We start from the raw sequence: 57,671 nt of genomic DNA on the forward strand, positions 1-57,671 counted from the left end.
CAGAAGCTGGTCTGATACCCATTAGTTCAAGGTTGCGGGATTTCTCATCCCACTCTTCTTCGCTGCGGCACGCTATTACCCATTGTGCCGCTGCAACGGATTTCTGCTGAAAAAGAGCCTGGAAATAAGCCGCATCAACTTCAGAAAGAGAATGTCCCAAAATCACCACCTTCTTTACTTCACTCAACTCCTCAAAAACAAACCGGTGTTTAGCTATGAGCTTCTGTGAAGGCTTAAAAGTCGTGAAGAAATAGTTATCAATAGTGCTGTTCGCTTCCATGAGCCGGGTATCAATCTCTGCTATATCGGATCTTTCGTTGAGAGAGCGGCGGGATCCAGGTTCCCAGGCATGCCCCAGAATTAAATCATCGTCCCTCGTTTCAGCAGAACCGTGGATGTGAAGAACACGCTCTGGTTCGACTCTGTAGATTCGCCTGAGAGTATCGGTGTAATTAAAGCTCAGAAAAAAAGCCTGTGGATCCAGCATTGACAGACGGTTAGGTGCATTTGTAAACGAGGGTATCGGCAACTGTCGGATCCACACTCCGAATTGGAAACGCAGGTCCTTAGAAAGGCGTCCGACTACCTGCTTCACCTCATACTGAAAATCATGATGACCGGCATCACTCCAGTCCTCATCGTCGTAAGAACTCATGAAATGGCCAAGATTGTCGATAAGCATGTCGGCATCAAAACCAGCTAAGGCAGTTTCAAGATCACACCAGTCATCACCTACGGGCAAATATTCTTCAACGTCCAGGTAGATAGCCGGACTTGATGTCCGGAGGAAGTCCTTAAAATGCCCCAGGCTTGACGGGATGGAATGCCACAGATCGAAGCCATTTCCGATGACATAGAGTGTTGACGTCTGCATAGATTCTCTCACGACGCATTGCCAGTTTGGATTGAAATAACTGAACATCTCCTGTTTTATATCAGCAGATACCCTAACCCCGCCGGAACATTATGGAAAAAATCACCCCGACAGTAGTGCAGTTTATCAAGCTTGGCGAGGCTGGTGAATGGGAGCGCGAGTGTCTGACATGCTCCCCATTGATTAATACACCGTGATGTTAGTAATGTCTTCACTAGTAACGTGAGGGCATCCATATGAAGAAGCGTTTTTCTGACGAACAGATCATCAGTATTCTCCGCGAGGCCGAAGCCGGGGTTTCTGCCCGGGAACTCTGCCGCAAGCACGCTATTTCTGACGCCACTTTCTACACCTGGCGCAAGAAGTTTGGCGGCATGGAAGTTCCTGAGATGAAGCGGCTTAAGTCGCTTGAAGAGGAGAACGCCCGACTCAAGAAGCTGCTTGCCGAAGCCATGCTGGATAAGGAGGCGCTTCAGGTGGCTCTTGGGCGAAAGTACTGACGACGGACCAGAAGCGGGAAGCCGTGATATTGATGTGTGATGCGACCGGTCTGTCGCAACGTCGTGCCTGCAGGCTTACAGGTTTGTCCCTGTCGACCTGCCGCTATGAAGCCCAGCGTCCGGCTGTTGATGCACTTTTATCAGGGCGTATCACTGAGCTGGCACTTGAACGCAGACGTTTTGGTTATCGGCGCATCTGGCAGTTGCTGCGTCGGGAGGGCCTTCACGTTAATCACAAGCGAGTATACCGAATTTACCACCTTAACGGACTGAGCGTAAAGCGCAGACGACGTCGTAAAGGGCTGGCGACCGAACGGTTCCCGCTTCTGCGCCCGGATGCGCCGAACCTGACCTGGTCGATGGATTTCGTTATGGACGCGCTGGCCACCGGTCGCAGGATCAAGTGCCTGACCTGCGTGGATGATTTCACGAAGGAGTGCCTGACAATTACCGCCGCATTCGGGATTTCAGGCGTACAGGTCACGCGTATTCTCGACAGTATCGCGCTGTTTCGTGGCTATCCGGCGACGATAAGAACCGATCAGGGACCGGAATTTACCTGCCGCGCACTGGACCAATGGGCCTTTGAGCATGGAGTGGAACTGCGTCTTATCCAGCCGGGCAAGCCGACTCAGAACGGATTTATTGAGAGTTTTAATGGACGATTCAGAGATGAGTGCCTCAATGAGCACTGGTTCAGCGATATGGTTCATGCCAGGAAAACGATTAATGACTGGCGGCAGGATTATAACGAGTGTCGACCACATTCATCGCTGAATTATCTGACGCCGGCTGAATTTGCAGCGGGCTGGCGAAACGGGAAATTTGAAGAAAAACCAACTGACATTACTAACTGAAGGTTGTATCTAATCCTGGGGGCAGGTCAATCAAGCTGGGTAAGTTTTCTCGAGAATAACACAAACTACAATGATAGCTTTGCACTCAATGTGACAGAGACCCTGCTGAAAACTGATATTTCGATGGAGCTCGAAACGCAACGGTTAGACATAATTCAACGCCTTCTCTCCTTGAATGGGACAGGTGAGAGGATGAGAATTTTGCAGGATATTTGTTATCATTGGTCAATTTTGTCGGATAAAGAAAAATCAGAAGTTGTTGACCATGTTGTTGATAACAGATCTGACAGAAGCTGGATTTGGGCATCTCTTATTTTGACCCACGATTGTCCTGCTGTGTTGCTAAAGCACATAGTGCATGACTATGATGGTAAACCTCTGACTGTCAATATACTGATGTCGCTAGAACCTGTTCTTTTTGAAGCCGTATTCTTGACGGCAACAGCAAACACTTACACCAGCCTGTATCACATGAATTCTGGGCTTCGGTATGACCTCGTAAAATCAATCGCGAAGGACATAAAAAATCCGCTTTCTCCGTTGGCGATTGAATACATTATTATATTTTTTGAAGAAGAAAAAGAATCTTTTTTATGTGACCTTGTTCATTCATCAGAACAGGGGGGAATATCTTTACTCTTTAATATTATTCTTTACTTCTATGCAGATTCTAACCCATCGTATATGCGCGTGGTATGGTTGGCCTTATTTGACAGAGCCACGAAAGAGGTTATCGAGAGAGAATGGATACCTAAATTAATAGAATATTCGGGAAAAATATTTCGTAGTCTGCATCCAGATGAAATACGAGAGTTTGTACCTCAGGAATGGATGGACACTTTCTATCATGCATTACCGGATATGAGCTTTTACAAATACATGTCAGCCGTATTTAACAGCGAACTTTGCGAACAAGCAAGTGATGAGATTCATATAAGTACTAATATTAGAACCTTGTTTTATAGGGATATTTGTAAGTTACATGCTGAAAATCCTCCGGTTCACAGAAATACCTACGAGTACATCATAAGCAAGCTAAGTAAGTCGGGTTTTACCTCAGATGAGTTAACGGTGTTTGAAGAGGCGCTGGAGCGTTTACATGAGTGTAAGAAATACGAACCACCCTTCAGCAACTATGAACTGGTAAATTGGCAATATTAACAAAACGGACTAGACGCTATTCTTTATAGCAGAAAATAGGTAATTCCATTACATGGTGTGTCCACGCTTTTGTTATGGCCGCTTTCTAGCAAACCGAAAGAGAAAAAAACGCTCAGGTTTCCGTGAGCAGACTTATCTAATACGTCTCCATCCTCTAAGATTTATTTTTCCGAGGATGCTGATGCGGCGGAGACTGGCACGCCCTTGCTGGGTTACTTGCGGATGAATATTCTAAAGTTAATTTTTGACTATCAAGGCCATCAAAATTATCACTATTGTAATAACCTGCACTCTTCAGCATGATGTCCCGATATAACGGTTTATATCTGTTGATAGCGGTTTAATAAAGGTCTGGGAATCACAGGGCGTTGGCTCAATTAATATAATTGCAAGTGCCCTGTGAATCCCTAAAACATTATAATGTGTTAGTACTTGATCCTTTACGTTCTAAAAGAATCTCATCGTACTTCAATTCTACTAACTCTTTTAAGGTGCTCTCAATTCTTTTTGAAATGGATTTTTTTGCATCAGTATTCACGATATTATCAGTCGTCATCCTCGAGCTGTAGAATGTAAATTCACTGTCATCAGGGTTGTCATTTTTACGGCTTGTTGTGCTAAATAAAAATGAAACCTTACATCTTCCTGTATTTTGTCCAAATGAAAAAAGATACTCAATCTCCATTTTCTGAATATGAAAATATATATAATATTTATCATCAGATATAAGAAAGATGTCATTAAGCCTATCGCCATCGATCTTTATTCTTTTAACTGTTTGTTTCATCCAAGATATTTGTGGATCATTTGGAATTGCTGGACCTTTGGGATCTAGGTTAATTTCTATGTTATCAACAGTACCAGTAAATAAGTATTTTGGTATTCCTGCGGTTAATCTCTTAAAGAATCTAACTCTTTCATCATTATCAAATGAACCAAATGTAATGACATTTGGATTTTCGGATTTGACAATTTTCAAAGAATGTAGTGATTTTGATATTTTTGACGTTATTTTTTTATTTATCCTCTCAGTTTCTTTTGACGAGTGCGTTGTTAGAAAATCTAATTTCAATTGATTTCCTATACGCTCTATGGTTATTTCTCCGGAGAAGCTAAGATCTCTCTCAATCCAGTCTTTACTATAATCTTTTCTGTTTATTTTATACTTTATTTGTATTTTTTTGTTATCTTCAATGACAATGTCAGGATGATCAATAAATTCAATGTTCTCTATGTCAAGGATAAGATTATTACCACTTGATTGGTCATCAAAGATATCTCGAAGCGGAGAAATCCAGTCAACACCATCAGCGGTTAATTCGTGTGATAATGATTTATTTTTAGGAACTGACTCTCTGTTAACACTCGTCTCAATTAACTGAGAAAATTGGTCTGGTGTAAGAAGGGTAGAGGACAAAAGCGGAACCGTTATTGATTTATCTGAATCACCAATGAATACTCCTTTCCGTTTTAATGTGTTATGAATTTCTCCATATGATATATGCTCACTATTCAGAAGAATTCGTAGATCACTTCCCGAGAGTATGTTTGATTTTATATCAAATTTATTATCCATAATAAAATCACTCCAATAAACTGAGTATTGAACGGTTGAAAGAAAATGGTGTAATTAGCTCATCTCTATTAGAAAAAGTCATTCTTGCCAAAATGCTATCTTGTTCATGCTTTGTAGGATTATAGTCAGGCATGCCAATTTTAATTTCCTTAACAAGTCCATTTGAGAATTGTAATGCATAAGATATTAATTTTTTATACACATCAGCACTAAATGTTTGATTTGCATAGAAAATCAAGTTAACGCCATTCTCAGTTTCAATGGCAAAGGGGATTATTTCTGAGGCAATTAATTCCAAGGGTAAATTAGTACCTGTACGATTTTCCTCGACTAAAATTGATGATCCTATTTTTGGATAAAAGAAATTAATTTTACAGTTAGTGAATCTGCGTTGTACATCGTCAATTGTCTTTAATAAAAATGACGCTCTTGCATTATCAATTACGTATACAGGATGCTTTACACTTTGCTCTATGCGAGTTGTTGCTAATATAGAAATAATATCACATTCTATATTGGATTCATCATTGTGCAGCCAAATAAGTAAGCCCGCGTTGAATTTGTTCTTCCGCGAAATTTTAGCTGTGTTTAACGCTTTTAACTCAGGACTATGTTTCGCACAATCAATGGTCTCTTGTAATTCCTTTAGATGCTCTTTGAATTTTGATTTTAACGTTCCTTCTGCAGGGTATTTAGATAAATTATTTTTTACAGAAACATGCACAATAGTAGTTGTATCATCGTGGAATGGACTATGATAAATGTAAATTTGGTCTTCACCATGTGTTGTTCGCTGTTTCCCTGACTTAGATAAATGTTCGGGTGTATTACATTTTATCGATACATTATGCAGTGAATTTATCCATCCAATACATGATAGAATCTGTGTGGTAAGTTTTTCTCCAATTTCTCCTGACTTTTTTGAAGGCTCTCCCATTTCATTATTCCTTTATGTTTATTTCGATTAATGCTTGCAATTTTTCATCTGTTCTTGTGACTGATATTTTTTCAACATGATGTGTTTTGCTGGTTATCAATAAACTTATTCCATCATCAATCTTGGTCTTTTTTGATATTTTATTTGCATATGGTTGTAATGCTTTAGATTCAATTTCAATATCATCAGACAAATCAAATCCGTATCTTTCACTAATGCTAGAAAAAACAGAGTCCATATCTTCAGAGTTTAAATGATTTCTTGCTATATTCTTAATGTCCTTTATAGATACTTTATCAGAACTCTTAATTTTACTGTCAATTTCATCATTAAGAGCTATGGATGATGACGTTTCGTTTATTTTAGATGAAATTGATTTTAGAATTTCCCCGCTAGCTTTTACACATGAAGAATGTGTCTTTAAAGGGATTACTTTTAAAAAAGAGTCTAACCAAAATTTTGTTTTTTGACCCAAGTTATCTATTGCGTAAACTATATCTACATTAGATAATATCAAAGCACCTTTCTGTATTTTAGTTAATGATATTCCTGTTTTTTCATAAGGTTGTAATACTCCTTTGTTGTTTTCTATATCTAAATAATCGTCTTTATTCTCTATTTTTAGAGCGGCAATTCCATAACATGATTTATCATCTATCTTTATTTCAGAAAAAAGGATAATGATAAAATCACCACCAGATATATTGGGGTGAGTTGACGAACTGTATAAATGCTTTGCGATATTTATAGATTGTTCTTGGAAGTTATTTGAGTTTTTGAATATTTTGGTTGAAAAGTTATGTATTTCGTTTAAATTTATATCTGACTCATGAAAAAATTCAAAGCAAGAATCTGCTTTTGATAAAGGTAAAAGGTAGTGTTTTAGTAATAGCTCAGAAAGATCCTTATTAGCAAGTGCTTCGCTCGTCGAAAATTTTATACCTTCTTCTCTTATTTTATTACCTACATTATGGACGATTATTTTCTCTACTTTTGCTGAACTAACATCCATTTTCAATCCTTTTTTTCTATTTCAAATTATCCAATACTAATAAATAAAAACGAAGTATTGGGGTTGCATTAAGTTTAATAAGATAATCTATGTCTAATTGCTAGAGCGAATTTATCCGCGAAAAAAATAATAATTAGGTGCGCTATAGGCTCTTCACGAAATAGCTTGTAAAAGCCAGCTAATTGCAAAAGTATAAATATCATATTTTGTTTCCCTAGGCCATTATGTGATTCTGGTAGAGCGATGTTTCCATATCCCGCATATCGAGTTTTGGTAAAGTTTGACAGTAACTTTCTAACGTCCAGCAATAGTTCTGTATGAAGATCTTGCCCTTCCAGCCTAGGATATCCAAAAGTTTTGAGCGCAGGTACTAAGCTTTTTAGCTGACCGCCAAAGCTCGTGTCAATCTGACTTTGAATGTCCTTAACCGCAGCCTTCGAGGCATCGGCGATTTGCTTGTCTGCAGTCTCAACTGATGCAGAAGAAGCTATTTCGAATAGCCCTTCTAAAGTTTTGGCTAATACATCAGACTCTCGAGATGTTGCATCATTGAGTCCTCGTTGAGCACTGATAAATCCGGATTTTACCAAACCCCGCAATGCGCTAGTTTGTAATTCATGGCGATTATTGGGGTCATTGGGATCCTCGGCCCATGTTTTCGCGTTGAAAACATGGGAGATGCGCTTCCGTAATGTGCAGAAATCTGCGACACAGGTCTCAGCGGTTAACCGCTTTGTGGGCTGATTTTCGAGAAATGATGACAAGTGGCCCAGTTGAGGCAGGGTAGGGTCATACTGAAATTTCAGTCGAAGCTCGATGGAGGGAATAAGCACACGAATAACATTTTCTTCAACTCCTTGGTTCAGTGCTTCCAGATTTTCACAGAAACCATCGTAACAGGCACTTGAAAAATCCTCGAGCTGGAAGGTTGCACTGTCATCTGCCAAAAAACTGCGGACTATCTCCGACAGAAACGTTTTCCCACTATTACTTCGCCCGACAATAACAATTGTATGATCTTCTAGGGCCAACGCAGCATCAGCTAAAAAGTGGAAATTCTTGATTTTAACCTGATGAATACGCATGAGCCCCCCTCATCTGCACCCATTTATAATTTATTTATTTTGTTTAATATCAATTCATTAGGTTTTTTTATGACTGTGAATTCAGGCGATTAGCTGTTGCCACTGCTCGCTAACGCTCTTATGTTCGTAACTATCTAATCAGAATCAACCATCAACTAAACAGGCAGAGAGCGATTCACAAAATTTTTCCAGTTGCAAAGATGCGTAATCAATCATTTGTGCTTTGGTTTTATTTTATACTTAAAATATTAAAAAATGTAACTAATTACTGCTCATAGCTACTTGTTAGCCCTAACCCTGTTTCACTGCTGCGGAGCAAGGGGCGCTACATCCGTATCTGCAGGGTCAGTTTTTTCTCCCGTGTGCTTTCCGTTCCCGTATCGGCTTCCGGTTAATCGTTTCCCAACACAACCCGTCCCGCAAGGGTAAATAGCACGCATTCTGCGCCCTTGCAGGTCGGAACGATGCCGGGAAAGCGAACCGTCAGGCGATACGAAGACGAAAATCACACCACTGACGGAGAAAAAATCATGACTATTTCCCTGCATACCCAGACTAGCGCCCCTAACACCGCAGCGGCGACCAGCGTATCCCCGCTGGAGCAGTCAGGCTCCTCAAAAACGAAATTTTCTAAAACCAGGACGGATATTTATCAGACAGTTACCGAGAGCATCATCACAGCGCTTGAAGACGGTGTAAAACCGTGGTCCTGCCCGTGGCAGCGGGTACCGGGCATGTCAGGATTACCTACAAATTACTCAACTGGAGCGGCTTACAGTGGAATGAATATCATGTTGTTGTGGTGCAGTGCGTCAGAACAGGGATTCAATGATTCGCGCTGGATGACCTACAAACAGGCAAAAGCGGAAGGCGGGCAGGTACGTAAGGGAGAACACGGCACAACAGCCATTTTCTATACCATGCTGGAAAGGGCAAATGACGAAGGAGAAACTGAATATATTCCGATGCTTAAGACTTTCACCGTGTTTAATGTTGAGCAAATTGACGGTTTGCCTCTGAGTGATGAAGCCGTTTTACCAGCAGAGACCTTTGAGCCGTTACCGCAGGCGGAAGCGCTTTTCCGTAACAGTGGTGCAACCATCATTGAGAAGGGGCAGAACGCCTTTTTCGCACCATCAACCGACGAAATCCATTTACCGGAACGTCGTCTTTTTAGCGATGCTGCCAATTTCTACGCTACGGGTATGCATGAGCTGGTTCACTGGAGTGGAGCCAAAAGTCGGCTGAATCGTGAAATGAAAGGGAAGTTTGGCAGTGAGGATTAGGCTTTTGAGGAGTTGATCGCCGAGCTTGGAAGCGCGTTCCTGATGGCGGACCTGGGGATTGTCGGAGAGGTTCAGCATGAAAGTTATATTGCTTCCTGGCTGAAAGCACTGAGGAACGACAAACGCTATATTTTCAAGGCCGCCAGCGCGGCATCCAAAGCGCATCGTTATTTGGTGGATAAAATCTGAGCAGGAAGGAGTCGCAACGGAATGCGGCTTTGCGTGTAGGGCTGCTTAAAACAGTAACGCTGTAGAGACATGAGTGAGGCGGAGCGCAGCCAGGCGAGCACCGAACAGTCATGTCTCTACAGCGGAATAAAAAATTCACACGGACAGGGCTGATTGGACAGCTATTCTCTTTTACCAGCAACTGCCTGAAGCGCAAGTAGCCGCCGTTCCAGATTATCCAGTTTTTCTTCAAGGTCATGACTCTGCTGCTCAATATCTTCCAGTGTTTCTGACAAAACATCACGCAGCAGCACAAAATTTGCTTGTAGGGCATATACAAAATCGTGGCCGCGAACCACTAATGCTTCGCGCGGTATGTCCTGTAATGCCGAATGCGTAATCCATGTCACCAGCGCTTTTGCGCTCATTTCGGTCAGTACGTCCGCAAGTCGGTCAGTTTCTCTGTTCATTCTGGTGTCCTGTCTGTTCTGATATTGGGTGAGTATTTCGAGGGGGATTATTTCAGGTTGTTGCGCTGCCGGTGGGTGGGTTGGGGCTGTAAGTGATACAGAAGAACTATATTCAGTGGCCTACATCAAGCTGTTGTAGCTCGTCGAGCGTGTAGATGCGAAAGACATTCCGGTGGCGGGTTTCCAGCGGGATGTGCTGATGGTTAACGATGACGTGCCGGATGCTGTCAAAGAGCCGTTCAAGGCCACGCTTTTTCTGCGGGTCCGGCACAATATAAAAAACGTAAATCCAGTCTTTACTGGTTCGGGCAAGCAAATGACTGGCCATGATCGACTGGTAACGGGCTCTGGTTTTCAGACGACGCTCGGTCTCAATGGCGATTACGGTGCCGCCGGGCAGGGTAATCAGTCCGTCCGGGCGATGGCTGGTCTGATAACGACTGAGGAAGGTTGTGCGATCGCCGTTTATCCATCCGGATGCGCCTTTTTGCTCAAGGATGATACGGGCGGTCTGATTATCAAGGTGGTGCTCCAGCGTCCAGCCGGTAATTTTTGATGGCTCAAACCGTGCCGGAAAAAGTGCATCGTCGGAGGTTAACACTACGGCCAGTCCGTCACTGGTAATGCCCCATAATGAAATTTTCATCGTGCGCGATACCAGGACATGTTTTTGTATCAAGCCCATGCCCTCGACTTTTGAAAGCAGGGAATACAGTGATTTATGATCCCTGAAGCCGAACAGCAGCATCAGTGTTTTAAAGTCGCTGTACGTTTCTTCTTTCAGGAAATTCAGCAGTCGTTGTATTTTTTCACGGTGTCGCGTCTGGCGTTCGCTGTATGCGGTGATCAGCATCATTCCCCCTTTAAAAATCCAGCAATGACGGGTTTTCTTCTTTATTGGTATTCGGTGTTGTCGTGTCTTTTTCATCCGTATCAAAAAAAAGATCGGATCGAGTTGCTGTGATATCCGGTGTTGATGCGGGTCCGGGGGAGGTTTCCTCCTCGCTAAAACCCAGGGTGATGTTTACCGTTGCGGCGGTGGCGGCAATCGCGGGCGACACGGCACAGATCTCCAGTTCGCGTTTTTTCACCCTGATGGGCGAAATCAGAGAGGCCGACGGGAGTGTTTTTGTCGTGAAGATGAAGCTGACAAAATCGGGTAGGTTCAGGATCATATTGCTGTCGGTAAAGAAACGCTCGGCCTGTCTGATGGTGCGTTCACTGTCGATAGTCTCTGTCAGCATGGCATCGGTTTTTGCTTTGCGGACCTCATCGTCGACTAATATAGTGCCTGACATCCTGGCTACCCATTCCGCGGTGTCCGGGTCCATAGCGCGATAAACCAGTTTGAATTTGGCATTTTCAACGACCGCGCCGACTACGGCGTCGCCTTTCAAACCTGCCGGGCAGTCGTTTAAATCGGCAATCGACTGGTGGTCCATAATAATGTGTACGCCTTTATCGCGTGCCGCGCCTAACCCTTCCAGCGCTGGCCTGGATAAATGGTATTTCAGTTCCGAAAGATAAATTGCAATGGGGCGGGGCACGTATTTCACTCGCTCGCGCCTTTTTGCCAGCTGGCACATGCGAACCAGCAGCATGCGCTGAGCGGTAATGATTTTGCTGTTGCGCATTGAGCCAATCACATAACAGCACCCGCCTTCCTCAAATATTTTATTAAGCGAAAATCCGGTGGGGGCATTGATGGCATTGAGTAAGGCCAGCTCTTCAATTTTCCCGAAGAAGGCTTTTATCTTATCTGCAATACCCTGAACGTAGTCGCCGTTATAAACATCCCGAATGGTTGAAGCAGTATTACGGGTGACAAACTGCGCGGCTATCCGGGCCGCTTTCCGGTCATCAATGCGATAAAAGTCAGATTCCTGACCTTTCTCTGCCAGGCTGAACCCGGCAACGAAAAGCTCTTCCAGTTCATCGGCAGTGATCTCTTCAATCAGGTTTAACTGGTACTGGGGTTTTCGCAGGTCAATCAGGGCAAAAGGTTTGCCTGCATCCTCGCAGGCTTTCCGGTAAAGGTGGGGGGCCCATTCATCATCCTTTGGGTCCATAACAAATACGCCTTCACCGGCCAGGATACTTTGATAAAGTAATATCCCGGTGGCAACGCCCTTACCGGCGCCGGTGGTGCCGATAATATCCGCGTGTTGTTTTTGCCAGTCTTTTAACGGCAGATACATCGGCTGAACATCGCGGTCCATGCCGATAAATAACCCTTTGTTCAGGTCGATATAATCCAGCGGATTATAATGCAGTGTTTCCGGCAGCAGGGATTTCACCGTGCGCACATCGGTGCGTAATTCCCTTTCAAGCGTTGTTTTCCTCACGAGGTGTTTCTTTATTTTGTCTAATTCAGGTGTTAATACCCTTCGCAGCAGAATATGCAAAATAAAACCCGTTACAGTAAAGGTAATCAGCACCGGCCATGCCTGAACGGGAATGCTGGCGATGACCCGGCCCCGATAAAGCCACTGGAAAATCCAGATAAGTACCGGCCCCAAGGTTCCGCAAAGAAAACACAGCAGGGAAAAAGCCATAATCAGCTTTTGCCACAACGGGGCTTTTTGGCGTTCATCGCTTTTCATCGACGCGAAAAACGGCATCGTCAGCCCCGATAACAGCGCCAGCATCAGTTGGTGCTGTTGCATAAAAGCCATGAAGCTCAACGCGTCATTCACTATCGTCGACAGTGAAACGGCCAGCTTATTCAAAATCATCGTGCCCCCTTCGTCAGCCGTTCGCCCCATGACATTGCCCCATCAATTCGCCCCACGGTGTTGGGCGAATTGATGGGGCGAGCGTATGGGGTAAAGAAGGTGACCGCGTTGCGGCCATGTGCAGGAAAGTATGCTTCCCTGCACGACACGGCGTGCGCCAGTACATGCGGGCTGGACGCCCTTTTTGCCTGTCACATGGGGGTAATGTCGCGGCTGGACGCCGCGCCAAAACCCCCAACATCAAAGGCGGCACACCGTCGCACGCTACGCGCGACCAACCCCTTTAAGACGCGCGTTTCGCCTGTTTTTTCTTTTCCTCGCGAGCTCCGAGCGAAAAAACGGGAACGCTGCTTTAAAGGGGTTGGTCGCGCCTGATCGGCAATATTCCCCGTGGGCGGGAAATATTACCTGGCTTAACGGTGTGCGGGGCAGGCCCCCCACAAAAACCGGCACGTGGGCGTGCCTTTTTGCACGTCGGGACGGCAAAATTTTTGCGGCTCCCCCCGACCTGCTCAATTCGCTTGGGGCGATTGTTCGCAGGTGAGGCACGGTACCTGAAATATTTTCGTTCCTTAATCCGCGAAAATATTTCTGTCCGCAGACTCATTTTTACGACACTCTATTTATTCGCTCTTTAATCCGCAGAAAATATGCGAGCCGTAAAAATCTTAAAACCACCACGTCTTGAGCAGTATTCGCCCAGAATGCCAGTCCAACTTGCCTCACTCTTTAACAGGTGGTTTCGCGAGCCCAGCTAAAATATTTTCTTATTATGAGTATACCTATAAGAGAAATAAGATTAATGTAAATAATTAATATTATTATGAGTATTTCTGATGAAATCAGAATGGCAATTTATTATTAAATTATTTCTTCTGGCATTTTTCCTTCAATAAAAATAGCGTTCTTATATTGTTTTTGTATTACGTAAGGCAACAGAGGTATTATTCTTTGCTCAAGAAATGGAGCCAGTGCACAACATACGGGATCTTTAGAAAATAATCCATTGCTGTAAAAAATGCTATTCCCTCTACATCCTCCATGTGCAATAAATTTATATCTGCAATCTTTACAGGGGAGAGCATGTATCGTCATTTCGGAGAATTTTTTAAATTCTTCATTCTCCTCATATGATACACTACGTATCTGTTTTTCTTCATTGTTGAAAATTACAGCCTCATTATATCTGAGTGATGGACAAAATCTAATTTTGTTACCATCATCAACTATTACACTTCCGAATTGATATGAGCATGGATGATAAGCATCGCTAGAGATAATTTTAAAGCCATTATCTAGAATTGAAGATCTAAATAGTTGAACGATTTCAAGACGCATGTTTGTATAGCGAGGGTAAGTTGAAAGATAATCTCTGATAATTTGATAATACGATTCTTTGGCAATATCAAGCCATTCTTCTTTATTCTGTACTGCGTAACTTGTTGTGCTTCTACCACTCATGAATACCTGATCAATCTGCCATCTGCCATCTGTCGACTTTGAGTGCGAGTAATTTTATATATAGTGAATACAATTCTTTCGCTGTTACTTTGTTGCAAATGGTAGTATTTACAGTTACATATAATTCATATTCTGTAGCGAGCCTTATTTTTTCGAGAATTTTTTTATGGCTGACAGGTTTGCCATTTTTATATTTCCTGATCAGGTCATTACCCTCAAGGCCATCAAGGCTAATTCCCAGGCCTATGGTCAAAGGGTTCATTTTACCTAAAATTGTGCTGATCAATGATTTTATGGTTTCTTTAACTTTCAAATGGGCAAGCCACTCGAGTATACTTTTTCTCAGGTAAATTCCATTTGTTATAAAGTATATGTTGCGATAACCTACAGAAATTGCATATTCAATGAGCTCTTTGCTGTCAGAGCGCATTAAAAATTCCCCGCCAGTAAAAGTAATGCGAGTGGCTCCTTTTTGAGAAGTTGTAAGAATTGTTTTTTTGAGTTGTTCTAATTTGTGATGCTCAAAATTATCTGAGGCTGAAACATAACAATGTTCACAAAGCAGATTGCAGCGCTTCGTTGTTTCCAGATGCAACCGATGTGGTGAATTATATTTTTCTGTTAATTGCATACGAATCCTCTGGGCGTCATGTAGTTAAAGTCAAGGACATAAGACCAAGACCTGAGTCCTGGTCTGTATACAACGTCAGTTAAGCTTCCACTTAACCCCCGATAGGACCAGTATCAGCGCTATCTACCAGGTGTCCGTTAAGCCCGTTATGTACACCGAAGTGCCGGACTGGTGATACACACAACTTAAGGATTTTCGAAAGTACGTTCATTTCTACTACCTCGCATTTCACTGTTTAGTTAAGTTAAACTAGATGATAGTTCCAGAACTATTTCAATTCGCAAATTAATGTGCGACAGCTATAATCCATACAATTTGTGTGGATTTGTTGATTTTGATCAAAAAACGTACAATTTGTTCTGTGTTGTGATGTGTGACATTGATTTCCAGCAAGGTTCGAGGTGGCAGATGAACAGCAGACTTGGCAGAAATTTTTGGATCTACAGATGTGGGCAGATAGCCACCGCGTTGGGATATAGTGCATCATCCATTGCCGTTATCTGGTGGGTTTTAGGTGAGTATCAAAAAATGATATACGTATCGTATGTTATTATTCCTCCTTTAATAATTTCAGCGATATCTCAACCATTAGTTGCCCCTCTCGGTGACCGATTCAATAAGAAGAGATTGCTGCAATATGGGCTGGGTATACAGTTTGTCAGTTATCTCATCGTTGCAGCTATCTTCATTGTCGGCAAAATGAATATTGCTGTTTTGATTGCATTTGAAATGTTGTCAACGACAGGGAAAATAATTTTTAACTCAGGTTCCATTGGTATTCTTCCTCATCTTGTTTCAGAAAATGATATTCCTGATGGTATAAATATTACTCAGAGAATTAATTCTGTAATGTCGATACTGGGGGGGGCACTCGGTGGTTCGATGGTCACATTTTTAGGAGTGGCAAATTCCTTCTTATTTCTTTCAGTCTGTTTGCTCGTGGCGTTTCTTCTTTGTATGTTGATACATTATTCAGCACAAAGTGAAAATGCAGGTGCTAATATTTCAACGTGGATGAATGATGTTAAAGATGGATTTAGATATACAATACAAAATCCTGTCGTTTCTGGTTTTTTTATATACAGCATTATTATAGGAATTGCCTTTGCTCCAATGACATTGGCGTTTCCATATATAATAAAGGAGATAAATGGTCTCCCCCCACTTTTTGTTGGGTTTTTAACAACAAGTATGGGGAGTGGTGTTATATTAGGCTCTTTATGCCTCCCTTATTTAAAAAGGCTTTTTGATAGTAAATATATAGTATATCTGTCATCGACTCTTTTTTTCTTATCATTATTGTTAGTGGGTGTATATCATCACGTTGTTGTGTTGTTTATAGGACAATTTATTATTGGTTTGTCCAGAAACTGGATAAATGTAACTGTTGATTCACTGTTAATGGTTAACCTGCCTAAAGAACTGAGGACAAGAGTTTTATCAAACCTTATGTTTTTTGCTATGATTAACATGCCATTAGCAATGCTTATATTTGGTGGTTTAATGGATGCCTTGGGTGTGTATAATATTTTTTTGGTTCTGTCTATGTTATCCTTTGCAGGTATGCTGGCGATTGTATCTAACAAGGGAGTCAGGGGATTTCTTTCTGCGAAACCAGAGGAAGCAATGGCAATGTTATCCAGGGAGTGAAAGCATAACTGGAAAGTTTTATAAAAGAATATATTTATCATTTGTGTTCCAGTCTCGACTATAACACCTCTGTATTGCTTCTAAAATAGAATCCCTAACAGTCAAGACTAACAGGGATTCTATTTTCCTGAATGGATAATTCATATGTCAGGCGGCGGTACCGCGCTTTTCTCGTCCAAGGATATAGGGTGGGATATAAGATTCATGACACGTATCCAGATAATCCGACCACCATTGCATCATTGCCCGCCGGGCTTCCAGATGTTCCGCCTTATGAATGTATGCCAGACGCACTGTATTACGCTCCTGATGGCTCATCTGGCGTTCCACCACATCCTGCGACCATAAACCGGACTCCATTAGGGCACTACATGCCATTGCCCGAAATCCGTGGCCGCAGATTTCATCTTTTGTGTCATAGTCCATCAGGCGTAGCGCCTTATTGACTGTGTTTTCGCACATCGGTTTATACGGGTTATGGTCGCCGGGAAAGACCAGTTCGTACTGACCGGATATGTCCTTAATCCTTTTCAGAATGGCGACAGTCTGTTCTGAGAGGGGCACGATATGCGGAGTACGCATTTTGGCCCCACGCCCTGAATAACGCACGCCTGCAATGGCTTCACGGGTGGCGGGTATCATCCAGATTCTGTTTCTGAAATCAATTTCACGCCAGCGGGCAAAGCGCAGTTCACTGGAGCGGATGAACACATGCAGCGTCAGCAGGACGGCAAGGCGGGTCAGTTCACGGCCCTGATGATAGCCCTCAATGCGTTCAGTCAGTTCAGGCAGCTGCTCCAGCGGCAGGGCGGGATAGTGGTGTCGGACGGGCGGTGTTGTCACACCGTCAAGGTTTGCCGCTGGGTTGCTGTCGATGAATCCCTGATGGACGGCATGGCGCATGATGTTACTAAGATGCTGCCGCGTGCGGGACGCGACTTCCAACAAACCTTTTCCCTCAATGCCTTTCAGTAGGTCAATGAAATTCCAGGGTTTAAGCTCCGTAACGGACAGGTGGCCAATCACCGGAAAGATATGGTTATTCATGCTGGCAAGCAGACGGTCAGCAGTGTTCTGCGACCATTTTTTATTACTCCGGTGCCACGCCAGCGCCAGCGTTTTAAATATTTTCTCCGGTGTGTGTGAACCACATTCAGCAGACCGCTGTTGAGCAGGGTTGATGTTCAGCGCCAGCATTTTGCGGATACCTTCACGCTGCTGGCGGGCATCAGACAGGGAAACAGCAGGATAGGCACCCAGTGCAATGCGGGATTCTTTACCACTGACGCGATACTTGAGATACCAGTGACGGGAGCCGCCCGGTTTGACCAGCAGATACAGACCGTGGGAATCGGAGACTTTAAAAGGTTTATTAGTGGGTTTGAGAGTGCGAATTTTCGCGTCGTTAAGAGACATTTGGGGGGCACTCCGTCATCGAACCAACTTGACTCCAAATCTGACCACCAAATTCTCCCGATGCGGAGGGAAAACTGAAAATGCATCGGGAAGACATTTCGCGCTAACTTATTAAATCTGAATTACATAATGATTCGAAAAACGGCATAAAAAGCAAAAATCCCACTTAAGTTTCCTTAAGCGGGATTTTCTAAATTTGGCTCCTCTGACTGGACTCGAACCAGTGACATACGGATTAACAGTCCGCCGTTCTACCGACTGAACTACAGAGGAATCGTTTGAACGGGCGAATAATAGCGATTGCCGCCACGCATGTCAAAGCACAACTGCAAAATTATGATCGACTGCTGCTAGTTTGTTCAAGCTGTTGAGATTTTTGCCAAAAACGTCGGTAAGTGGCTTGAAAACGGCTATCACTGGCCGACGTTGCTGTTTTATACCTTGATCGTCAGGCTAAGGCGGCGCAGGCGCGGACTATTCTTTCGCAGGCGTCATCCAGCCGTTGGTCATCGATGGCATAGGCAATGCGTAAATAAGAGGCGGCACCAAAGGCCGAACCATGCAGGGTAGCGACGTGTGCGGCATCCAGCAGATATTCCACAAAATCGACGTCGCTATTCAAAGTGACTCCCTGAGGGGTGGTTTTGCCCATCATGCCTGCACAATTGGCGAAAACATAAAATGCACCCGGCGGCAGGTCAGCGCTTAATCCGTCGATCTGGGCAATGCAGGCCATCATTTTTTGACGTCGTTTATCGAGAATATTTCGCCAGTCAGCCAGAAAACCATTGTCTTGTTGCAGGGCAACGACGGTGGCGGCCTGCGAAATTGAGCTGGGGTTGGAGGTGCTTTGCGATTGCAGGATCTGCATGGCGGCAATCAGCCACGCCGGGCCCCCGGCATAACCGAGACGCCAGCCGGTCATTGAATAACCTTTGGACACGCCGTTAACGGTAAGAATGCGGTCCAGCAAACGCGGTTCCACCTGCGCCAGGGTAACAAACTGGGCAGGGGGATGGCAGATATGCTCATAGATATCGTCAGCCATAATCAGCACCTGCGGCGCGGCCAGCAGCACGTCAGCCAGTGCGCGTAATTCCTGATGATTATAGACAGCGCCGGTAGGGTTATTCGGCGAGTTAAGGATCAGCCAGCGGGTATCTTCGGTGATCGCGGCGGCAAGATCGGCGGCCTGCAGTTTCCAGCCATCTTGTTCTTTACAGGGCACAATCCGCGACTCGCCGTCTGCCAGCGAGACCATATCGGGATAGGAGACCCAATAGGGGGCCGGGATAATTACCTCTTTGCCCGCCGATACTGTTGCCAGCAAGGCATTGAAGATCAATTGTTTGGCGCCGCTGCCGGCAATGACTTCATTTTCCTGATAGTTGAGTTGGTTCTCGCGGGCAAACTTGTTGATAATCGCCTTTTTCAGGGCGGCAGTACCGGCTACTGCCGTGTATTTGGTGTCACCTTGTACAATGGCGTCGATGCCTGCCTGCTTGATATGGTCCGGGGTATCAAAGTCCAGCTCGCCTTCACCCAGATTGATCACATCCACTCCGGCAGCAGACAGAGCGCGTACCCGGTCGGAAATAACAGCCGTCGGCGATGGACGAACACGTCGCAGCCTTGGCGCAATAAATTCAGCTGACATCTTTTGCCCTTTTCTAAGATAAAAACAATATTGTATTATGTGAATCAAATAAACCAATTTAAACTACCATGGCTTTATCAAGATTGCTCATGGTTTCTGCGGATTGAGCAGAGGTTTTTCAAGCAGCCCTGGCAGGGATATCGATAAAGATAACCCTGATTTCCTCTATTTTTTATCAAGTTAAGTAGGGTATATGGCACTGACATTTGTGGCACATAACACCCCCGAACCGGCGTTGTATGGCGCGATGGCCTCGATCCTGGCTGATTCGCGCCAGCAAGCCCTGGCGCATTTGCCGGTGCAATGGGACCGGCAGCGCTATGCGGATGCCTGTCAGCATGTGATTGCGCAAGGGGAATTGGTTACCAGCGGCTTGCTGTGGCGGGAACGTATTAGCGGTATCTCTGCCGGTAAAGTCTGGCGTCTGGACGAACTTCTTAGTCAGCATGGTGGTAAAGACTGGGTGATCCCATTAGGGCCTGCGCAGTTGGCGACGTTTAGCCGTCTGGCGCGAGAGGTGCGCGACTATGGCGTCGATTATGAGTTGATTCAGGTCGATCGCGCGCATCAGGGCTATCAGTTTAGCCGTCTGGCCAACGACGAAGGGGCTCAGGCGTACTGGTGGCGCGATCGCTTTGGTCGCTGGAGTGCCAACCAGGCCATATTGCCACCGGCAACAAGCGGAAGGCTGCTGCGCATTGCGCTAATTGGCAGCCATCAGGATCAGGCCGAAAGCTATCCGGCCACCCTGGCGGCGCTGGGGGATGCCGCCGATGCCCTTGCCGTGGGCGTAGAGATGATTTACCTGTCACCGCAAACGCTGGAGGGTTCGCTGCACAACCTGCTGCGTGATATCGATGGTGTGCTGTTGCCCGGCGGTTCAGATATGCGCAATGTGGCCGGACAAATTGCAGTCGCGCACTACTGTCTCAGTCACGCCGTGCCGGTGCTGGGCCTTTGCCTGGGCATGCAGACGATGACAACGGCGGTGATCCAGCAGATGTCCGGCAGCGACAGCGCCAATCTCGCCGAAGCCGATCCGCAGGCACCAGTGAAAACGTTTGTGCCACTGAGTGACACGCCGGGACAACCCGTGCATCGTCTGGGCGATCGACTGATGAAGATGCGCGCGGGTACGCAGCTGGCGGCGATCCTCGGCGAGGAATTTACGCTGCGCTATAACCACCGTTTCCATTTAAACCCGCTGTTTAAGGAGGATCTGCACGCCTTTGGCCTGACGATTGCTGCCAGCGATCTTAGTGGCACCATTGCGGATGGCATTGAACATAGTGCGCATCCTTTCTATATAGGTGTACAGGGGCATCCGGAATTAAGTTCGTCGCCGCAAAAGCCTCATCCCTTGATCAGCGCATTTGTGCAGGCGGCCGGAAAAGGTTGATCTGCGCAGATGTGCGCGATGTCGCATAGCGGCATTTTGTTCGTCTGCTTATGTTTCAGATTGAAACATCGATAGCTAATAACGTTCCATTGTGGAACGTTATTTTTATTTCTATTTTTCTCTATTTTTTTCCATATAGTGTTTCTAATTGCACGAGGTAAGTACCCTACGCAATGCCTTCAATAATGAATATATTAAAAAAAGGAGTTTTATATGTTAAAGGTAATTCAATCTCCATCTAAATATATCCAGGGCGCAGGCGCGCTTAATGAAATCGGTAATGCAGTAAAACTGTTGGGTAAAAATTTCTTTATTATTCTCGATGAGCCGGTAAAAAAAGTTACCGGTGATGCCATTGCCAGCAGTTTTTATCATAACAATATCGAATATCATTTTGGCCATTTTAATGGTGAATGTTCGCGTAAAGAGATCGAGCGTCTGACCGCCGAAATGAAAACCCATGGCTGCGATGCCGTTATCGGCGTCGGTGGGGGTAAAACCCTCGATACGGCAAAAGCCATTTCCTATTATCAGCGTATTCCAGTGGTGGTGGTGCCGACTATCGCGTCTACCGATGCCCCGACCAGTGCATTGTCAGTTATTTACAATGAAGAGGGCGAATTTGAAGAATATCTGATCTACCCGAAAAATCCGGATTTGGTGGTAATCGACAGTGCGGTGGTAGCGAAAGCGCCGGTGCGCCTGTTTGTTGCCGGGATGGGCGATGCGCTGTCCACCTATTTTGAAGCACAGGCCTGTTTTGAAGCCCGCGCGGTGAGCATGGCTGGCGGTGGCTCCACCCTGGCGGCGCTGGCGTTGGCCAAACTCTGTTATGAAACCCTGATTGAAGAGGGGCTGAAGGCCAAACTGGCGGTTGAGTCCGGAGTGGTCACCGAAGCGGTTGAGCGGATTATTGAAGCCAACACCTACTTGAGCGGGATCGGTTTTGAAAGCAGCGGTCTGGCTGCTGCCCACGCCATCCATAATGGATTTACGGTGCTGGAAGAGTGTCACTCACTGTATCACGGCGAAAAAGTGGCCTTTGGTACCTTGACGCAATTAGTGCTGCAAAATAGCAGCAAGGCACAAATTAATTGCGTGATGGAATTCTGCCATCAGGTAGGACTGCCCATTACATTAAAAGAAATGAAAGTTGAAGGCGATCTGACACAGAAAATCCGTGCTGTTGCCGAAGCCAGCTGCGCCGAAGGTGAAACTATTCATAATATGCCGTTCCCGGTCACTGCCGAAGCAGTATATGCAGCAATAGTTTCTGCGGATGCGCTGGGTAGAAATTATCTTGCATCCAGAAGCTAATCATTATTTTAAATATAGAGGCATAAGATGAAAAAGCTGATTAATAGCGTCGAGACTGTATTAAAGGAACAGATCGCTGGCCTGGTTGCGGCGCATAATGAACTTATTCTTAATGAAGAGCCTTTATTTGTTACCCGCCGCACGCCGGCGGGGCAAGGCAAAGTGGCGCTGATGTCTGGCGGTGGCAGTGGGCATGAACCTATGCATTGCGGCTATATCGGTGCAGGTATGCTTGATGGTGCCTGCCCGGGGGAAATTTTTACCTCACCCACCCCGGACCAGATGTTTGAGTGCGGTCAGTCCATCGATAACGGTGCGGGTGTGCTGCTGCTGATTAAAAATTACACCGGCGACGTGCTGAATTTCGAAACCGCCGCCGAATTATTGCATGCCAATGATACCCAGGTGGCAACGCTGACCATTGACGACGATGTGGCAGTAAAAGACAGCTTATACACCGCTGGCCGTCGCGGGGTAGCCAACACGGTGATTATCGAGAAACTGCTGGGTGCAGCGGCGGTCCGCGGTTATTCACTGGACCAGTGCGTAGAGTTGGGGCAAAAGATCAATAATCAGGGGCATTCCCTGGGCATTGCGCTGGCGGCTTGTACCGTGCCCGCAGCGGGAAAACCCTCGTTTATCCTCGCCGATAATGAAATGGAGTTTGGCGTGGGTATTCATGGTGAACCCGGCATTGAGCGCCGTCAATTTACCAACCTCAATGACACCGTCGACGCCATGTTCCATACGCTGATCGCCCACGGCGATTATCAACGCAAACTGCGTCAATGGGATCGCGCAGCGGGGGACTGGGTCGAAACGCTGCAAAGCAAACAGGCGCTGAAAAAAGGCGATCGCGTGATCGCCATGGTCAACAACCTGGGTTCAACACCGCTGTCGGAGCTTTATGCGTTATGGTCACGGCTGGCGCACTGCTGCAGCGAGTTTGGTCTGCAGGTTGAGCGGCAGTTGGTGGGGTCTTATTGTACTTCGCTGGATATGCAGGGGGTGTCCATTACCCTGGTCAAGGTCGATGATGAATTGTTATCTCTGTGGGATGAGCCGGTAAATACCCCGGCACTGCGTTGGGGCTGCTAAAGGCGGGAGAAAGTGAAATGGAATTGACGAAACAACAAATTGTCAGTTGGTTAGAGCGTTGCGCGGTGATGTTTGCCGAGCAACGGGATTTTCTGACGCAACTTGATAGCGATATCGGTGACGGCGACCATGGTCTCAATATGAACCGTGGCTTTAATAAGGTGATGGAAAAATTGCCTTCTGTTGCCGATAAAGACATCGGTTTTATTCTAAAAACTACCGGTATGACCTTGCTGGCCAGCATTGGCGGTGCCAGCGGTCCGCTGTTTGGCACTTTTTTTATCCGCGCGGCGCAAAGCACCGATGCCAAACAAAGTCTCAACATTGACGAGGTTCATCAAATGTTGAGCGATGGCATCAAAGGTATTGAGATGCGCGGTAAGGCCGAACCCGGCGATAAAACCATGTGTGATGTCTGGTTGGCGGTTGAGGACGAGCTGTCGCAGGCCCGTCAGCAACAACTGTCGCTGCCGCAGGCGTTGGAAAACTGTGTGGAGCGTGCCAATCGCGCATTAAACGACACTATTCTGATGCAGGCCAAAAAAGGACGGGCCAGCTATCTCGGCGAGCGCAGCATTGGTCATCAGGATCCGGGTGCCACCTCGGCCAAAATCATGATGGAAGCCTTGTATCAACAGGTTGGTAGAGGTTGAGGCGGTCACTGTCGTGAAGCAGTCGTTTTTGTTTTCACCCAGCAATCCATAATGAGGGAATGATGGTCAATATTGTTGTTGTATCCCACAGTAAAAGATTAGCCGAAGGTGTGGCTGAGCTCGCGCAACAAATGGTCCAGGATGGCTGCCGTATTGCGGTAGCCGCCGGGGTTGACGATGAACAAAACCCGATTGGCACCGATGCTATCAAAGTAATGATGGCCATTGAGGAGGTGGATACCCCTTCAGGTGTGTTGGTGATGATGGATCTCGGCAGTGCGTTGCTTAGCGCAGAAACGGCGCTGGAGTTGCTGGATCCCGAGATAGCCGCCAGGGTGCTGCTCTCTTCTGCTCCGCTGGTGGAAGGGACGCTGGCCGCGGTGGTTACCGCCTCGTCAGGTGCCAGTTTGCAGCAGGTTGAAGCGGAGGCCTGTGGCGCGCTGGGGGTTAAGCGCAGTCAGCTTAATCCTCAGGCGTCCAGGGCGGAAAGTGAGGTGTTATCTCAGGCTTCGGCGATCCCCGACGCGGCATTATCCAGTCGCTGGGTGGTGCGTAATGCGCACGGGCTGCATGTGCGTCCGGCGGCGGCATTGGCGCAAGCGTTGTCCGGGTTTGATGCCGAAATGCAGGTTGAGAAAGAGGGGCATTATGCCAGTCCGCACAGCGTGAATCAGTTAGCTGGTTTGCAGGTGCGTCAGGGCGATACGCTGTGTCTGCATGCCTGGGGCAAGCAGGCCGGTGAAGCGATTGCCGCTTTTCAGCAGTTGGCCCACAACCATTTCGGCGAAGCGCTGCCGGATGTTGCAGACACTATCCTGAGCGGTAAGCTGGTGGCGGCAGCGGCGATCAACGCGGCGGTGGTGCGCTTTACGCCGACAAATCTGCTCTGTCAGCGGCAGAGTATTACCGCATCGCAGATCGATCAGGAAAAGGCGCGCCTGCTGCAGGCCATTGCTGCCAGCGTGGACGAGCTGGAAACGTTGGCAGGCAAAACCCAACAACTGCTGGGGGCCGATATGGCGGATATTTTTTCTGCCCATGCCTTGTTGTTAGGGGACGAAGAGTTAGTACAGGCAATGGAAACGCGTATTACTGTTGAGCAGCAGAATGCCGAGTCGGCGCTTTATGATGAACTGATGGCGATGGCCAGCGCCTATCTGGCGATGGAAGATAGCTATCTGCGGGTCAGAGAGCTCGACGTCCGCGATATTCTGCAACGGGCTTTGCGCCATCTGCAAGACCAGTCGCCACAACTGCCGGTTATTGCCGAACCTTGTATCCTGGTTGCCGACGAGCTGTTTCCTTCACAGGTGATTGCTCTCAGCCAGCCACATGTCAAAGCAATCTGCCTGGCGCAAGGCAGCGTGCTGTCGCACAGTGCTATCCTCGCCCGTGCCGCCGCGATTCCGATGATGGTAGCCGCTGACAAGGTGACGGAACTTGCCCGCACCGGGCAGCAGGCAACGCTGGATTTTGCCAGCGCCACCTTGACGCTGCGCTAATCGGCCGAAATCGAAACTTTTGTTGTTCAGCGCTCCTCCGACCCTTAAGTAAACAGGATCGGGGGAGTTGTTGTCTGCCTTATTCCACATCGGGTTTAAACTGGGCGATATCCAACTGATGCTGCTTGATCCTGCGCCATAGCGTGGTGCGGCTGATCCCCAGGCGGGTCGCCATTTCATTTAACTGGCCTTTGGTGGCTTTGGCCACACCAAGAATGGCCTGCAGCTCCAGCTCATTTAACGGTATCAGGCGCTGCGGCTCGACGTTCTCTTCTTCGATCACACAGTCTCCGGCAAGAATATGTTCCGGCAGATCCTGCAGGGCGATGGTTTTGTTATGGCAGGTCATCGCCGCGCGCTCCAGAACGTTCTTTAACTCCATATCATTACCGGGCCATGGATAAAGCATAAACTGTTGCAGTACATCGTCATCCACCTTGTAGCGACAGTCAAAATGCCTGCCCAACTGATGTAAAAAATGCTGGGCAATCACCGCAATATCACTTTTGCGTTCACGCAGCGCGGGGATCTGTAATTCAAAGGATTGCAGGGTATAAAACAGTTGGCGACGAAATTTTCCCTGTTTGATTAGCCTGGGCAGATTGGCCTGGGTACCGGCAATAATTCGCGTATTAATAGTCACCATCTGGCTGGCGTTGGGGCGCAGCAGCATCCCGGTTTTGATAATATGCAGCAGCGAGGATTGCAGCGCCAAAGAGAGCAGTTCTATCTGTTCAAGGTAGAGGGTACCGCCTCTGGCCAGTTCAAACTTACTGGGCACAAATGGCTGGTTTTCAGTGGCTTCGCAGCCAAACAGCTCGCGTTCAATCAGCTCCGGCGGTAAGGCCTGACAGTCAAGGGCGATATAAGGTCCCTGGGCACGCGGACTGGCATTATGAATCGCCTGACCAATTTGCTCTTTGCCGACCCCTTCTTCCCCGAGCAGCAAAATAGGGTGGCGACCTTTTGCCGCCTGGAAGCCATAGCGTTTAAGCCGTCGCATTTCGCTGGAGGTGGCCGGAATATTGGCAAAGGTAAAACCGGCAGTAGGAGAGGGGGAAGTCTTGCGCAGCGCCACGCTTTCTTGCGGATGCAACAGCAGAATAAATCCGCAATGGTCACCCTCGGCAAAGGGCTTTAACGACAGGGTAGCAGCAATAAACTGCTGTTGGTTCTCAAAGGTCAGCTCGACATAATCCAGCGATTCGCCTTGTTCAATGGCTTGCGTAAGCTGTTTGGGCAGCGTTAGCAGTCGGTTTAACGCCTGACCCTGGCTATGCTGCGGATCCAGTTGCAGTCGCACGGCGGCGCGCTGGTTGAGATATTGCAAAATACCCTGACTGTCACAGGCCAGTACCCCTTCTTCGACGCTATTAAGCAAGGCATAGAGTTCATTTAAACGGCGGTTATTGTCTTCCAGCAGGCTATCGGCATTTAACGCATTGCCGATCTCGCGTGCCAGCGCCAGGGTCAGCGGCAAATCACTGGCACTGGCCTGCGCGGCCGGGGCGATCAATAAAATAATCGCCTGCTGACGACCGCTGTTATCAAATATTGGCGTTGCGCAGCCGTGCCAGCGCTGCAACTCCAGCTTGTAATGTTCATTACCGCTTACCTTGCACGGTAGTCCGGTACGCAACGACAGCGCCGGGGCATTGGTGCCTGATACTTCTTCGGACCAATAGCTACCGGGTATTAAACCAATTTGGCCTAATTGCTGCTTAATGCCTTCATCGCCACATTGCCAGAGAATACAGCCGGTTTCATCGAGAAATTGCAGACAACAGGTGCGGTATTCCATCAGTTCCCAGGCATCTTCCAGCGCCGCTTGCGCTACGGCGAGCAGTTCGCTTTTGCGGCGACATAGCGAGATAAAGGTGGTGCCTTTGGCGCGAGGGGGGGAACGCCAATACTGAGGCTGCATTAATTTTTGGCAACGCAACCACGACTCGTTAAGTAAAGGCGAGAGTGTTTTTTCGGCAATGTTTTTAACCAGGGGTAGCGCTGCTGCGCACGGGTTACTCAAGGTAATTATCCGTAAAAACGGAAATGATAAAGCAAATTTTACACACTTATGTCTGCAATGAGTCTTAAAAATGCTTAGATTGCGCTGCGGATCTTAAAATAAGGCGATTCCCTGACCGGGTAGCCAGGGAATATAAATTATTCTTAACGCTGAAGGCGGGTTATTTCAAGGTTACGCCGCTGCGTGGGTCGGCGGCCAGTAGCTCAAGCTCGACGCGTACTTCGCTAATCACCTCGTCGGTTAAATCAATCAGCGGCGCACGTACATGCTGGCCATCAAAACCACGCAGGTTCATGGCGGCTTTCACCAACTGTGGTTGACCATGACGCCGCGCCAGCGCGCGGTACAGATACCAAAGTTGATGCAGTTCGCGGGCGGTTTGTGCGTCGTTGTTCTCCAGCGCGCGGTAGGTGGCGAGGATCAGCTCCGGCAGGGCACCGCTGTTGGTGGTGCTGATGCCGTCAAAACCGCACATCATCGGGCCGAGAAAAGCCAGGTCAGAAGCACAGAATAAACGCAGACGTCCACCAAGACGATTGGCAATCTGATCGATAGCGGTCGGATTAAGGTCACCCTGTTTAATACCTACTACGCCGGGGATATCCGCCAACTCTTCCAGCACCACCGGCGGCAGGGTAATACCAATCCCCGGCGCGTTATACACCAGGATACCGGTGCGCGACAGCGGTGCCATTTTTTTGAAGAAACTGACGATCTGCCCATTGGTGACTTCCGATACAAACGGCGGCGTGACCATTGGCAGGCCACCCAGTTCTCCCGCCAGTTGGGTTAAATCGGCGACCACACGGGCATCGGAACCGGCGCTGCACAGCATGACCGGTACGCGATCGCCCACCACTGCCATCACTTTACGAAACAGCAGGGCGCGCTCATCGCTGCTCATTGCCGGAAATTCACCGTAGGTGCCGCCAATCAGAATGCCGTCGTAGCCGAGGGCAATAACGCGCTCGATATTGCGCGCCAGACCGTCAAAATCAAATTCTCCGCTGGCGGTAAAAGGCGTAACGGTAATATTGAAAATACCGCGCAAACGCGCCTGACTTTCATAGATATCTTGCATAATTCTGTTCCTTAACCTGACGTTGCTTACTATTTTTTGCTGCTAATGACGCCGACGTGACGACTGACGCAGGCGTCCAGGGGCGGTGGATTTACAACAGATACAGCGGACGCTCGACCGAGCCGAGGGCGCGGTAGCCGGTTTCGGTCACTACAATGGTTTCACTGACACCCACGGTAAATTCGCCGTAAATACGCAGTGCGGGCGGAATATGAAAGGTCATCCCTGGCTGCAGTTCGGTGGTAATGCCGCTATACAGGCTAAGGATCGCCCCTTCGCCCCAGTCCGGCGCAAAGGAAATACCGATGGAGTAGCCGGTGCGTTTTTTAAAGTTATCGGTGTAGCCCGCGCGATCGATCACTTTCTGACAGGCGAGATGCGGAGCTTCACAGGTGGCACCCGGTCGAATGGCATCCAGCGCCGCCTGTAGGGCTTCCTGGCAGGTTTTTTCCATTTCCAGCGCCACGGCAGGGGGCTTACCCAACCAGGCCGAACGCATCAACGCTGCGTGATAACGGTCATGGGTGGCGGCCATTTCCAGAAAGATTGGATCGCCGTCAACAATGCGGCGGCGACGCCAGGTGCCGTGTGGCACGCCGGTGCGTGGACCACTGGAGACCAGCGGTTCCATGCCCATATATTCGGAACCGGCGGCAATGGCCGCGCCCATCATTGCCGACACCAGGTCGTTCTCGGTAGCACCGGCGGCAATCGCCTGGCGACCGGCCAGCATACCGGCATCGACATAGCGCGCGGCATGGGCCATTTTTTCCAGCTCACTGGCGGATTTCATTGCACGCAGCTGCTCAATCACCCCGGCGGCGTCATAAATGGTACCCAGTTCGCTCTGCAAGGCTTCGTAGACGGCAATCGGCAAAAACCAGCCGCGTTTGTCGATACCAATGCGGCTGTTGCTCCAGCCGCGGGCCTTAAGTACCGCCAGCAGGAAGTTGACCGGATTATCGCCATCGCTATAGATCGCCGCATCGCGAATAAAGGTATTGGAGATAAAGTTAAAGTATTCCAACTGCCGGATAACAAATACCGGATCGCCTTCCACGGGTAATACCAGCGTCTGGAAGGTGTAGTAACCCGGTGTTTGCTGCCCGGTGAGATAGAAGATGTTTTCCGGACTGGTGATCACCATCAGGTCGAGACCGGCCTGGGTAAGCAACTGGCGCGCACGTTCGATACGCTGCTGATATTCGGCCTCGCTAAAGGCGGATTCTGCCCCCGGAACAACCCGGCCAAGATCGGGCAAAGCAGTTTTTTGCATAATTGACTCTCTTGTTAACGGTACTTAGGTCAGTGAAGGAAAGGTTTGGATCAGCTCTGCCCGACTGGCATCGAATTCGATGCCTAATCCCGACGCATCGCGGCTGTGTACCAAGCCCTGGAAGTAGGTGAGACCCGACACCGGGTCATTGCCGAGGCCATCGGCACCATAGAGTTCGGCGTGTGCCGGCTGGCTGGCGTAGGCGACATGCAGTGCCGCCGCGGTGGCCGCCGCACCTTCGTTCATTTGGCCGATCATAAAGGGAATGCCTGCGCTGTTAAGGCGTTGGGCGGCGCGGATGGCCGGGGCGATGCCGCCCATTTTCACCAGCTTGATATGCGCCCAGACTTTGCCTTCCATTGCCAGAATGCGTTCCAGATCGCCTTCTGAGCTCATGCTTTCATCAAGCATCAGCGGGATCGGGCTGCTGTCGGCAAGCTGCGGATAGTAATGGGCATGGCTGTCGGCAATGGGTTGCTCGAGATAGCTCAGCTCAAATTTTTGCAGGGCCAGTAAATTGCTGCGCGCCTGTTCCGGTTGCCACTGGCCGTTGGCATCGGCAGAGAGATGCACCTCGCTGCCAAAGCGACGGCGCAGGGCGCTAAGCCGATCCATATCTTCATGCAGCGAACCGATACCGACGCGCAGTTTCAACTGGTTAAAACCGCGTTCCATATAGTCAGTGGCCTGACTGAGCATGCGTTCCTGTGATGTCCAGAACAGCGTCTGATTGCTGCTGTAACACACCGGCTGCGGGAAGTCCGCGCCAATCAGTCGTGCCACGCTACAGCCGTTTTGATGGGCGATCAGATCATGCAGCGCCATATCAAACAGCATGCGGGTGGGAGCGAGACTGTCGGCCAACTGCTGCTCCAGCGACAGCAACAGCGCGCTGGGCGTCTGTTGCAAATCCAGTGTGCGCAGTGTGCGTATCACATCGCTAAGCACCAGTTCGGCGCTATAACCATTGAGATAGGCAATATTGAGGCGAACCTCCCCCAAGCCGGTGATGGCTTTATCTTCCAGCAGCAGATAGAGCTCTTCCAGCACGGCAATGCTGCCGGAAGACGCGGTATAAAGTTGCAGGTGCGGGTAGCGTAAATCGGCACGATAGAGTGTGGCTTTCACCGCATTATCCCCGCGTCATCATTTTCAGGGCCACATCGCGATAGATATCGCTGGCGGCGATAAACTCATCGACAGGCACAAATTCATCCGGTTTGTGCGCCACGGACAGCGAACCGGGGCCAATCACAATGCCTTTGGTACCCAGACTGCGAAAATGCACCAGGTCACAGCCGCCCTGGAAACCAAAGGGACCCGGCTCCTCAAGACCTTGCGCGCGGCAGGCGGCCAGCCCGGCTTGCACGATGGCTTCGTCAATGGCGGTTTCTGTAGCGCCGCCGGTGGTAGGTTTAAAAGTGACGATCTCACTGCGCACGCCAAATTTTTCCTCGGCCAGCGTTAGCAGATCGCGCAGTTCCTGTTTGACCTGTTCTTCATCTTCACCCGGCACCATGCGGCGATCGAGCAGCAGTTCACAGCTGTCGGGCAGCACGTTATCGGCGTGTCCGCCGGAGATGCGGGTAACGGTCAGGCTGGCGGATCCCACCAGCGGATGACAACGACAGCGCACGCTGTGTTCGTGCTGTTGTTCCACCAGACCCAGTAGCTGTGCGGCGCGGAAAATGGCATTTTCGCCCAACTCCGGAGTGCCTGAGTGAGCGGTCACGCCATGAACTCGCACCAGGGGACGCAAGCTGCCTTTATGCGCCGAGTAGGTGGTGTTGGACGTGGGTTCGCCAATCACCGCAAAGTCGATTTTTGCCGGGGCTTCGCGGACATAAAACTTGGCCCCTTCGCTGGCCACTTCTTCATCGGCGACAAAAATGCCCATCAGCGTACCTGACCAATTTTCTGGTTGGCTGACCAGCATGCGCATGGCTTCGATCATCGCCACCAGCGGGCCTTTGGCATCGCAGGCACCGCGGCCAAACAATTTGCCATCGCGCTCGGTGAGGGTGAAGGGGTCCTGTTGCCAGCCGCTACCGGCGGGGACCACGTCGATATGGGTATTAAAGGCAAAGCAGGGACCGGCACCGTTTTCCAGCCGGGCAATCACATTGGTGCGACCTGACGCGTATTCGCTGAGGGTCAAATCAAAACCGGCTTCCTGCAGCCACTGGCTGATCAACTCGGCGGCTTCACGTTCACGGCCCGGCGGGTTTTCGGTGTTAATCGCCACCAGCGCGGCGAGGTCACGTTTCATTCTGCTGATATCTGGCGATGAAAGGGTCATCGACTGCTCCTGAAGCGCCCTGGTGTGGCGCATAAAAAAGTTAACTCAATGCAAAATCTGATCGAGAAAGCGTTGTGCTCTCTGGCTCACTTCACCCCCAAAAAACTTGTCGCTGGGGGCATTCTCGATAATTTCACCGTTTTCCATAAATACGATGTGATTGGCGGCGCGGCGGGCAAATCCCATTTCATGGGTAACCACGATGCTGGTCATGCCTTCGGCGCTGAGATCGGCCATCACATCGATCACTTCGCGGATCATCTCGGGGTCGAGCGCCGAGGTGGGTTCGTCAAACAGCATCAGTTTCGGCTTCATCGCCAGCGCACGAGCAATGGCGACGCGCTGTTGCTGGCCGCCGGAAAGCTCGTCGGGAAAGCTGTCGGCCTTGTCCGGAATACGCACCTTGCCCAACAGTTCCAGCGCCTGGGCTTCGGCCTGCGCCCGGCTGACGCCAAGCACGGTCATTGGTGCCAGCATGATGTTTTCCGCCGCCGTCAGATGAGAGAACAGCTCATAGTTCTGGAACACCATGCCGATATCCTGGCGCAAGCGGTGCGGCTCGACGCCGGGTTTGGTGATCTCTCCCTGGCGAAAAAAGATGCTGCCGCCTTCAATGGACTCCAGCAGGTTAACGCAGCGCAGCAGGGTGGATTTGCCGGAGCCGGAAGGGCCGATCAGCACCACGGTTTCCCCCTGGGCAACGCTAAGCGTGCAGTTTTTCAATACGTGCTGGCTGCCAAAGTGCTTATCGACACCAATGATTTCCAGCAGCGGTTTATCGCTTTTCATCTGCTTTTCCTTAGTGGGACGAGCTGCTACGCAGCAGGCGTTCGGTTAATGACAGCTTGGGTTTGCGACGTTTTTTCGGATCCAGCGCCCGTTCCAGCCAGGCCTGACCGATCATAAACAGGGTGGTCAGCACCAGGTAATAGATGCCGGCGGCGCAGAGTGCCTCAAAGTAGCGGAAGCTGGCGCTGGCGGTCTGGTTGGCGATTAACAGCAGTTCCTGTACGGCAATCACCGACACCAGCGCACTGGATTTCAGCATGCTGATCATCTGGTTACCCATCGGCGGCAGCACAATACGCGCTGCCTGGGGCAGGACGATTTTGCGCATAATCTGACCCTGGGTCATACCCAGCGCCATACCGGCGGTGCGTTGTCCGCTTCGTACCGCCTGCAGGCCAGAGCGCAAGATCTCCGCCATATAGGCCCCTTCATTAAGCGACAAAGCCATTACCGCGCAGGTAAAGGCGGAAAAGCGCAGACCAAAGCTCGGCAGCACGTTGTAGACAAAGATAATTTGAAACAGCACCGGAGTGCCGCGGAACAGCCACAAATAGAAGAAGGCTAAAACCGGGCCCGCCCGAAAGCGGGACTCCTGAAGTAAAGCCAGTATCAAACCCATCAGAATGCCGAAAAACAGCGAACAGAGGGTGATCAGCAGCGTCATAAGTGCGCCCTGAAAGAACGCCGGTGACAATAGGTATTGCCAGACCAGATCAACAGACATTAATTTTCCTCACTATCAGGGAGCGCGACGTGCAAAAAGCCTTGCCTGGTGTCACTACTAAATTAAAAAAGACCAACATTAAAAAATCGAAACTGAAGCCGGGAACTGCCATTTTTTGATCAGTTGCTGATAGCTGCCGTCAGCGACCATCTCCTTCAGTCCGCTTTCCAACAGGGCTTTCATTTCACTGTCACCTTTGCGCACCGCAAAGCCGATATGCGTGTCGGCTTCGAATTCCGCGCCGGTAGTTTCAAAGGTGTCACCTTTTTCACTGAGCAGTGCCACGGCACCCGGGGTGGAGAGATATTCGGCATCGGCACGTTTTTGCGCCACGGCCACTGCAGAATCGGTGGCTGCCGGGAAGGTCAGCACATTAATTGCCGGTTTTTTGGCTTCCTGGCATTTCTGGTTATCTGCGCGTGCCTGGCTCTCTTCGATACCACCCAGGGTGACGGCGATATTTTTGCCACACAGCGACAGATCGCGGCCGGTGATTTTTTCCGGATTGCCTTTGGCCACCACAACGCGGCTGCCGATTTTCAGATAGGGTACAAAGTCAACCTGCTCGGCGCGGGTAGGGTTGATGTACATCGCCGAGTTGATGATATCCAGACGCTTACCTTGCAGCGCCGGGATCAATCCTTTGAACTCCATCGACATCGGCACCGGTTTTAGCGCCAGCTTTTTCGACAGGGTGGTGATCAGGTCGATATCGAAGCCGGTGAGTTTGCCGTCTTTGGTAAACTCAAAGGGCATAAAGGTGGCGGCGGTGCCGTAAGCCAGTTCACCTTTGGTGATAAGCGTCGGCGCTGCCGCCTGGCTCAACACGGGGATACTCAGGCAAAGGGCAGCCAGAGATACGGTGGCATATCGACGCAAAAAGGTTTTTTTCGGCATGACAGACTCTCTCTTTTGGTGAGCAGGATTGCTCTTTGTGTATCATTAAATACAATTAAGCTCGTGAGTCAAGGCTCTTTTATGGTGCGTTAATGCACGATTTGGGGGATTTATACGCAGGCTTCACCATGAGCGAACATTGTGATATTGTATATTAATCGCAATAAATACTTTAGGTGCCTGCTTTTATGTCCCAAACAGCGACTGCCAGCGGAAGGCGTCTGGCTAACCAAATCCTTGACCTGATACGTGAAGCAAAATTTGAGCCAGGTCATCATCTGCGTGAACAACAATTAGCCGATTTAGCCGGAGTATCACGTACCCCGGTGCGGGCTGCTCTCAAGTTGCTTTGTGAGCTGGGGATCATTGAGGCGCGGCGTAATCAGGGCTTTTTCCTGCTGAAAGCCTACGACGAGCTGCAGCGCATCAGTATCGATGTGCCCACCAGCAGCGATCAGGAACTCTACGAGCAACTGGTCAAAGATCGCATTGCCGGCAAGTTGCCCGACTCGCTTACGCAAATCGAAATTGCCCAGCGCTACGATGCCGATCGCGGCGTGATGTCTCGCACGCTGCTGCGCTTGTCGGAAGATGGGCTGATTGCCCGCAACAAAGGGCACGGCTGGTCATTTTTACCGACGCTGAACAGCGATGTTGCGCTAAGTAACGGCTATGGCTTTCGTCTGATGATTGAGCCGGGAGGCCTGCTTTCTCCGGGATTTCGTGCCGATAAAAGCGCTCTTAAGCGCCTGCGGTTACAGCATATTTACCTGATTACCCACCCCGATATTCTTAACGTCGACAGTCGGCAGATTTTTGAAACCGACGCCACCTTTCACGAAATGCTGGCCGAGTTCAGCGGAAATATTTTTGTCCTCCAGGCCATTGCCCAGCAAAACCGACTGCGTCGTTTGCTGGAGTTTGGCAGCTATACCAACAAACAGCGTGTGCGTGAATGGTGTCAGGAGCACGTCGCCATTATCGACGCCGTGCTGGAAGGCAAGATGGCCGATGCCGCGGAAATGATGCGTCAGCATCTGCAATCGGCGTATCAGATGGTGTTGAACAAAGTCAGTAAATCTAACGACAGAGGTATGTGATGGATTTTGGTATTAAAGGCCGCGTGGCGCTGGTCAGCGGATCAGGCGGCGGTTTGGGCCGTGCCATGGCCATTGCCCTGGCCGCAGAAGGGGCGCAGGTGGCAGTATGTGGCCGCACCGAGGCTGCTTTGCTGGAAACCGTGGCGCTGATCGCCGCGGCAGGAGGCAGTGCCCGTGCTTATGTGCTGGATCTTGCCCAGCCTGAGCGTTTTGACGATGTTTTGACGGCGATCCGTCAGCAACTGGGACCAATCGGTATTCTGGTTAATAACTCCGGCGGGCCGCCACCTTCCAAAGCCAGCGGCGTGCCAGCCGAAACCTGGGCTACGCAGTTTTCCACCATGGTCAGCTCGCTGATCCAACTTACCGACAAAGTGTTGCCGGATATGCGCAGCGCCGGTTGGGGAAGGGTGATCACCAGTACCTCCTCCGGTATTGTTACGCCGATCCCCAATCTCGGCATGTCCAACACCTTGCGTATGGCGCTGGTGGGCTGGTCAAAAACCCTGGCCGGAGAAGTGGCCAGCGAAGGTATTACCGTTAACGTGATCTTGCCTGGGCGTATTGCCACCAAACGTCTGGGTCAGCTTGATAGCGCTCGGGCCGGACGTGAGGGAATTAGCGTGGAACAGGTAGCGCGTAACAGTGCAGCCACCATCCCGCTCGGCCGCTATGGCGAACCCCATGAGTACGGCGCGGTGGCGGCCTTTTTAGCCAGCTGTCAGGCGTCTTACCTGACCGGATCGGTGATCCGCGTTGATGGCGGCATGATCCCGGCAATTTAATCGCTGACTGCCGGACACCCATTGGTGTGCGGCAGCTTTTCTCTCCCCGCCTCACTTCCTGCCTTTTCGCACCGCAGCCATAAGTTTGCATTATGCTGGTGCATACTGACGTTTGATTTCTCTGCCGCCATAGCACATTGCCAAGGCATTTTTCCCCAAGGGTAATCGTTTTTTCTTATTTTATAGGCGATTAGCCGGTCGTACTTTTAAACATTTGTAGATAACTGACTGATTGGCCTGGATCTTGCTGCGTATGGTCACTTGCCAAGGCGAATAAAGTCTTCGCGTAATTATGATCAAGACGTTTTGCGTTAGTCGGGAGTAGCCCCGCGAACCGCTCACCAGGCACGATGGAGACACAGATGAATCTCAGGCGTTTAAAGTACTTCGTGAAAATCGTCGATATCGGCAGTCTTACCCAGGCCGCCGATGTGTTGCATATCGCGCAACCGGCCTTGAGCCAACAGTTGGCGACGCTTGAGGGAGAGTTAAAACAGCAGTTGCTGGTGCGCACCAAGCGCGGCGTAACACCTACCGAAGCGGGCAATATCCTGTATGCCCATGCGCAAACCATTTTACGCCAGTGTGAACAGGCACATAGTGCGGTGAACAGCGCCGGACTGGCGCTTAATGGTCAGGTCTCGGTAGGGATGGCTCCGGGCACCGCTGCGTCGCTGTTGGCATTGCCGCTGTTGCAGGCGGTACGCAGTCAACATCCCGGCATTCTGCTCTATTTAAACGAGAACTTTGGCAGTGAATTGACCGATCAAACGGTTAATGGCCGCATGGATATGGCGGTGCTCTACGGCAACAAGGCGATCCCGGGATTATCCTTTGTGCCGTTAATCAAAGAAGATCTCTATCTGGTTGCCACGCATGCCGTGCCTCATCCGGGAAACTATGTCGAGCTTGCCGATGTCGCCAAACTGAATCTGTTTTTGCCACGCACTCACGATGTGCTGCGTAAGCTGGTGGATGAGGCAATGGCCTTGCGCCGGTTGTCGGCGAAAGTGATTGGTGAAATAGAATCGGCCACCACGCTGACTGCCGCCATTGCCAGCGGCCTGGGGGCGACGATTTTACCCGAGTCTGCGGCACGAGCGATTGTCGGCCCGGCCAATGCCTGGATGTCCTGTATCAGTAGCCCGACCATTCAGGCGCCGCTGTCACTCTGTCTGTCCGATCATCTGCCGCTGTCGCAGCCGGCACAGGCGGTGCAAAAAATTCTGTTGGCATTGGTGGCAGAAAACCGCGAAGAAGTCCGCACCTTGCTGGCGGTGGGTTAAATCCCCGGTGCCTTCCACATCGAGGTGGTCAAGCCGCTATCTACCAGGCCAAGCTGGTCGGCGTAAACTGCCTGCCAGTTGGTTTTTTGCTGCTGATAAAGCTGATGATGCTGCATATTGGGCTGATACTCCCTTTCCCAGCGCACCAGCGCCTCACCGGTATCGGCCAGCGAGCGATAGAGCCCTGCGGCCACTCCTGCGGCAATGGCACAGCCCAGAGCTGTCGCCTCTTTAACCTGCGGGACTTTTACCGGTTTTCCGGTTACGTCACTGAGGATCTGACTCCAGAGTTTGCCCTTGGATCCACCACCGGCAAAGACCAGGCTGGAGGCATTAACGCCGGAAAATCCGGCAATCAATTCAAGGTTGCAGGCCGAAACAATGGCGGCATTTTCCTCCAACGCCCGAAACAACGTCTGTTTGTTGCACTTATCTGGGTCAATAGACAAATTAATAAATGACGGTGCGGCGTGATACCAGTTTTTAAAATGCATGGCATCAGAAAAAATCGGCATAACTCCCCAGGCACCCACCGGCACTCGCGCCGCCATCTCTTCGAGCAGACTGTAGGTATCGACCCCCAGCCGTTGCGCCAGCAGCTTCTCTTCGCTGCAAAAGGCATCGCGAAACCAGCGCATGGTTAAACCGGTAAAAAAGCTGATGCATTCCGCCTGTGCCATCCCGGGGATCACGTGGGGATTAATGCGAATATTCATCTGTGGATCGGTCACCGGATGGGGCAGATTAACCACCTGTTGCCAGAAGGTGCCGCCAAATACCGCCGTCTGTCCGGCGCGGACCAGTCCCAGTCCCAGCGAACCCAGTTGGACATCGCCGCCGCCCATGCCCACCGGTGTTCCGGCTAGCAGGCCACACTGTTCGGCACTGCGGGCGCTGAGAGTGCCCAGCAGACTACCGGTCTCCAGTACCGGTGAAAGAATATCGGCGCGTAACCCGGCCATTTCCAGCAGCTCCGGGTGCCAACGCCGGGTTTGCAGACTGAGCATCCCGGTGGTCCCGGCATTGGAGGGATCGACTGCCAGCTCGCCGGTCAGCATATAAGCCAGCCAGTCACTGATCATGGTCAGCGTTGCTGCCTGGCGATAGATATCGGGACGGTGATGGGCCAGCCACAGCAGTCGGGGCATAGCGCCCAACGCCAGGGTCTGACCGGAATGCTGGTAGGCCTCGCGTTCAAACTCTCCCTGATGGATCTCCTTCAGCTCGCTGACCTCACGGCTGGCGCGAGAATCCACGTTGGCACAGGCCCAGATCGGCTCACCGGATTTATCATATAGCACAATGCCTTCACGCATTGAACAGGCAGCGATGGCGGCGATCGCCGAGGCGGGCAAGTGCGCATTGGCCAGCGCCTGACGGATACATTGGCAGGTCAGCGCCCAGTTTTTTTGCAGGTCAAACTCCATCGACCCCGGAATATCAGTCAATGGATTATGTTGCCATTCCGCCTGACCCACGGCGATTTGCTGGCCTTCGAGGGAGAAAATCACCGCGCGGACACTGCCGGTGCCGGCATCCAGCGCCATAAGGTAGGAAGCATGATGTGATGATGAGCAGGAAGGTTCCATATCCGCATTCTCTCCGCTAGCAACGCGAGTTATCTCGCTGGCCGCCAGGGGAGGATGCGCGATGGCGGGACATCGCCTAATAGTGGACGCTATTTGGCAGCGATAACAAATCATTGCCCGGCAAAGTTTGTTAATTGTGATGCGTCTTGCATTTCCAGCCTGCCAGCGGATAAGCCGATGTTGTTGCGGCAAATCAGCGACTAAACTCTGACAAGATAACCCCGGCTGACCCAATTCACAGGAGCGCATAATGGAAGTCACCATGGTCGAAATTAACGTCAAGGCGGACAAGGTTGAAGAATTTCTGCGGGTGTTCAAATTGAACCATCTTGGTGCAATCGCTGAACCAGGAAATTTGCATTTTGATGTTTTACAGGACGAAAATATCGCGACGCGCTTTTATATCTACGAAGCCTATCGCGATAGTGATGCGGTTATTGCCCATAAAAAGACGCCGCACTATCTGGCCTGCGTCGACGCGTTGGAATCATTAATGTCAGAACCGCGCAAAAAAACCAGCTACAAAGGGGTCTTTCCCGAGTAGGCGGCAGTAGAGTGCGGGAGGTCCATGCATGCGGCGGCGATGGCGTTGCCGCATTTATCGTCTATTAACCTTACCTCCGTATAATTATCGATAAATAATATATTTTACTGATGCGTTATTGGAAGTATTAATAATTAAATGGGTCGGTAAGTTTAAAGTTTATTAATTTTTTGACGGTTATATTTTGGTTAAGGCGTGCGCTGCTATTTTCTACCCTCTGTTAAAAAGGAGGGTTTATGAGAAAATATCAACTCATCGCGGGCCTTTGCGCTGTATTGAGTGTTAATGTGGCGATGGCCAAAAATAATATTTCATTATCTGCTGATAATATTACGATGAATACTTCGCTGGGTTGGTTAGGCGGAGAGTCAAAAGAATATGTTTATGATCCCGAAGACGGTCGCAAAATCAGCCAGCTTGACTGGAAAATAAAAAATACGGCCATTATTAAAGGAGATATCTCCTGGAATGCCCTGGATTGGTTGACGCTCAATGCCCGCGGTTGGACCACGCTCGCCTCTGGCAGCGCAGGAATGGACGACTATGACTGGAGCAATCCCGGTCAATCCCACTGGACGGACTGGTCAACGCACCCGCGAACCCGCCTGAATTATGCCAATGAATTTGATGTCAATATAAAAGGCTGGGTGCTGGCGCATCCTTATTATCGACTGGGTGGGGTGCTGGGTTATCAGCAAACGCGTTTTAGCTGGACGGCACACGGCGGCGATTATCAATATGATAATGGCAATATTGTTGGCTCCTTTCCGGATAACCTCAGCGTAATAGGCTATCAGCAAACTTTCAGCGCGCCTTATATTGGTCTGGTGGGGATGTATCGTTATCGGAATTTTGAATTTAATGCCTTATTAAAATTCAGCGCCTGGGTGCAGGCCAAAGACAATGACGAACATTATCGTCGCAGTCTGACTTTTCGCGAGAATACGTATCGCTCGCGCTATTACTCCGTTACCCTTGATGCCGGGTATTATGTCACGCCTAACGCTAAGGTCTTCACCGAGTTAAGCCTGAGTCAATATACTCAGGGGAAAGGCGGCATACATATGATCAATCAGCAAAGCGGGGAGAGCCAGTATCTCGGCGGTGATGCGGCGGGGATCGCCAATAAAAATTACAGCATTACTGCGGGTCTACAGTATCGGTTTTAAATCACGCTAAACAGACCCTGCCAGGCTGAACACCCGGCAGGGTCGGCATTTATGCGTCGCGTTCACGGGGCTGACTGGCGGGGCGCATCATGGCGTAGATCGCCACCAGCGCCGCCAGAAACCCCGAGGCGGCACCGACTCCCAGCGACCAGCGCGGGCCAAAATGGTCGGCGACCCAACCAACAATAGGCGCACCAATCGGCGTACCGCCCAGAGCCACGCCGACGCGCAGCGCCATTACCCGTCCGCGCATGGCGGGCTCGGTGGCCAGTTGCATCAGACTGCTGCTGGTATTGGTAAAGGTGATAGCGGCGATACCGGTGATCACCAAGGCGCCGGCAAAATACCAATAGCCCGGTGCCATGGCGGCCAGCAGACCGCCGATGCCAAATATTACTGCCCCGATCAACAGTGAAGCAAACTGGGGTCTGTCGCGCCCGGCGGCGATCAGTGCACCGGACAGCGTGCCAATGGCCATAAACGACGACAACAAACCATAGCCGCGTGCGTCGGTATGAAAGACGCCCACCGCCATGGTGGAAAGAAATATCGGGAAGTTCAGGCCAAAGGTACCAATTAGAAAGAGCATAATCAGCATGGCTTTCAGATCCGGACGCTGCCAGACATAGCGCAGCCCTTCGCTAAAACTGCCACGTACCCGTTGGGCGCGGGCATTACTCCGCAGCTCTGCCACGCGAAATAAACTCAGCGAAGCGAGGACGGCAACAAAACTAATGCCGTTAAGCAAAAATGCCCAGCCAGTGCCTACCGAAGCGATGGTCAGGCCGGCAATGGCTGGTCCCACCATGCGCGCGGCGTTAAAGGAGGTGGAGTTGAGCGCCACCGCATTGGACAGATCCTCTTCGCCAACCAGCTCGGCAACAAAGGTTTGCCGCACCGGGGCATCAAAGGCGGCGGCACTGCCGAACAGAAAGGCGAAGACATAGACATGCCATAGCTGCACCAGGCCGCTAACGGTAAGCAGACCGAGCAATAACGCCAGCACGCCCATCGTCCCCTGGGTAACCAGCAGTAGTTTGCGCTGATTAAAGTAGTCAGCGGCGAACCCGGTCCACGGCAATAAGAGCATCTGCGGGCCAAACTGTAGCGCCATAACGATACCCACCGCCGAGGCATTATGGTTGGTCAACTGGGTCAGAACTAACCAGTCTTGTGCGGTGCGCTGCATCCAGGTGCCAATATTAGAGATCAGTGCGCCGACTGCCCAGACACGATAGTTGAAGCTGCGCAAAGAACGAAAAGTACCTCGGGTCGCAGTGGTCATAGGCGGAAGACCGCCGGGGAAACGTGTTCATTATGGGTCATGGTTGCTTGTCCAGACAGAGAGTGGCTATGGTTTAAAACTCGGCCAGGCGCTGCAAAAGTTTAACCGCGTCGGCAAGTTGTTGCTGTTCACTGGCAGACAGTTGCGCAAGCATTGCCCGTGTTAGCCAGTCCTCTTTGACCGCCCGGCTGGCATATAGCTTTTGCCGAAACGTTGGCGTCAGGGCGACCAGCGTCTGGCGGCCATCGTGTGGATCAGGGGTACCGTTGACCGCTCCCATGGTCTGCAGCGCCGCGACCGTGACGCGCATAGACTGCGGACGTACGCTTTCAGCTCGCGCCAGCGCCGAGACGGTGGCAGGGCCGTCACGATCCAGACGTAGCAACACCGATTTTTGCGACGAGCTAAAATCACCGGGTTGCGCCTGCTCACGCAAGCGGCGGATCAACTTACCGGCACTAATGCGCACTTCTGCGGCAAGGGCGGCTAGCTGTAAGGCTTCGGGCATAAGGTGGCCTCAGTATGGGAAAAATTGGCATAACAAGATAAGCAGACTCTAACATAACTACAGTTTAACTGTACAGTTTACCTGTGTAGTTTTTGTAGTTGGCAGCATTGTGCCGCGCATAAAAGGATTTATTCATCAGGGAAGGAGGATTGCCGGGCAGGGGAGTGCTATCAGGCCTACAGCGACAATGCGCCGCAGGCCTGTGTCAGGTCTTAGTAGAGTTCGCCCAGGGATGCGGCGTTAAAATCTTCCAGTTCAGCGGAATTGCCGCTGCGGATTTTGCTGACCCAAAGCGGATCGCTGAGAATAGCGCGACCGACGGCGATCAGGTCAAACTCGTTACGTTCCAGGCGATGGATCAGATTATCCAGCCCCGCCGGTTTTGAGCCTTCGCCGCTAAAGGATCCCATAAAGTCGCCGGACAGGCCGACCGAGCCGACGCTGATGGTGGCCGCGCCGGTGATTTTTTTCGCCCAGCCGGCAAAGTTCAGGCCCTGTTCGCCATCAATCTCCGGGAATTCCGGCTCCCAAAAACGACGTTGTGAGCAGTGCAGGATATCGACCCCGGCTTCGACCAGTGGCACCAGCCAATCGCTCATCTCATCAGGTGTCTGCGCCAGGCGGGTGGCAAAGTCCTGCTGCTTCCATTGGCTCAGGCGCAGGATCAGCGGAAAATCATCGCCGACGGCCGCGCGCATGCTTTTTACCACTTCGGCGGCAAAACGCGAGCGCTGCTTGAGGGTGGCACCGCCATATTGGTCAGTACGCTGATTGGTGGCGGCCCAAAAGAACTGATCGATCAGATAACCGTGGGCACCGTGGATCTCGGCGACATCAAAACCTAAACGTTTGGCATCGGCGGCGGCGGCGGCGAAAGCGGCAATGGTATCGGCGATAGCTTCATCGCTCATGGCAACGCCGCGCGGTTGATCGGGCCCGACCAGCCCGGATGGACTTTCCACCGGCGCTTCAGGGACCCATTCGGTCATAAAGCTGGCCACCGAGCCGGTATGCCAGATCTGTGGGCCCATTTTGCCGCCCGCGGCGTGGACTTCATTGATTACCCGTTGCCAGCCGGCAAGGGCCGCTTCACCATAAAATAGCGGAATATTTTCGTCGTTCCTTGAGGCCGGGCGATTAATTACCGTGCCTTCCGAGAGGATTAAGCCCACATCGTTGGCCGCCCGGCGTTGATAATAGGCAGCAATGTTTTCCCCAGGAATACCTTTCGGGGCAAAACTGCGTGTCATGGGGGCCATGACGATACGGTTTTTTAGCGTCAGATTTTTCAGCGTAAAAGGTTTAAATAACGCGTCGACATTTAATGTGGTCATCGTATTGTTATCTCTTGGGTTAGGAGTTTTTTATAGTATATTATGTATACCAGACGTCAATCAGGCACCTGCACGCTACCAGGTAGCCAAAAGGAAACCACCATGTCGAACTCGCAACCGGTTTTTTCCGTTGCTCAATGCCCACACCGTCTGCTGCTCGATCAGATTGCCGATAAATGGTCGGTATTGATCCTCGGTGCACTGTGCGAGAAACCGCTGCGCTTTAATGTGATCAAACGGCAACTTGAAGGCATTACGCAAAAAGCGCTAACGCAAAGTCTGCGGAGGTTGCAGCGCAACGGTATTGTGGAACGGCGTGTGATTGCCACTTCACCGGTGGCCGTCGAGTACGAGATCACACCGCTTGGCCGTACGCTAAAAGAACCTTTTCAGGCTCTCTATAACTGGACCATGACCTATCTACCCGAGGTGGAACGGGCACGTTTGGCTTTTGATCTTGAAATTAATGATTTACGCGAAGCTTATCAACCTACTGCGTAATCACTAATATCTGCGAAGAAAGTTTTTACCGTTCATTGAAGATGGAATATCTCTATTGCTAACGCTTATATCAGCGGGGAAGTGATGTGAAGGGTAATTTCTTCAATACGGATATTTATAAATGGATCACAGACTGCTGACAAAGTCCATTATTAGGGAGAGTGCACCGTTGGGGTCGTAGCGGGCTTGCCCGCCGGAGCGCCCCTGGGTGTGCTATGCCCGGGTATCTCGATCATCAAGACGACTTTGTCATCAAACTCATCACCTCATTCTTTCGCTTGCTAAGTGATAAACATCACTGCGTTCACGCTTACCCACAGCAACAACTGCGATAACCAATATTTCGTCAATAACCTGATATACCAGGCGGAAACCAGAGGCTCGAAGTTTTATTTTATAGCAGTCCTTTATGCCACGTAATTTTGACGATGGAATATGTGGATTTTCACAACATTTTTTTAATTTCTTTGCAAACTGTTGCTGAATGGTCTTATCCAGCTTCTGCCACTCTTTCAGCGCATCTTCCCTGAATTTGACCTTATAATTCATAGATAGCTATCCAGATCTATTTCAAGTAGCGGTTGGTTACCGCGCTCACTGACCAGTTTAACCAGCTCCTGATCATCCAGGGCGTCGAGTATTTTTTCATAGAGTTCTGCGGGTACACAATAGAATGCAGGTTGATTACGGTTCAGTATCGCGACAGGGAAACCGTCACCGGCATTGACTGTAGCCATAGGGTTCTTTTTTAACTCGCTTACGCTGGCGCTGGTATCACTTAAAATAATGTTCGGCATAACTCACCCTCAAGACTGTTTAACAGGTCTTTAAAGGTAGCAATCTAAAGACCTACTAACAAGTCTTTTTAACGTTTTTTGTACAGTTGGGCTGCCCGAGCGTAAACCTCACTCGGTGAAACAGTGAGCGAGACTGAGTCTGTCTGAGCAAATTATTGAGGTATTCTATAACTGGACCATGACCTATCTGCCCGAGGTGAAACGCGCAGGTTTGGCTTTTGATCAGCAAGCTAATGATTTACGCTAAGCCTATCAACCTACTGCGTTATAACGATGATTGCCCTTTGTGGCCCGGAGAATCAGCATGTATGTTCCCCCGCCGTTTCGCGAAAACCGCACCGAAGTGCTTTACGATCTGATTGCTCACTATCCCCTCGGGACGCTGGTCAGCCAGACTGACGGGCAACTGGATGCCATGCATCTGCCGTTTGAGATTAACCTTGCCGACAACGGCACGGCCACCCTGCTGGCCCACGTGGCGCGCGCCAATCCAATCTGGCGCGAAGTGGCCAACGGCAGCGACGTGCTCATCGTGTTTCGCGGCGGTGATGCTTATATTTCCCCGAACTGGTATCCGAGCAAACAGCAAACGCATCGTCAGGTACCCACCTGGAATTATCGCACAGTCCATGTGCGCGGGCAGATTACTTTTCGCGATGACCTGCCGTTTCTGCATGATGTTCTCACCAGGCTGACTGCACGACAAGAAGCCACGCACACGCTGCCCTGGCAAATCGGTGATGCCCCCGAGGACTATATCGCCGGTATGCTCAAGGCGATTGTCGGGGTAGAGATCACCATTAGCGAGATCGTTGGCTGCGTTAAGCTCGGGCAAAATAAAAACCAACAAGACCTGCAAGGGGCAGCAAACGGCGTTATTGAACAGGGTAATCTGATCATTGGCGAAGCCATGCTGGCGGGACTTAAAGATAAAAACTGAGGTCAGGTGGAGGTATTGCGGCAACGGCCATCCTGTGCCGTTGCCGAGGGTTTATAACACCTTGTCCAAAAACTGCTGTGTACGTGAGTGTTGTGGCCGCTCCAACACCTGTGCGGCGCTGCCGCTTTCTACAATACGACCCTCCACCATAAATACCACCCGGTCGGCGACCTGACGGGCAAAACCGATTTCATGGGTTACCACCACCATCGTCACGCCGGAGCGGGCCAGCTTTTTAATGACTTCCAGCACTTCGCCCACCAGTTCGGGATCCAGCGCCGAGGTCGGTTCATCAAATAACATCACTTTCGGGTTAAGGGCCAACGCACGGGCAATGGCGATGCGCTGCTGCTGTCCACCGGAAAGATGCCGTGGCCACGCCTGCGCCTTGTCTCGCAAGCCGACGGTATCAAGCAAGGCATAGGCCTGGGCAATGGCCTGTTTGCGGCTGTACAGTCGATGGACAATCGGCGCTTCGATGATGTTATCCAGTACGGTCATATGTGGGAACAGATTGAAGTTCTGAAAGACATAACCGACCTGGGTGCGCTGTTTAAGGATCGCCCGTTCTTTTAACTCATAAAGTGTATTGCCTTTACGCCGGTAGCCGACGTAATCGCCATCTATCTGAATAAAACCTTCATCTACCCGCTCAAGATGGTTAATGGTGCGCAACAAGGTTGATTTTCCGGACCCGGAAGGGCCGAGGATCACCGTTACCGTGCCAGGTTCAATGGTCAGGCTGACGTTATCCAGCGCCTTGTAGTTACCGTAGTATTTGCTGAGATTACGAATGGCAATGCGTCCGGCAAGTTGTCCAGGCTCTGCCGTCAGGCGTGGTTGTTCTGCCTGCCGCGGGGTCGGACGCTTAACAAAGAGATCAAAAGCTTCTGACATAAGGCATCACTCCGTTTTCATGGTCGGGCCGTGCGCCATTGACGCAGGCGTTGCAGGGTTGTCGGTGCGATATGGCGTATTGCCCCGCGCGAAAAATAGCGTTCGACATAATATTGCAGTATCGACAGGACGGTGGTGATCAGCAGGTACCAGACGGTGGCCACCATCAGCAACGGAATAACCTGTTGCGTGCGGTTGTAGATCACCTGCACGGTATAGAACAGTTCCGGCATCGATAAGACATAAACAATGGATGTGCCCTTGGCCAGGCTGATCACTTCGTTAAAGCCAGTGGGTAAAATAGCGCGTAGCGCCTGCGGTAAAATAATGCGCAAGGTGCGACGCCAGGCGGGTAATCCCAGTGCCGCTGCGGCTTCTTGTTGCCCATGATCGACACCGATAATTCCGCCACGGATAATTTCGGCGGTATAGGCAGATTGCACCAGCGATAACCCCAGTACCGCCACCGAAAATTGATCCAGCAGATCGACGGTGGAATGACGGAAAAATTCAATCGAGGTAAAGGGAATCCCCAGGGACAGGCTGTCGTATAAATAAGAGAAGTTATAGAGAACGATAAGCACCAGCAGCAGCGGCAATGAGCGAAACAGCCAGATATATCCCCAGGCCAGAGCGCTTAATAGATAGGACTTTGATAAGCGCGCCAACGCCAGCAAGGTGCCAAAGATAATGCCAAACAGGGTGCCCAGCAGTGTCAGCAGCAGCGTTTTACCAAGACCGGCGAGGATCACCGGGTCAAAAAACCACTGGCGAAATACTCCCCATTCCCAACGCGGGTTGGTGGCAATGGATTGCACAATGGCCAGCAAAATAAACAGGGCAAAAAAAGCCGCCAACAGGCGCAGCGGATAGCGTGCCGCCACCACCTTTAATGGCCGATCATCAGCGTCATATTTATTGATATCACTCATAAGCCTGCTCCCGGTGCGCGGTCTGCGGCAGGCTGTCGGGCGACAGTAGCTTGATAAACGGCAAGCGTCCGTCATAAGGCGGCAGCGAGTAGCTTTCTGGATCGCGCTGGGTGTCAAACTGCGGTTGATAGTGCAAAGAGAGGTAGAGCCTGACCGCCTCGGGTTGCCGGAAACCGGTGGTCAGAAACAGCCGACGATAACCCAGGTTCAAAGCCAGTTGTTCCAGTTGCCGGACCACTTTTTGCGCCAGCCCCTGACGGCGCAGCGAGGTATCGGTCCAGATCCGTTTTAGCTCGGCAGTCTGCTCGTCGTAACGTTTAAACGCCCCCATGGCAATGGGGCGTCCTTGACGCAACAGCACAATAAACACCCCGTCTGGCGGGGCATAAACGTCTACTGATTCGGCCTCTTGCTCGCCAAAATAGTCGCCGTAACGGGCACGATATTCGCCAAACAAACCGGCAATAACGGCCGCAATCAGCGGGTCATCAGCGCGGGTGTGAATAAAGGTATCCTGGCTCATAAGGTCTCCTCCGTCGATCAATCGCCAAGGCCTGGCGGGTTAATGGTGGAGTGCTCAATTTTTTCCACGCTCTCTCCCCAACGGTCTAATACCTGCAGGTAGCTGCCGTTGGCAATGGCATTATTAAGCGAGGCCTGTACCGCATCGACCAAGCCGTTGCCCTTTTTAAGGGTGACCGCAATATTGGCGGTTTTTGGCCAGCCGCCGGGTACAACCCCTACCAGCCGGGTATTGCCGCTGAGTTTGGCTTTATAGGCACCGGTGACATTGGGGCCAAAGGTGGCATCGGCGCGACCGGACTGTAGCGCCAGCGTCGCAGCGGCATCATCAGTGACATACAGTGGCTGGAAGGGCGCCAGTCCTTTGGCCTGGTTCTCTTTATCCCAGGCGAGCAAAATCGCCTCCTGATTGGTGCCGGAACCGACAATAATGCGCTTACCGGCTATATCTGCTGCGGCGTTGATGGCGGTGATTTTGCTGCCGGTTTTTACATAGAAACCCAGGGTGTCCTGCCGGTAGGTGGCAAAATCAAATTTGGTTTTTCGCTCTTTGGTGACGGTTATATTGTAAATCGCTGCATCATATTTTCCTGAAGTCACCCCCAGCGGCCAGTCCTCCCAGGAGGAGGGCACCAGCTTGAGTTTTAACCCCAGACCGTCGGCGACCAGACGGGCAATATCCGCCTCACTGCCGATCACCGTTTTATTGTCACGGGCAAACAGTCCGAACGGCGGTGCGCTGCCCAATACGGCTACGGCCACGGTTAAGGTTCCGGGTTGTACAAATGAAAAGTTGGCCGGAATTTTAGCGGCAGCCTCGGCATTTTTTGCCGTGTGGATCGGCGTCTCGTTGGCGATCAAATCAATACCCGACGCCGCTTGCGTCAGCGGGGAGAAAGCCAGTAAAGCGGCGATAGTTAACTTTGCGCGATGCACCATTATTATTTTTTATCCTGTAATTATTATTGAATAAGGGGGACTGGCACTATTGCCGAGCGCGGATGTTAAGTAAAACAACAAAATTAACTATTCAAATAAATAAAATGAAAATGACTATCGCAATGAGTGTTGCGGAAATTTTATTGCCAGCGGGATGTAAAAATATAAATGATGAGGTGTTCTCGCTTGCCGTTAGAAAAATAGCAGCATAGGAAAGATGATTTTTCTATTTAGTCCCGCCGCGCTTTTATGGAATTCTTTTTCCTTCGTGTTTGCCAATTTGCTGCCAATTGGCGAGCAAAGGCTGGCTGCGTATTGTCGCCAGCCCGTCCGCCATAAGGGATCCCGTAATGAGTAACCGCAAAAAGAGTATTAAATTAGGCCTGATGTTGCACGGTGCAGGTGGTCATATGAATTCATGGCGCCATGAAAAAGCCCCGGCCGATGCCAGCGTAAATTTCCCCTATTTCCGTGAACTGGCGTTACGCGCCGAGGCGGCAAACTTTGATTTTTTGTTTGTCGCCGATGGTTTGCATATTAATGAAAAATCGCTGCCTCATTTTCTTAATCGGTTTGAACCTATTGCGCTATTGTCCGCATTGGCGGCGGTTACCCAGCGTATTGGCCTGGCGGGCACCATTTCTACCTCTTATAGCGATCCTTTTACCGTGGCCCGCCAACTGGCTTCGATCGACAATATCAGTCAGGGGCGCGCCGGGTGGAATGTGGTGACCTCGCCGCTGGCCGGTTCAGCCAAAAATTTTGGCAAAGCGCATCCTGAACATGCCTTGCGTTATCAGATTGCCGAAGAGTATATCCAGGTAGTACAGGGATTATGGGACTCCTGGGAGGATGATGCCTTTATTCGTGACCGGCAAAGCGGGCAATTTTTTGATGCCGACAAGCTGCATAAACTTAATCATCAGGGGCAGTTTTTTAACGTTGAAGGTCCGCTGAATATTCAGCGTTCACCGCAGGGACAGCCGGTGATCTTTCAGGCCGGCGCATCCGCTGCCGGGATTGCACTGGCGGCCCGATCTGCCGATGCGGTATTTACCAATGCGCGCACGCTTGATGAGGCCGCACTCTACGCTGATAAATTGCAGCATCAGGTGCAGGAGCAGGGACGACAGCCGGTGGGTATCTTCCCCGGTATCAGCCCGATCGTCGGGCAAAGCATAGAGCAGGCGGAAGCAAAATATCAGTATCTGTTGTCGCTGATCTCCGTTGATGATGCGCTGGCCTATCTCGGCCGCTTTTTCGATCACCATGACTTTGCGCAATATCCCCTGGATGGTCCTTTCCCTGAGTTGGGCGATCTGGGGCAAAACAGCTTCCGTTCTACCACCGATGAGATCAAACGGCGGGCAAAAGAGCAGAATCTCAGCCTGCGCGAAGTGGCATTTCAAACCACGCTGCCCAAAGGGGAGTTTTTTGGTACCCCTGAGCAGGTGGCTGATACCCTGATCCGCTGGGTGGAGCAGGGCGGTGCCAGCGGTTTTATTATCAGCGGGCCGGTACTGACCGAGGCCCTTGACGATTTCACCCGCCTGGTATTGCCGGTGCTGGCTGCACGCGGCTATTGGCATCCGAGTACCGAGAGTGTCACCCTGCGCCAGCGTCTGGATATTCCCTTTAAAAATAATCGCTATAGTAAAAAAACGGCGGCGTAAGGGGACGCGGGCTGTGATAACCGCTTAAGGCAACTTAGGCGGTTTTTTTTTGCCGTAATGCAGTTCCGTTTTATGTTGCTTAATTTTCTATGATAAAAGTATCTGCTTAGATTGCTGCGTAATTATTCATGATTATAACTATTGTTATGATAACGATGTTCGGTCAACGTTAAGCACCCGCCCACCTTCGTGATGGGTCGAGTGTTGGTTTTTATCTTGTTTTTTCTTCCAGGGATTTGCTATGTCATCACCGTCCGTAAACTCGGATTCGCTGTTGCAACACCGATCTTTTGTCGCTTTCTGGGTAGCCCGGGCGGCGTCGAGCTTTGGTTTTCAGATGCTGGCTATTGTGGTGAGCTGGCAGATTTATTCCATGACCGGGCGTGCGCTGGACCTCGGGCTGATTGGTCTGGCCCAGTTCCTGCCTTCGGTATCGCTGGCGCTGGTGGCCGGTCATGTAGCGGATCAGTTCGATCGCCGTCGCATTGTATTACTGGGCCAGATGGTTGAAGGGTTGGCGATTGCCGCTCTGGCGGTGTTGAGCATCACCCATCATGTCAATGAGCTGATTGTCCTCGGCCTGATCCTGGTTATCTCCACGGCGAAAGCCATGGAAGCGCCGTCGTTACAATCAATGTTGCCCGCCTTGGTGCCGCCCAATTTGCTGGCGCGGGCCATGGCAGCCAACGGCGTCTCTGGTCAGGCGGCGGCGATGGTCGGCCCGGCACTGGGTGGTTTTTTGTATATTGCCGGGGCAGGAACGGTGTATGCGGTGTGCGCGGCGCTGTATCTGCTGTCAATGCTGATGGTCAGCCGTTTGCGCTATGAGCAGGCACCACCGCGTCGCGTGCCGGCAACTTTCGCCACGCTGTTTGCCGGTATTCACTTTATCCGCCATCGTCCCGATGTGTTGGGGGTGATCTCCCTGGATCTGTTTGCCGTTTTGCTCGGCGGGGCCACGGCGCTACTGCCTATTTTCGCCCATGATATTTTACATACCGGACCCTGGGGACTCGGTCTGCTGCGCGGGGCACCTGCGGTAGGCGGATTATTGGTCGGCTTCTGGCTTAGCCGTCGGGCGTTAAAACGCAATGTTGGGATGATTATGTTTGCCGCCGTGGCGGGCTTTGGTGTGGCTACGCTGGTCTTTGCTTTATCGACCACCTTATGGTTAACCATGCTGGCGCTGTTTGCCCTCGGCGGTTTTGATATGGTCAGTATGGTGATCCGCGGGGCGCTGGTTCAGCTCGATACCCCGGATGATATGCGTGGCCGGGTAAGTGCGGTGAATTCAATCTTTATCAATACTTCCAATCAACTCGGCGAGTTTGAATCGGGCATGCTGGCCGCCTGGGTCGGAGCGGTGCCCGCGGCGGCGTTAGGCGGTATCGGTACCTTGCTGGTGGTGGCCCTGTGGATGGCCTGGTTCCCCAATCTGCGTCGCCGTCAGCATCTGGAAAATGACGCGCCGCAGACACAAACGGCATCCTGACCCCGCTCTCGAGACGGTTTTTCTCGGCTGTATTTGCGTAATTATCAAGGAAAAGGCGGGGTTTTTTCCTGGTGATCCAGATGTCGATTAACGCTTTTGCACGCAGGGAGGCAGGTTATCGTGAGGCATGCCGCATTTATCTCCTTTGTTGCTTAAAGAATGATAAAGAATTTCCCTTGTCTGGCCGATAAAGAGATCAGTCCCGCCATCGCGAGCACGCGCATGACTCATTATTTACTCTGGGGAACATATGGATAATTTTCAAAAAGAAATTGATGAGAGAACAAACCTTACCTCATCGAACAGATTTGAGTTGCTGTTGTTCCAATTGGGGTCATCTCCAGATGAGCCAAAGTCTGAACTGTATGGCATTAACGTGTTTAAGCTGCGCGAAATCGTTCCTATGCCGACGCTGACCAAAGCGGCGGGCATGGTAACGCCAATGATGGGCATGGCGAATATCCGTGGTGAGATTATCCCGGTTATCGATCTGCCATCGGTGGTGGGCTGTGTGCCTAAAACCGGGCTAAATATTTTGCTGGTCACTGAATATGCACGCAGTACCCAGGCGTTTGCCGTCGAATCCGTTGACGATATTGTCCGCCTCGAATGGAGCCAGGTTTTGGCCGCCGAGTCAGGCGTCAAGAGCCGCAACATTACCAGTATTGCCCGTCTGGATACTGATAAGTCCAGCAACCGTCTGGCGTTGGTACTGGATGTTGAACAGATCCTATATGACATTATGCCAGCCAGCCGCAATATCGAAATGGATGACAATCAGACCAAACCGTTCCAGTTAAAACCTGGCTCAGTGGCGATTGTTGCCGAAGATTCCAAAGTTGCGCGTTCAATGCTGGATCAGGGTTTGAAAATGATGAGCATTCCTGCCGAGATGCATATCACCGGTCTGGAAGCCTGGAATAAAATCAGGAAAATGGCCGAAGAAGCCAAGGCAGAAGGGCGGCCTATCTCGGATAAAATTGCCTTTGTATTAACCGATTTGGAAATGCCGGAGATGGATGGCTTTACGTTGACGTTAAATATTAAACGCGATGAATTCCTCAAGAATATCCCGGTTATTATTCACTCGTCATTGTCCGGCAGCGCCAACGAAGATCATGTGCGCAAAGTCGGTGCCGACGGTTACGTAGCAAAATTTGAAATCAATGAACTGGAAGCAGCTATTCACCGCGCATTAGATAGCAAGAAAGCGGTAAATTCCTAACTCGTTTTATTGATAGTGCGGCGGCTCTTGCCAACAGGAATGAGCCGCTACGCTATCTCCGCAAGCTGTGAAATCCTTGCCTTACTGCCATTCCCTTATTTGGTGTCGTGACTCTTCCCTCTCTTTCGCAGCTCAACTGAGCTTCCCGCGCAATCATTGGACCTGAGTGTCCAAAACTGATGCCTTTTTTGAATGTTCATACGCCATGACTTTTTCCAGTAAAAACGTGAAATAACTGTCTGATTATAAATTATGTGCTGTTTTATTTAAGTTATTTTGTATAAAACGATAATAAATAATGTTTTAAGGGAAATTTCCATTGGTTATTATTGCTGTGATTTTAACCATGGCAATGACAAGGATAATCATATGGCTAAGTATTACCGCAACCAACAGATGCCTGAAATTCCGGCCAGGAAAAGGAGTATTACCCGCTATTTTGGTATGGAGGGATAGCGGATGGGATATCGAGAGGATTGTTATGGGCGAGGATTAGCCCTTAATGGCGATAAAACCACAACAGGTGCCAGTTGTATCAGCTCTACGGGATCGCGGGTTTCCTATTTTGGTCGCGGGATCGTCCGGGTGGGGGATGTGACCACCGACTGCCCGAAGTGTGGGCGGTATGGACGCATTATAGATGGTGAATCGAGATCGCAATATTTCGGTGCAGCGGCTGCGGTGGACGGGTCGCTGGTAGTTTGTCACTGCCCGGAAGGCAGTAACCGTGTTATTGCCCCTGCGGGAGAATGGCTGGGACGGGGAAAATCGCCAGAGCAACAAGCAGAGGAAAGACAAAAGGTCCGGCTGGCGACCAGAAAAGCTGAACAAGCTGCACAAGAAAAACGATTAGCAGCAGAAAGAGAGCGCAACCGCGTATTTGCCAAATCCTGTCTGCGCGGAGAAGGATGTAATGATGCCGGAGATCAGTGCGAACCGCACAGCAATTTTGCCCGTATGGCGTTTTATCAGGCAGCACCCGTCACAGATACGACGGCACGACAACACACCGAGTCTGGCAAAAAGCAGCCGTCTGCCGAGGCGATCCCTAAACCCAAGAGGCATAGTGCACTCTATAAATGGCGGTATGGCAATCATGAGGAAATGGATTATCAGGCGGCTTTAGCCACCATGGCAGGTATGGCTCGTGTGCAGACCGCAATGGCCGGGGCCAACGTGCTTACTCCTATAGCCGGAAACCTTGCAGTGCCAGGAACCTGGGCAGTGAGTGCTGCCCGTATCGCAGTTGGCGGCATAGGTGCCCCCCTGGCCGGACTGCTGGTGGGCATGATGCCCGGCAGGTTGAATAACGGTGAGCAGGATTTTATTGACCGTATGCGGCTCGAACAGATGCGGGAAGCACCAACCCGCGTCCGGTTTACCTGGGAGAATGACACTCAGGGTAACCCTGTACCGCACGGCTGGCATACGCCAGCGGGGCAGGATAAAGTACGGGTACGTAGCATGCAGTGGAATAATAGCCGGCAAGCCTATACCTTTACCACGGAAGAGGATGATCCGCTTACCCTTATCTGGACACCAGACAGCTCAGGGATGGAGATTCCGGCCCACACCGGAGATCAATCGCCCCCCCAGCTCCCCGGCTCGGTAATGGTTGATCCCTTACCGGACAATAACGGATTCGATAGCACTGTCAGCCCGGCACCGGAAGAGAAGGGTTTTGCGGATTATATTCTTATTCTGCCCCTGCCAAATATTCCGCCGATCTATATTTATTTGAGTAAACCTCCCGTGGAATTTCTGGAGGTGGAGCTGTATAGCGATTTTATTCGCAGGTCAAGGCAGGGAAAATACGAAGCAGACCATATGCCCTCTAGGGCTGCGGTTGAGCGTTATTATATGAATAAATATCCTACAATGGATATTGAACAAATTACTGAACTTTCAAACAGAGTGGCATCAATTGTAATACCGAAAGAGGTTCACAGAAGGGTAAGCGAGACATTTGGTGGACGTAACTCAGATACTCGAATCGATCTGGACTCTCGCGACCTAAGGGCAGCAGCTGACAGTAACCTTGATGCGATAAAACCAAAATTGCAGGAATACGGTGCAACTGAACAGCAAATTGAGGCAGTAAGAGCAAGAGTGCATGAGCTAAATTCAAAAATAGGGTTATACAAATGACGGTAAATGTCGAAGCGCTGATTAATAGCTTAGGAAAGAGTTATAGCGAGATCGTTGCCTTGGGTTTGCTACCTTATAAAACCGAGCCAAGGGGAGCCTCAGGGTCATCTATACTCACTTTAAACATGGCAAAGGAAGGACTCTTTTTAGCCTTCCACCGAGAGGGAGTCATATTCCGAGAGGTATCTTTGAAAATTCAAAATGATAAGGCCAAAAATTGGATTTTCCCTAGTGATTTACCCTTACCTCTGCAACCCAGTATGTCTCGAGAATGGGTACATAAAACTTTTGGTAAGCCAGACAAAGCAGAGCCACCGCAAGTTGTAGCTAATTTAGCATTTGGCTGGACGGAACGTTTTACGGCTGTGCGGTATCAATTACCCATAACAATGCAAATTAGCTATGATTTGCAAGAGATGGTCAAAAAAGTCACTTTCCTTCCAACATCCGAACTGCGTTGGTAGCGGCAATATGAACTTAAATAGCAGCACACTTTCTTATGTGCTGCTTGATTTTTTATCAGCCATCTTAACGCTGATGTGCGGCTTATTCTCGCAGAGATTAAGCCGCTAAGTGGCAATGATTGACCTAAAGAAGATTAACTTATATCGCTCGACGCTGGTTGTTGCGCCATTGCCGGTTGGCGTTTTTGCAACTGAGCTTCCAGTTCTTCCAGGGATTTACCTTTGGTTTCCGGAACAAATTTCCACATAAACAGCGCCGCCAGCAGGCCCATAACGCCGTATAACCAGTAGGAAAAACCGTTATTGAAATGGGCGTTCAGATAGCTGTTTTTATCCATCATCGGGAAGGTCCAGGAGACCAGGTAATTGGCAATCCACTGTGCCGCCACGGCAATCGACATGGCTTTACTGCGGATACGGTTGGGGAAGATTTCTGCCAGCAGCACCCAGCAGACCGGTCCCCAGGAAATGGCAAATGAAGCGACGTAAAACAGCATGGCACCCAGGGCGACTGTAGGGGACATTTTGGTATAGAACGCGGTTCCCAGGGTGAACATGCCGAAGGCCATCCCCAGTGCACCAATAATTTGTAAGGGCTTACGACCAAAATTATCTACCGTTAAAATGGCAATGGTGGTGAACAGCAGATTTATCACGCCAACAATAATAGTTTGCAGCAGGGCAACATCGGTGCTGGAACCCACGGAACGGAAGACTTCCGGTGCGTAATAGAGCACAACGTTAATACCTACAAACTGCTGGAAGACAGAAAGCAGAATACCAATAACGATAATGCCGATGCCAAACGAAAATAGCGGCGTATTTTTGGTCGGGCTGGCATTTACCGAATTAAGAATATTGCGCAATTCAATTTGGCTCTGCACTTTGCCCAGCAGTTTTTGCAATACGGCGGCTGCTTCGGCATTCATACCTTTTACTGCCAGCCAGCGTGGACTTTCCGGCACGGCAAACAGCAGAATGAAAAACAGCATAGAGGGCACCGC

The 57,671-nt window shown here is 50.2% G+C and carries 52 protein-coding genes, 1 tRNA gene and 1 pseudogene (2 of these 54 cut by a window edge); 22 read left to right on the top strand and 32 right to left on the bottom strand.

Features of this window, described 5'->3' with window-relative positions:
- Positions 1-874, bottom strand: the 5' portion of a protein-coding gene (locus GW590_RS11555; RefSeq protein WP_169403192.1) for a bacteriophage abortive infection AbiH family protein. 29 nt of this gene lie to the left of the window's left edge; 874 of the gene's 903 nt are visible here — the first part of the coding sequence; its start codon is at positions 872-874; its stop codon lies beyond the left edge, outside the window.
- 236 nt (positions 875-1,110) lie between these two features.
- On the opposite strand from GW590_RS11555, the gene GW590_RS11560 reads away from it, so the two are divergent.
- Both GW590_RS11560 and GW590_RS11565 read left to right on the top strand, forming a co-directional pair.
- A protein-coding gene (locus GW590_RS11560) for an IS3 family transposase (protein WP_169403193.1) occupies positions 1,111-2,231 on the top strand; the annotation gives its coding sequence in 2 pieces (ribosomal slippage) (positions 1,111-1,369 and positions 1,369-2,231; 1,122 coding nt in all).
- 192 nt (positions 2,232-2,423) lie between these two features.
- A complete protein-coding gene (locus GW590_RS11565) occupies positions 2,424-3,392 on the top strand; it encodes a hypothetical protein (RefSeq protein ID WP_169403194.1) in 969 nt (322 codons plus the stop codon).
- Positions 3,393-3,807: 415 nt separating this feature from the next.
- Here GW590_RS11565 and gapS4b read toward each other — a convergent pair whose 3' ends face one another.
- The 4 genes from gapS4b to GW590_RS11585 form a co-directional block, all read right to left on the bottom strand.
- A complete protein-coding gene (gene gapS4b / locus GW590_RS11570; RefSeq protein WP_169403195.1) occupies positions 3,808-4,968 on the bottom strand; it encodes a GapS4b family protein in 1,161 nt (386 codons plus the stop codon).
- A gap of 7 nt (positions 4,969-4,975) precedes the next feature.
- Positions 4,976-5,905 (bottom strand): GapS4a family protein, encoded by a 930-nt coding sequence (gene gapS4a, locus GW590_RS11575; RefSeq protein ID WP_169403196.1) that lies wholly within the window; start codon positions 5,903-5,905, stop codon positions 4,976-4,978.
- Between the two features lie 4 nt (positions 5,906-5,909).
- Positions 5,910-6,917, bottom strand: coding sequence for a nucleoid-associated protein (locus tag GW590_RS11580; RefSeq protein ID WP_169403197.1), 1,008 nt, complete (start codon positions 6,915-6,917; stop codon positions 5,910-5,912).
- Positions 6,918-6,991: 74 nt separating this feature from the next.
- Complete coding sequence (locus tag GW590_RS11585) at positions 6,992-8,002, bottom strand: AAA family ATPase (protein ID WP_169403198.1); 1,011 nt, start codon at positions 8,000-8,002, stop codon at positions 6,992-6,994.
- A gap of 530 nt (positions 8,003-8,532) precedes the next feature.
- Here GW590_RS11585 and GW590_RS11590 point away from each other — a divergent pair.
- Positions 8,533-9,477: pseudogene (locus GW590_RS11590) on the top strand (ArdC family protein).
- Positions 9,478-9,638: 161 nt separating this feature from the next.
- On the opposite strand, the gene GW590_RS11595 reads toward GW590_RS11590, so the two are convergent.
- The 5 genes from GW590_RS11595 to GW590_RS11615 all read right to left on the bottom strand — a co-directional run bounded on the left by GW590_RS11595 (position 9,639) and on the right by GW590_RS11615 (position 14,753).
- Entirely contained in the window at positions 9,639-9,926 is a 288-nt protein-coding gene (locus GW590_RS11595; RefSeq protein WP_169403199.1) for a hypothetical protein, read from the bottom strand.
- Between the two features lie 112 nt (positions 9,927-10,038).
- Positions 10,039-10,779, bottom strand: a complete 741-nt coding sequence (gene mobC / locus GW590_RS11600) for a MobC family replication-relaxation protein (protein ID WP_169403326.1) — start codon at positions 10,777-10,779, stop codon at positions 10,039-10,041.
- A 10-nt stretch (positions 10,780-10,789) separates the two neighbouring features.
- Entirely contained in the window at positions 10,790-12,661 is a 1,872-nt protein-coding gene (locus tag GW590_RS11605; protein WP_169403200.1) for a type IV secretory system conjugative DNA transfer family protein, read from the bottom strand.
- A gap of 861 nt (positions 12,662-13,522) precedes the next feature.
- Positions 13,523-14,122 (bottom strand): SPASM domain-containing protein, encoded by a 600-nt coding sequence (locus tag GW590_RS11610; protein ID WP_169403201.1) that lies wholly within the window; start codon positions 14,120-14,122, stop codon positions 13,523-13,525.
- Between the two features lie 10 nt (positions 14,123-14,132).
- Positions 14,133-14,753, bottom strand: coding sequence for a radical SAM protein (locus GW590_RS11615; protein WP_169403202.1), 621 nt, complete (start codon positions 14,751-14,753; stop codon positions 14,133-14,135).
- 408 nt (positions 14,754-15,161) lie between these two features.
- Here GW590_RS11615 and GW590_RS11620 point away from each other — a divergent pair, with 408 nt between their 5' ends.
- Positions 15,162-16,403, top strand: a complete 1,242-nt coding sequence (locus GW590_RS11620; protein WP_169403203.1) for an MFS transporter — start codon at positions 15,162-15,164, stop codon at positions 16,401-16,403.
- 147 nt (positions 16,404-16,550) lie between these two features.
- Here GW590_RS11620 and GW590_RS11625 read toward each other — a convergent pair whose 3' ends face one another.
- From GW590_RS11625 to GW590_RS11635, 3 genes are all read right to left on the bottom strand, one after another.
- Positions 16,551-17,819, bottom strand: a complete 1,269-nt coding sequence (locus GW590_RS11625) for a tyrosine-type recombinase/integrase (RefSeq protein WP_169403204.1) — start codon at positions 17,817-17,819, stop codon at positions 16,551-16,553.
- Positions 17,820-18,016: 197 nt separating this feature from the next.
- A tRNA-Asn gene (locus tag GW590_RS11630) sits at positions 18,017-18,092 on the bottom strand.
- Positions 18,093-18,267: 175 nt separating this feature from the next.
- On the bottom strand, positions 18,268-19,476 hold the full coding sequence (locus GW590_RS11635; RefSeq protein ID WP_169403205.1) for a pyridoxal phosphate-dependent aminotransferase: 1,209 nt from the start codon (positions 19,474-19,476) through the stop codon (positions 18,268-18,270).
- A 193-nt stretch (positions 19,477-19,669) separates the two neighbouring features.
- Between GW590_RS11635 and GW590_RS11640 the strand changes: the two genes are divergently transcribed.
- The 5 genes from GW590_RS11640 to dhaM all read left to right on the top strand — a co-directional run bounded on the left by GW590_RS11640 (position 19,670) and on the right by dhaM (position 25,445).
- Positions 19,670-20,875, top strand: coding sequence for a glutamine amidotransferase-related protein (locus tag GW590_RS11640; protein WP_169403206.1), 1,206 nt, complete (start codon positions 19,670-19,672; stop codon positions 20,873-20,875).
- Between the two features lie 213 nt (positions 20,876-21,088).
- Positions 21,089-22,192, top strand: coding sequence for a glycerol dehydrogenase (locus tag GW590_RS11645; protein ID WP_169403207.1), 1,104 nt, complete (start codon positions 21,089-21,091; stop codon positions 22,190-22,192).
- Positions 22,193-22,219: 27 nt separating this feature from the next.
- Positions 22,220-23,290: a dihydroxyacetone kinase subunit DhaK gene (gene dhaK, locus GW590_RS11650; RefSeq protein WP_169403208.1), complete on the top strand. Its 1,071-nt coding sequence runs from the start codon at positions 22,220-22,222 to the stop codon at positions 23,288-23,290.
- Between the two features lie 17 nt (positions 23,291-23,307).
- Positions 23,308-23,943 carry a dihydroxyacetone kinase subunit DhaL gene (gene dhaL / locus GW590_RS11655; RefSeq protein WP_169403209.1) on the top strand — a complete coding sequence of 212 codons (636 nt, stop codon included), beginning with the start codon at positions 23,308-23,310 and terminating at the stop codon, positions 23,941-23,943.
- A 62-nt stretch (positions 23,944-24,005) separates the two neighbouring features.
- Positions 24,006-25,445 carry a dihydroxyacetone kinase phosphoryl donor subunit DhaM gene (dhaM, locus tag GW590_RS11660; protein WP_169403327.1) on the top strand — a complete coding sequence of 480 codons (1,440 nt, stop codon included), beginning with the start codon at positions 24,006-24,008 and terminating at the stop codon, positions 25,443-25,445.
- A 79-nt stretch (positions 25,446-25,524) separates the two neighbouring features.
- Here the strand turns inward: dhaM and dhaR are convergent, their stop codons facing one another.
- The 8 genes from dhaR to GW590_RS11700 form a co-directional block, all read right to left on the bottom strand.
- Positions 25,525-27,471, bottom strand: coding sequence for a dihydroxyacetone kinase operon transcriptional regulator DhaR (dhaR, locus tag GW590_RS11665; RefSeq protein ID WP_169403210.1), 1,947 nt, complete (start codon positions 27,469-27,471; stop codon positions 25,525-25,527).
- Positions 27,472-27,631: 160 nt separating this feature from the next.
- Positions 27,632-28,552, bottom strand: coding sequence for a dihydrodipicolinate synthase family protein (locus GW590_RS11670; protein WP_169403211.1), 921 nt, complete (start codon positions 28,550-28,552; stop codon positions 27,632-27,634).
- 91 nt (positions 28,553-28,643) lie between these two features.
- On the bottom strand, positions 28,644-29,828 hold the full coding sequence (locus GW590_RS11675) for a M24 family metallopeptidase (protein ID WP_169403212.1): 1,185 nt from the start codon (positions 29,826-29,828) through the stop codon (positions 28,644-28,646).
- A 24-nt stretch (positions 29,829-29,852) separates the two neighbouring features.
- Positions 29,853-30,956: a mandelate racemase/muconate lactonizing enzyme family protein gene (locus tag GW590_RS11680; protein WP_169403213.1), complete on the bottom strand. Its 1,104-nt coding sequence runs from the start codon at positions 30,954-30,956 to the stop codon at positions 29,853-29,855.
- 4 nt (positions 30,957-30,960) lie between these two features.
- Positions 30,961-32,127 (bottom strand): M20 family metallopeptidase, encoded by a 1,167-nt coding sequence (locus tag GW590_RS11685; RefSeq protein ID WP_211186730.1) that lies wholly within the window; start codon positions 32,125-32,127, stop codon positions 30,961-30,963.
- A gap of 45 nt (positions 32,128-32,172) precedes the next feature.
- Complete coding sequence (locus GW590_RS11690) at positions 32,173-32,898, bottom strand: amino acid ABC transporter ATP-binding protein (RefSeq protein ID WP_211186744.1); 726 nt, start codon at positions 32,896-32,898, stop codon at positions 32,173-32,175.
- Between the two features lie 28 nt (positions 32,899-32,926).
- On the bottom strand, positions 32,927-33,640 hold the full coding sequence (locus GW590_RS11695; protein ID WP_169403215.1) for an amino acid ABC transporter permease: 714 nt from the start codon (positions 33,638-33,640) through the stop codon (positions 32,927-32,929).
- Positions 33,641-33,718: 78 nt separating this feature from the next.
- Entirely contained in the window at positions 33,719-34,537 is an 819-nt protein-coding gene (locus tag GW590_RS11700) for an ABC transporter substrate-binding protein (RefSeq protein WP_169403216.1), read from the bottom strand.
- 188 nt (positions 34,538-34,725) lie between these two features.
- On the opposite strand from GW590_RS11700, the gene GW590_RS11705 reads away from it, so the two are divergent.
- The 3 genes from GW590_RS11705 (at position 34,726) to nac (ending at position 37,708) form a co-directional block, all read left to right on the top strand.
- Positions 34,726-35,637, top strand: a complete 912-nt coding sequence (locus GW590_RS11705) for a GntR family transcriptional regulator (protein ID WP_169403217.1) — start codon at positions 34,726-34,728, stop codon at positions 35,635-35,637.
- A complete protein-coding gene (locus GW590_RS11710) occupies positions 35,637-36,422 on the top strand; it encodes an SDR family oxidoreductase (RefSeq protein WP_169403218.1) in 786 nt (261 codons plus the stop codon). The genes GW590_RS11705 and GW590_RS11710 overlap by 1 nt, the downstream gene beginning before the upstream one ends.
- A gap of 362 nt (positions 36,423-36,784) precedes the next feature.
- Positions 36,785-37,708: a nitrogen assimilation transcriptional regulator NAC gene (nac, locus tag GW590_RS11715; RefSeq protein ID WP_169403219.1), complete on the top strand. Its 924-nt coding sequence runs from the start codon at positions 36,785-36,787 to the stop codon at positions 37,706-37,708.
- On the opposite strand, the gene lsrK is transcribed toward nac, so the two are convergent.
- Complete coding sequence (lsrK, locus tag GW590_RS11720; protein ID WP_169403220.1) at positions 37,705-39,297, bottom strand: autoinducer-2 kinase; 1,593 nt, start codon at positions 39,295-39,297, stop codon at positions 37,705-37,707. The genes nac and lsrK overlap by 4 nt on opposite strands.
- A 250-nt stretch (positions 39,298-39,547) precedes the next feature.
- On the opposite strand from lsrK, the gene lsrG reads away from it, so the two are divergent.
- Together lsrG and GW590_RS11730 are read left to right on the top strand one after the other, a co-directional pair.
- The gene (gene lsrG, locus GW590_RS11725; protein WP_169403221.1) at positions 39,548-39,841 is read left to right on the top strand and encodes a (4S)-4-hydroxy-5-phosphonooxypentane-2,3-dione isomerase; all 294 of its coding nucleotides are present in this window, start codon (positions 39,548-39,550) and stop codon (positions 39,839-39,841) included.
- Positions 39,842-40,077: 236 nt separating this feature from the next.
- Positions 40,078-41,010 (top strand): omptin family outer membrane protease, encoded by a 933-nt coding sequence (locus tag GW590_RS11730; protein ID WP_169403222.1) that lies wholly within the window; start codon positions 40,078-40,080, stop codon positions 41,008-41,010.
- Between the two features lie 49 nt (positions 41,011-41,059).
- Here the strand turns inward: GW590_RS11730 and GW590_RS11735 are convergent, their stop codons facing one another.
- The 3 genes from GW590_RS11735 to GW590_RS11745 all read right to left on the bottom strand — a co-directional run bounded on the left by GW590_RS11735 (position 41,060) and on the right by GW590_RS11745 (position 44,137).
- Positions 41,060-42,295, bottom strand: a complete 1,236-nt coding sequence (locus GW590_RS11735; RefSeq protein WP_169403223.1) for an MFS transporter — start codon at positions 42,293-42,295, stop codon at positions 41,060-41,062.
- 73 nt (positions 42,296-42,368) lie between these two features.
- A complete protein-coding gene (locus GW590_RS11740) occupies positions 42,369-42,803 on the bottom strand; it encodes a MarR family winged helix-turn-helix transcriptional regulator (protein ID WP_169403224.1) in 435 nt (144 codons plus the stop codon).
- Positions 42,804-43,015: 212 nt separating this feature from the next.
- On the bottom strand, positions 43,016-44,137 hold the full coding sequence (locus tag GW590_RS11745; RefSeq protein ID WP_169403225.1) for an NADH:flavin oxidoreductase: 1,122 nt from the start codon (positions 44,135-44,137) through the stop codon (positions 43,016-43,018).
- 102 nt (positions 44,138-44,239) lie between these two features.
- Here GW590_RS11745 and GW590_RS11750 point away from each other — a divergent pair, with 102 nt between their 5' ends.
- Positions 44,240-44,638, top strand: coding sequence for a winged helix-turn-helix transcriptional regulator (locus GW590_RS11750; RefSeq protein ID WP_169403226.1), 399 nt, complete (start codon positions 44,240-44,242; stop codon positions 44,636-44,638).
- Between the two features lie 261 nt (positions 44,639-44,899).
- Here the strand turns inward: GW590_RS11750 and GW590_RS11755 are convergent, their stop codons facing one another.
- Positions 44,900-45,187 (bottom strand): type II toxin-antitoxin system RelE family toxin, encoded by a 288-nt coding sequence (locus tag GW590_RS11755; RefSeq protein WP_169403227.1) that lies wholly within the window; start codon positions 45,185-45,187, stop codon positions 44,900-44,902.
- Positions 45,184-45,435 (bottom strand): type II toxin-antitoxin system Phd/YefM family antitoxin, encoded by a 252-nt coding sequence (locus GW590_RS11760; RefSeq protein ID WP_169403228.1) that lies wholly within the window; start codon positions 45,433-45,435, stop codon positions 45,184-45,186. Before GW590_RS11760 ends, GW590_RS11755 begins: the two co-directional genes overlap by 4 nt.
- Positions 45,436-45,739: 304 nt before the next feature.
- On the opposite strand from GW590_RS11760, the gene GW590_RS11765 reads away from it, so the two are divergent.
- The gene (locus GW590_RS11765; protein WP_169403229.1) at positions 45,740-46,375 is read left to right on the top strand and encodes an FMN-binding negative transcriptional regulator; all 636 of its coding nucleotides are present in this window, start codon (positions 45,740-45,742) and stop codon (positions 46,373-46,375) included.
- A gap of 51 nt (positions 46,376-46,426) precedes the next feature.
- On the opposite strand, the gene GW590_RS11770 is transcribed toward GW590_RS11765, so the two are convergent.
- Genes GW590_RS11770 through GW590_RS11785 form a run of 4 tightly spaced genes read right to left on the bottom strand, consistent with a single transcriptional unit; the run spans position 46,427 to position 49,665 of the window.
- Positions 46,427-47,272, bottom strand: coding sequence for an amino acid ABC transporter ATP-binding protein (locus GW590_RS11770; RefSeq protein WP_169403230.1), 846 nt, complete (start codon positions 47,270-47,272; stop codon positions 46,427-46,429).
- A 17-nt stretch (positions 47,273-47,289) separates the two neighbouring features.
- Positions 47,290-48,204 (bottom strand): amino acid ABC transporter permease, encoded by a 915-nt coding sequence (locus tag GW590_RS11775; protein ID WP_169403231.1) that lies wholly within the window; start codon positions 48,202-48,204, stop codon positions 47,290-47,292.
- On the bottom strand, positions 48,197-48,727 hold the full coding sequence (locus GW590_RS11780; protein ID WP_169403232.1) for a GNAT family N-acetyltransferase: 531 nt from the start codon (positions 48,725-48,727) through the stop codon (positions 48,197-48,199). Before GW590_RS11780 ends, GW590_RS11775 begins: the two co-directional genes overlap by 8 nt.
- Positions 48,728-48,744: 17 nt before the next feature.
- Positions 48,745-49,665, bottom strand: a complete 921-nt coding sequence (locus GW590_RS11785; protein ID WP_169403233.1) for an ABC transporter substrate-binding protein — start codon at positions 49,663-49,665, stop codon at positions 48,745-48,747.
- Positions 49,666-49,727: 62 nt separating this feature from the next.
- On the opposite strand from GW590_RS11785, the gene GW590_RS11790 reads away from it, so the two are divergent.
- The 6 genes from GW590_RS11790 to GW590_RS11815 all read left to right on the top strand — a co-directional run bounded on the left by GW590_RS11790 (position 49,728) and on the right by GW590_RS11815 (position 56,667).
- Positions 49,728-49,877, top strand: coding sequence for a hypothetical protein (locus GW590_RS11790; RefSeq protein WP_169403234.1), 150 nt, complete (start codon positions 49,728-49,730; stop codon positions 49,875-49,877).
- Between the two features lie 138 nt (positions 49,878-50,015).
- On the top strand, positions 50,016-51,338 hold the full coding sequence (locus GW590_RS11795; protein WP_169403235.1) for an LLM class flavin-dependent oxidoreductase: 1,323 nt from the start codon (positions 50,016-50,018) through the stop codon (positions 51,336-51,338).
- Between the two features lie 241 nt (positions 51,339-51,579).
- Entirely contained in the window at positions 51,580-52,830 is a 1,251-nt protein-coding gene (locus GW590_RS11800) for an MFS transporter (protein WP_169403236.1), read from the top strand.
- 250 nt (positions 52,831-53,080) lie between these two features.
- Complete coding sequence (locus GW590_RS11805) at positions 53,081-54,055, top strand: chemotaxis protein (protein WP_169403237.1); 975 nt, start codon at positions 53,081-53,083, stop codon at positions 54,053-54,055.
- Between the two features lie 459 nt (positions 54,056-54,514).
- The gene (locus GW590_RS11810) at positions 54,515-56,203 is read left to right on the top strand and encodes an S-type pyocin domain-containing protein (RefSeq protein ID WP_169403238.1); all 1,689 of its coding nucleotides are present in this window, start codon (positions 54,515-54,517) and stop codon (positions 56,201-56,203) included.
- Positions 56,200-56,667 carry a DUF6392 family protein gene (locus GW590_RS11815; protein ID WP_169403239.1) on the top strand — a complete coding sequence of 156 codons (468 nt, stop codon included), beginning with the start codon at positions 56,200-56,202 and terminating at the stop codon, positions 56,665-56,667. Before GW590_RS11810 ends, GW590_RS11815 begins: the two co-directional genes overlap by 4 nt.
- A 134-nt stretch (positions 56,668-56,801) precedes the next feature.
- On the opposite strand, the gene xylE is transcribed toward GW590_RS11815, so the two are convergent.
- A protein-coding gene (gene xylE / locus GW590_RS11820; RefSeq protein ID WP_169403240.1) for a D-xylose transporter XylE crosses the window boundary here: on the bottom strand, positions 56,802-57,671 show its 3' portion. The gene runs 630 nt beyond the window's last position; 870 of the gene's 1,500 nt are visible here — the last part of the coding sequence; the start codon falls outside the window, past its right edge; it ends in the stop codon at positions 56,802-56,804.

Origin of the sequence: Rouxiella aceris, from assembly GCF_012933545.1 — a bacterium.
GTDB lineage: Bacteria > Pseudomonadota > Gammaproteobacteria > Enterobacterales > Enterobacteriaceae > Rouxiella > Rouxiella aceris.

Coding starts and splice junctions, on each gene's coding strand:
- GW590_RS11790 (WP_169403234.1), top strand. CDS start 49,728: ATGTTAAGTAAAACAACAAAATTAACTATTCAAATAAATAAAATGAAA.
- GW590_RS11595 (WP_169403199.1), bottom strand. CDS start 9,926: ATGAACAGAGAAACTGACCGACTTGCGGACGTACTGACCGAAATGAGC.
- gapS4b (WP_169403195.1), bottom strand. CDS start 4,968: ATGGATAATAAATTTGATATAAAATCAAACATACTCTCGGGAAGTGAT.
- GW590_RS11800 (WP_169403236.1), top strand. CDS start 51,580: ATGTCATCACCGTCCGTAAACTCGGATTCGCTGTTGCAACACCGATCT.
- GW590_RS11710 (WP_169403218.1), top strand. CDS start 35,637: ATGGATTTTGGTATTAAAGGCCGCGTGGCGCTGGTCAGCGGATCAGGC.
- dhaM (WP_169403327.1), top strand. CDS start 24,006: ATGGTCAATATTGTTGTTGTATCCCACAGTAAAAGATTAGCCGAAGGT.
- GW590_RS11695 (WP_169403215.1), bottom strand. CDS start 33,640: ATGTCTGTTGATCTGGTCTGGCAATACCTATTGTCACCGGCGTTCTTT.
- nac (WP_169403219.1), top strand. CDS start 36,785: ATGAATCTCAGGCGTTTAAAGTACTTCGTGAAAATCGTCGATATCGGC.
- GW590_RS11705 (WP_169403217.1), top strand. CDS start 34,726: ATGTCCCAAACAGCGACTGCCAGCGGAAGGCGTCTGGCTAACCAAATC.
- GW590_RS11745 (WP_169403225.1), bottom strand. CDS start 44,137: ATGACCACATTAAATGTCGACGCGTTATTTAAACCTTTTACGCTGAAA.
- GW590_RS11620 (WP_169403203.1), top strand. CDS start 15,162: ATGAACAGCAGACTTGGCAGAAATTTTTGGATCTACAGATGTGGGCAG.
- lsrG (WP_169403221.1), top strand. CDS start 39,548: ATGGAAGTCACCATGGTCGAAATTAACGTCAAGGCGGACAAGGTTGAA.
- GW590_RS11610 (WP_169403201.1), bottom strand. CDS start 14,122: ATGAGTGGTAGAAGCACAACAAGTTACGCAGTACAGAATAAAGAAGAA.
- GW590_RS11585 (WP_169403198.1), bottom strand. CDS start 8,002: ATGCGTATTCATCAGGTTAAAATCAAGAATTTCCACTTTTTAGCTGAT.
- GW590_RS11770 (WP_169403230.1), bottom strand. CDS start 47,272: ATGTCAGAAGCTTTTGATCTCTTTGTTAAGCGTCCGACCCCGCGGCAG.
- GW590_RS11805 (WP_169403237.1), top strand. CDS start 53,081: ATGGATAATTTTCAAAAAGAAATTGATGAGAGAACAAACCTTACCTCA.
- dhaL (WP_169403209.1), top strand. CDS start 23,308: ATGGAATTGACGAAACAACAAATTGTCAGTTGGTTAGAGCGTTGCGCG.
- mobC (WP_169403326.1), bottom strand. CDS start 10,779: ATGCTGATCACCGCATACAGCGAACGCCAGACGCGACACCGTGAAAAA.
- GW590_RS11700 (WP_169403216.1), bottom strand. CDS start 34,537: ATGCCGAAAAAAACCTTTTTGCGTCGATATGCCACCGTATCTCTGGCT.
- GW590_RS11785 (WP_169403233.1), bottom strand. CDS start 49,665: ATGGTGCATCGCGCAAAGTTAACTATCGCCGCTTTACTGGCTTTCTCC.
- GW590_RS11635 (WP_169403205.1), bottom strand. CDS start 19,476: ATGTCAGCTGAATTTATTGCGCCAAGGCTGCGACGTGTTCGTCCATCG.
- GW590_RS11605 (WP_169403200.1), bottom strand. CDS start 12,661: ATGATTTTGAATAAGCTGGCCGTTTCACTGTCGACGATAGTGAATGAC.
- GW590_RS11645 (WP_169403207.1), top strand. CDS start 21,089: ATGTTAAAGGTAATTCAATCTCCATCTAAATATATCCAGGGCGCAGGC.
- GW590_RS11685 (WP_211186730.1), bottom strand. CDS start 32,127: ATGACCCTTTCATCGCCAGATATCAGCAGAATGAAACGTGACCTCGCC.
- GW590_RS11730 (WP_169403222.1), top strand. CDS start 40,078: ATGAGAAAATATCAACTCATCGCGGGCCTTTGCGCTGTATTGAGTGTT.
- GW590_RS11775 (WP_169403231.1), bottom strand. CDS start 48,204: ATGAGTGATATCAATAAATATGACGCTGATGATCGGCCATTAAAGGTG.
- GW590_RS11565 (WP_169403194.1), top strand. CDS start 2,424: ATGAGAATTTTGCAGGATATTTGTTATCATTGGTCAATTTTGTCGGAT.
- GW590_RS11760 (WP_169403228.1), bottom strand. CDS start 45,435: ATGCCGAACATTATTTTAAGTGATACCAGCGCCAGCGTAAGCGAGTTA.
- dhaK (WP_169403208.1), top strand. CDS start 22,220: ATGAAAAAGCTGATTAATAGCGTCGAGACTGTATTAAAGGAACAGATC.
- GW590_RS11755 (WP_169403227.1), bottom strand. CDS start 45,187: ATGAATTATAAGGTCAAATTCAGGGAAGATGCGCTGAAAGAGTGGCAG.
- GW590_RS11580 (WP_169403197.1), bottom strand. CDS start 6,917: ATGGATGTTAGTTCAGCAAAAGTAGAGAAAATAATCGTCCATAATGTA.
- GW590_RS11765 (WP_169403229.1), top strand. CDS start 45,740: ATGTATGTTCCCCCGCCGTTTCGCGAAAACCGCACCGAAGTGCTTTAC.
- GW590_RS11795 (WP_169403235.1), top strand. CDS start 50,016: ATGAGTAACCGCAAAAAGAGTATTAAATTAGGCCTGATGTTGCACGGT.
- GW590_RS11810 (WP_169403238.1), top strand. CDS start 54,515: ATGGGATATCGAGAGGATTGTTATGGGCGAGGATTAGCCCTTAATGGC.
- gapS4a (WP_169403196.1), bottom strand. CDS start 5,905: ATGGGAGAGCCTTCAAAAAAGTCAGGAGAAATTGGAGAAAAACTTACC.
- GW590_RS11750 (WP_169403226.1), top strand. CDS start 44,240: ATGTCGAACTCGCAACCGGTTTTTTCCGTTGCTCAATGCCCACACCGT.
- GW590_RS11625 (WP_169403204.1), bottom strand. CDS start 17,819: ATGTCTCTTAACGACGCGAAAATTCGCACTCTCAAACCCACTAATAAA.
- GW590_RS11615 (WP_169403202.1), bottom strand. CDS start 14,753: ATGCAATTAACAGAAAAATATAATTCACCACATCGGTTGCATCTGGAA.
- GW590_RS11735 (WP_169403223.1), bottom strand. CDS start 42,295: ATGACCACTGCGACCCGAGGTACTTTTCGTTCTTTGCGCAGCTTCAAC.
- GW590_RS11675 (WP_169403212.1), bottom strand. CDS start 29,828: ATGCAAAAAACTGCTTTGCCCGATCTTGGCCGGGTTGTTCCGGGGGCA.
- GW590_RS11740 (WP_169403224.1), bottom strand. CDS start 42,803: ATGCCCGAAGCCTTACAGCTAGCCGCCCTTGCCGCAGAAGTGCGCATT.
- GW590_RS11815 (WP_169403239.1), top strand. CDS start 56,200: ATGACGGTAAATGTCGAAGCGCTGATTAATAGCTTAGGAAAGAGTTAT.
- GW590_RS11670 (WP_169403211.1), bottom strand. CDS start 28,552: ATGCAAGATATCTATGAAAGTCAGGCGCGTTTGCGCGGTATTTTCAAT.
- GW590_RS11640 (WP_169403206.1), top strand. CDS start 19,670: ATGGCACTGACATTTGTGGCACATAACACCCCCGAACCGGCGTTGTAT.
- GW590_RS11780 (WP_169403232.1), bottom strand. CDS start 48,727: ATGAGCCAGGATACCTTTATTCACACCCGCGCTGATGACCCGCTGATT.
- lsrK (WP_169403220.1), bottom strand. CDS start 39,297: ATGGAACCTTCCTGCTCATCATCACATCATGCTTCCTACCTTATGGCG.